Here is a 57,671-nt window from a genome sequence, read left to right on the forward strand (position 1 = left end):
AAGCGCGTCAGCCGCGAGGTCCTGAGCGGGAACCGGTTCGGTCACCGGGAAGTCCGCGGCGTCATCCTCTTCGGCGATCTCGCGTTCCATGACCGGCACGTCCTCCGACGCCGGGGCATCTTCTGGTCCAGCGTGGCCATCAGCACCGGCCTCCGGGGCGGACGGCACCGTGTCAGACGTCGAAGTAGACCCGCCGTCGACCTTCGTTGTCTGCTCGGTGTCGGCTGCCGCACCTGCAGGTGCGCCTGGACGCGGTCCGTCGGCGAGCACGGCCGCGAGCTCATCCCGATCGAGGCCCACCGTCGCGTTGGGGTCGGTGCCGTCGGTCGCGAGGGGATCCGCGAAGGCGACCCTGACGTCTTCCTGAGGCGCGAGCGCGGGATCGGTCGGCGCTTCCGCCCGACCGTCGAACGCGAGGTCATCCCCCGCGAGCACCTCACCGGACGGCACCTCGCCGTCCTCGCCGATGCCGCGGCTGCGAGCGAGCGCGGCCTCCAGCCGATCCTGGGGGTCGGGAAGCTCTCGGGGTTCGCCGGCTCCGCCGCCTACTTCCGGCTCGTGGCCGTCGTCCGAGGGCAGGCGAGGCGCGCGCGTGTCGTCACTCATGGAGCCAACGTTAGGGCCGCAGGCTCGCTTCTTCCCGGTGACAAGCCGCAGACGCGCGAACGCCCCCACCCGTGACGGGTGGGGGCGTTCGCACTGGTGCGTCGGCGAGCCGACGCGACTTCAGGGCTAGCTGAAGTTGGAACCGCCGAAGTCATCGCTCGAGAAGGCCTCGAAGTCGACGAACGTGAGGTCGTTCTCGTCGAAGCTGCCCTCGTCTGCGCCGAACGGGTAGCGCTCGGCGCGAGCCTCGTCGGTCGGCTCGACCGACATCTCGCGGTACTTGGTGAGACCAGTACCAGCCGGGATGAGGCGACCGATGATGACGTTCTCCTTGAGGCCGACCAGCGGATCGGTCGTCGCTTCCATGGCGGCCTGCGTGAGCACGCGGGTCGTCTCCTGGAACGAAGCGGCCGAGAGCCACGATTCGGTCGCGAGCGACGCCTTCGTGATTCCCATGACTTCCTGACGGCCGGTCGCGGGCTTGCGGCCCGACATGACGGCTGCGCGGTTGATGGACGCGAAGCGCTGTCCATCAGCCAGCTCACCCGGCAGCATGTCGGTCTCGCCGTGGTCGATGACCGTGATCTTGCGGAGCATCTGGCGGACGATGACCTCGATGTGCTTGTCGTGAATCGGCACACCCTGCGAACGGTAGACGCCCTGCACACCGCTGACGAGGTACTTCTGCACCTCGCGAGCACCCTTGACCCGCAGCACGTCCTTCGGGTCGATGGGACCCTCGTGCAGCTGCTGGCCGTGCTCGACGTGCTGGCCGTCCTCGACGAGGAGCTCAGCGCGCTTCAGCACCGGGTAGATGTGCGGCTCGTCGCCGTTGTCCGGGATGAGGACGATCTTGCGCGACTTGTCGGTGTCCTGGATCTCGATGCGACCAGCGGCCTCGGCGAGCGGCGATGCGCCCTTCGGGGTGCGGGCTTCGAAGAGCTCCTGGACACGAGGCAGACCCTGCGTGATGTCACCAGCGCTCGACACACCACCGGAGTGGAACGTACGCATCGTGAGCTGGGTACCGGGCTCGCCGATGGACTGTGCCGCGATGATGCCGACGGCCTCACCGATGTCGACGAGGTTGCCGGTGGCAAGCGAGCGGCCGTAGCACGCTGCGCAGACGCCGACGCTGGACTCGCACGTGAGGACAGAACGGATCTTGACCTCGGTGATGCCTGCGTCCATGAGCTGGTCGATGACGACGTCGCCCATGTCGGTGCCGGCAGCGGCGACGACGTTGCCGTCGGCGTCCACTGCGTCGACCGAGATGCTGCGGGCGTAGACCGCGTTCTCCACGTTGTCGTCGACGACGATCTCGCCGCCATCCGTGATGTGGGCGATCTGGATGTCGAGGCCACGAGCGGTGCCGCAGTCGTCCTCACGGATGATGACGTCCTGCGAGACGTCGACGAGTCGACGCGTCAGGTAGCCGGAGTCGGCCGTACGGAGAGCCGTGTCGGCCAGACCCTTGCGGGCGCCGTGGGTCGAGATGAAGTACTCGGCAACCGTCAGGCCCTCGCGGTACGAGTGCACGATCGGGCGAGGAATGGTCTCACCCTTCGGGTTGGCGACCAGTCCGCGCATACCGGCGATCTGGCGAACCTGCAGCCAGTTGCCGTTTGCGCCTGCCGTGACCATGCGGTGGATGGAGTTGGTCGACGGGAAGGCCGCCTGCATCTCGTCGGCGACGAGCGCGGTTGCAGCTTCCCACTTCTTGATGACCTCTTCGCGGTACTCCTGCTCGGAGATCGCGCCCATGACCTGCCACTCGTTGCGCAGCTCGGCCACTTCGGCCTCGGTGCGCTCGACGATCTCGCGCTTCGAGTCGGGCGTCACGAGGTCGCTGAGCGCGATCGAGATGCCCGAGCGGGTAGCCCAGTAGAAGCCGGAGTCCTTGATGCGGTCGAGCGTCTCGGCGACCTCGTCCTTCGAGTACCGCTCCGCGAGGTAGTTGACGACACCGGACAGACGTCCCTTGGTCATCGTGTCCTCGACGTAGGGGTAGTCGGACGGGAGCAGCTCGTTGAAGCGAGCGCGGCCGAGCGTCGTCTCGACGAGCACGGTCTCTCCCTGGACGTAGCCCTCAGGAGCCTTGCCCTCTTCGAACGTGATGCCCGTGAGGCGCAGCCTGATCGGAGCGTTGAGGTCGAGCGAGCCCTGGTCGAACGCCATGATCGCCTCGGCCGTGGACGAGAAGACTCGTCCGGCGCCCTCGACGTCGTCCTGCAGCGTCGTCAGGTGGTACAGACCCGCGACCATGTCCTGCGAAGGCAGGGTGACGGGGCGTCCATCCGACGGCTTGAGGATGTTGTTCGACGCGAGCATGAGCACGCGGGCCTCGGCCTGGGCCTCGACCGAGAGCGGCAGGTGAACGGCCATCTGGTCGCCGTCGAAGTCGGCGTTGAACGCCGCGCAGACGAGCGGGTGCAGCTGGATCGCCTTGCCCTCGACGAGGAGCGGCTCGAACGCCTGGATGCCCAGACGGTGCAGCGTGGGTGCACGGTTGAGCAGCACCGGACGCTCGCGGATGACCTCTTCGAGCACGTCCCACACCTCGGGCTTCGCGCGCTCGACGGCACGCTTGGCTGCCTTGATGTTCGACGCGTGCTGCAGGTCGATCAGTCGCTTGATGACGTACGGCTTGAACAGCTCGAGCGCCATCTGCTTCGGGAGGCCGCACTGGTGCATGCGCAGCTGCGGTCCCACGATGATGACGGAACGGCCCGAGTAGTCGACGCGCTTTCCGAGGAGGTTCTGGCGGAAGCGGCCCTGCTTGCCCTTCAGCATGTCGCTGAGGGACTTGAGAGCGCGGTTGCCGGTACCCGTGACCGGGCGGCCGCGGCGACCGTTGTCGAACAGCGCGTCGACCGACTCCTGGAGCATGCGCTTCTCGTTGTTCACGATGATCTCGGGAGCACCGAGATCGAGCAGGCGACGGAGGCGGTTGTTGCGGTTGATCACACGACGGTAGAGGTCGTTGAGGTCGCTGGTCGCGAAGCGGCCACCGTCGAGCTGCACCATCGGGCGGAGCTCCGGCGGGATGACCGGGACGACATCGAGGACCATCGCGGCGGGGCTGTTGCCCGTTGCGAGGAACGACGAGACGACCTTGAGGCGCTTGATGGCGCGGATCTTCTTCTGACCCTTGCCCTCCGCGATCTGGGTGCGCAGCAGCTCGCCTTCGGCCTTGAGGTCGAAGTTCTGCAGGCGCTTCTGGATCGACTCGGCACCCATGTGGGCTTCGAAGTAGTCGCCGTAGCGGTCGACGAGCTCGTGGAAGTCGGTGTCCTCCGGCTTGAGCTCACCGACCTTCAGGTTCTTGAACGACTCGAAGACGCGCTCGACGCGGGTGATGTCCTCGTCGAACCCCTTGCGGAGCTGACCCATCTCCTTCTCGCCGGCGTCCTTCGTCTTGCGGAGCTGGTCTGCCTTGGCGCCCTCGGTCTCGAGAGCACCGAGCTCCTCTTCGAGGCGGAGCATGCGAGCCGCGATGGCCGCATCCTTCTGGTCGTTCAGGCTCTTGAGCTCGAGACGCATCTCGCTCTCGAGGCCGCTGAGGTCGTCGCGACGACCCTCCTCGTCCACCGAGATGACCATGTACGCGGCGAAGTAGATGACCTTCTCGAGGTCCTTCGGCGCCATGTCGAGGAGGTAGCCGAGACGGCTCGGAACGCCCTTGAAGTACCAGATGTGCGTGACGGGAGCCGCGAGCTCGATGTGGCCCATGCGCTCACGGCGCACTGCCGACTTCGTGACCTCGACGCCGCATCGCTCGCACACGATGCCCTTGAAGCGGACGCGCTTGTACTTGCCGCAGGCGCACTCCCAGTCGCGGGAAGGGCCGAAGATCTGTTCGCCGAACAGACCGTCCTTCTCGGGCTTGAGCGTGCGGTAGTTGATGGTCTCGGGCTTCTTGACCTCGCCGTACGACCACTTGCGAATGTCATCTGCCGTGGCTAGGCCGATGCGCAGTTCATCAAACTTGGTTGCATCCAACAATGCTGTTGTCTCCTTGTGAAGAATGAGTCTTCGTCGTGTCGGGGAGGCTTAGATCTCGTCGACGGACGAGGACTCGAAGCGGCTGGAGATGTTGATGCCGAGTTCTTCGGCGGCCCGGTAGGCCTCGTCGTCGTTGTCGCGGAGGCTCAGCGCGGTACCGTCAGCCGAGAGGACCTCGACGTTCAGGCAGAGCGACTGCATCTCCTTGAGGAGAACCTTGAAGGACTCGGGGATACCCGGCTCCTGGATGTTCTCGCCCTTGACGATGGCCTCGTAGGCCTTGACGCGTCCGACGATGTCGTCGGACTTGATGGTGAGGAGCTCCTGGAGCGTGTATGCGGCGCCGTACGCGTAGAGCGCCCACACCTCCATCTCACCGAAGCGCTGTCCACCGAACTGCGCCTTACCACCGAGTGGCTGCTGCGTGATCATCGAGTACGGACCCGTCGAACGCGCGTGGATCTTGTCGTCCACGAGGTGGTGCAGCTTCAGGATGTACATGTAGCCGACGGAGATCGGGTCCGGGAACGGCTCGCCGGAGCGGCCGTCGAACAGGACGGTCTTTCCGGTCGAGTTGATGAGGCGGTCGCCGTCGCGCGTCTTGAGCGTCGAGTCGAGGAGGCCCGTGAGCTCTTCCTCGGTCGCGCCGTCGAAGACGGGGGTCGCGAGTTTGACGCCCGGGGTTCCCTCGTAGGCCTCGGGAACGAGGTTCTTCGCCCACTCGGGCTCGCCCTCGATCTTCCAGCCGGTCTTCGCGACCCAGCCGAGGTGCGTCTCGAGCACCTGGCCGAAGTTCATGCGCTTCGGGATGCCCAGCGGGTTGAGCACGATGTCGAGCGGCGTTCCGTCGGCGAGGAACGGCATGTCCTCTTCCGGCAGGATCTTCGCGATGACGCCCTTGTTGCCGTGACGGCCGGCGAGCTTGTCACCCTCGGTGATCTTGCGCTCCTGCGCGATGTACACGACGACGCGCTGGTTGACGCCGGAGCCGAGCTCGTCGTCGCCCTCTTCGGAGTCGAAGACCTTCACCTGGATGATCGTGCCGGCTTCACCGTGAGGGACCTTGAGCGAGGTGTCGCGCACCTCGCGGCTCTTCTCGTTGAAGATGGCACGCAGCAGGCGCTCTTCCGCGCTGAGCTCGGTCTCGCCCTTCGGCGTGACCTTGCCGACGAGGATGTCGCCCGGCTGGACCTCTGCACCGATGCGGATGATGCCGCGCTCGTCGAGGTCCTTGAGGAGCTCGGGCGAGACGTTGGGCAGGTCGCGGGTGATCTCTTCCTTGCCGAGCTTGGTGTCGCGAGCGTCGACCTCGTACTCCTCGATGTGGATCGAGGAGAGGGTGTCGTTCTTCACCAGGTTCTGGCTGAGGATCATGGCGTCCTCGAAGTTGTGGCCTTCCCACGGCATGAAGCCGACGAGGAGGTTCTTGCCGAGCGCGAGCTCGCCGTTCTCCGTCGCAGGACCATCCGCGATGACCATTCCCTCTTCGACGCGCTCGCCGGCCGAGACGACAACGCGGTGGTTGTAGCACGTGCCGTGGTTCGAGCGGTCGAACTTGCGGAGGAAATAGGACTCGGTGCCACCCTCGTCGAGCTGCAGGACGACGTGGTCGGCCGAGACCGACTGCACGACGCCCGCGCGGTTCGCCGTGATGACGTCACCGGCGTCGATGGCTGCGAAGCCCTCCATACCGGTTCCGACGACTGGGCTCTCGCTGCGGACGAGCGGCACGGCCTGACGCTGCATGTTGGCGCCCATGAGCGCGCGGTTTGCATCGTCGTGCTCGAGGAACGGGATGAGGCTCGTCGCGACCGACACCATCTGGCGCGGGGAGACGTCCATGTAGTTGACCTCGCCGGCTGGGACGAGCTCGACCTCGCCGCCCTTACGGCGGACCAGGACCTCGTCCTCGACGAAGTGGCCGTCGGCGCCGATGGGCGCGTTGGCCTGTGCGACGACGAACTCGTCTTCCTCGGACGCGGTCAGGTAGTCGACCTGCTCCGTGACCTTGGTGTCGACGACGCGGCGGTACGGCGTCTCGATGAAGCCGAAGGCGTTGATGCGGGCGAACGTCGCGAGCGAGCCGATCAGACCGATGTTCGGGCCTTCAGGCGTCTCGATCGGGCACATGCGGCCGTAGTGCGACGGGTGGACGTCACGGACCTCGACGCCTGCGCGCTCACGCGAGAGACCGCCGGGCCCGAGGGCCGAGAGGCGACGCTTGTGCGTGAGACCCGCGAGCGGGTTGTTCTGGTCCATGAACTGGGAGAGCTGCGACGTTCCGAAGAACTCCTTGATCGCGGCGACGACTGGTCGCACGTTGATCAGGGTCTGCGGGGTGATCGCCTCGATCTCCTGCGTCGTCATGCGCTCGCGCACGACACGCTCCATACGGCTGAGTCCGGTGCGGACCTGCGACTGGATGAGCTCGCCGACAGCACGGATGCGACGGTTGCCGAAGTGGTCGATGTCGTCGACGTCGAGGCGGATGTCGGCGGGCTCGCCGTTGCGCTTGCCGTCGAACTTCTCGTCGCCGGCGTGCAGCGCGACGAGGTACTTGATCGTCGAGACGATGTCCTCGACGGTCAGAACCGACTCGCTGATCGCGGACTCGATGCCGAGCTTGCGGTTGATCTTGTAGCGACCCACCTTGGCGAGGTCGTAGCGCTTCGAGTTGAAGTAGAAGTTGTCGAGGAGAGCGCGCGCCGCCTCCGTGGCGACCTGCTCGCCCGGACGGAGCTTGCGGTAGATGTCCTTGAGGGCATCTTCCTTCGTGCGGATGTCGTCCTTTTCGAGCGTGAGCTCGATGGACTCGTACCCGGCGAACTGCTCGCGGATCTCTTCGGTCGTCAGGCCGAGGGCCTTCATGAAGACCGTGACGGACTGCTTGCGCTTGCGGTCGATGCGAACGGCGACCTGGTCGCGCTTGTCGATCTCGAACTCGAGCCATGCGCCACGGCTCGGGATGATGCGCGCCGAGAAGACGTCCTTGTCGCTGGTCTTCTCGGGGGTGCGCTCGAAGTAGACGCCCGGGCTGCGGACGAGCTGCGAGACGACGACACGCTCGGTGCCGTTGATGATGAACGTGCCCTTGCTCGTCATGAGCGGGAAGTCGCCCATGAAGACGGTCTGCGTCTTGATCTCGAGCGTCTGGTGGTTCATGAACTCGGCCTCGACGTAGAGAGGCGCGGAGTACGTCTTGCCGCGCTCCTTGCACTCCTCGAGGGAGTACTTCTCGGGCTCGAGGTACGGGTTGGTGAAGCTCAGCTGCATCGTCTCGCCGAGGTCCTCGATCGGAGAGATCTCCTCGAAGATCTCGTCGAGGCCGGAGCGGAGAGCGACGTCGGTGCGGCCTTCAGCCTGCGCCTGAGCGAGGCGCTGCTTCCAGGCGTCGTTGCCGACGAGCCAGTCGAAGGATTCGGTTTGCAGAGCGAGGAGATCTGGCACATCGAGTGTGTCGCTGATCTTCGCGAATGAGAGTCGGCGTGCATTCCGACCGGTCGTAGGCGTCGGAGATGCGTTGCGCGCAGCAGCCAAGGAAGTTCCCTCCACGATCCCGCGGATTCCGCGAGATGCCAGTAGTGTCGTCGGTGAGGTTCCGCCACGTTTCACGATGTACAAGGCATGCCCATCATCAACGGACGCGGTCGATGACGACCCGCGAAGATGTTGGTGAGAGAAGCACTGCCAGGCCGACCGCAATATGAAGGCATGGTGAGACGAAGCGCAAACATCGAGTGTATGCGCCGTTTGGTGGTATGTCTACCCCGACCTTGCCTCAATCTGAAATCTCAGGTATAACGCGCCTCGTCCGGACCTCGCCGGGTGCGGGTGGAGGCAGGCAAGGCTCCGCTCAGCAAGGCGAACCTCCCCTTATCAGAAAGACACGATCGAGTCCAGTGTCGGCTTGAATACGGGGCCCGCGGGCTCCTACCGTTGAGGCAACCCAACAACGGAGGCACATCATGACACTGCTCGATCTCCCCAACGTCAGCACCTGTTCTGTCGCCGGATGCTCGTTCAACCACGACGGCTGCCACGCGCCCGCTGTGACGATCGACGGCGACGAGGGCTGCGCCACGTTCATCCCCCTCGACCGCAAGGGTGGCCTCGACAAGGTCATCGCAGGAGTGGGTGCCTGCCAGGCCGCAGACTGCCGCTTCAACAAGGACCTGACCTGCAGCGCCCCTGCCATCCGCGTCGGAGCCCAGGGCAACGACGCCGCGGACTGCCTCACGTATGAGGCAGCCTGACCGCCGCAGCAGCAGCAGTTCCGCGAAGCGCCGACCTCCAATGGAGGTCGGCGCTTCGCTTTTCCCGTCAATGAGGACGACGATTCGCGATTCGTCTCGTGGAAGGGATCCGGCACGGGTGCGGCTCCCCGCGCGGTGTCTAGACTTGCCCGCGGCGACGCCCGCCTGAGCTCCCCCAGGTCGCCATTTCACAACAGAGGAGCGTGCGTGCAAGCACAACGAATGAACCTGGCGGCAGCTGTCGCCCTCATGATCGGTGGAGGTGCGGTGCTGGCCGTGCCCGCATCCGCGAACGCGACCGAGCTGCCCGTCTCCGGCCCCGGCATCGTCGTGATCAATGAGATCGACTCGTCCGGTGGCGAGCCAGGGGATTGGATCGAGCTCGCGAACCCGGGAGCGGCGGCGATCGACCTCGAAGGCTACGTCCTCACCGACAACTCGCCGGAAGACCCGACGCACCGCTACACGATTCCGGCCGGCACGGTCGTCGCGCCGGGAGCGCACCTCGTGATCGAGGACGGCGAGAGCGATCTGGGCCTGGGCGGCGCTGACAGCGTGCGGCTGTTCGGAACGGACGGGACGGCCGTCGTCGATCAGTACTCGTGGACCCGGCATGCGGCGACCACGTACGGACGCTGCCCCGACGGCACCGGGGAGTTCGCCCAGACCGCGGTGGTCACCAAGGGGAGCGCGAACGCCTGCGCCGACGCCCCGACCGAGACACCAGGTCCCACGACTCCCGACAGCGAGCCCTGGCCGGGTGACGCCGCCGTCGCTCCGATCGCCGGTGGCATCACGCTCGCCGAAGACATGTCGGGCCTGGACTACCAGTACTCGCCGGACGGCAGCACGCTCTGGGCCGTCGAGAACGGCACGGGCGGGCTCTACCGCTTCGAGGTGACGGCTGACGGGGGCGTCACCCCCGCGCAGGGCTGGGAGACGCCGAAGCGAGTGCGTTTCCAAGCTGATGCGAGCAAGCCGGATGCGGCGGGCCCGGACACCGAGGGCGTCACGTTCTCGCCGGAGCGGCCGGACTCCGTCTTCGTCGGCGCTGAGCGCGACAATTCGGCGAAGTCGACGAACCGGAACACGATCCTCGAGGTGAACGTCCGCGCCGCGACGGGCCCTGAGCTCGTGGCGACGACCGAGTGGGACCTGACCGCAAGCCTCCCTTCGGTCGAGGCCAACACGGGCATCGAGGCGATCGAGTGGGTCGCCGACAGCGAGCTCGAGGGCGAGCTGCTCGACGAGAACACGGGCGCCCCGTACGACTCGGCGAACTACCCGGGCGCCGACGGCCTGTTCTTCGTCGCCGTCGAGGAGACCGCAGGCGTCTACGCCTACGCGCTCTTCGACGACGGCAGCGCGAGCCGCGTCGCCACCCTCGAGTCCGGCCTCGGCGGCGTCATGGCCCTCGACTACGACGAGTCCACGCAGACGCTCTGGGGCATGTGCGACAACGGATGCGGCGGCACGAGCGCGCTGTTCCACTTCGGCACGGAAGACGGCTCCGCCGGGTACACGGTGACGCACATCGCCCGACCCGCCGGACTCCCCGACACGAACAACGAGGGCTTCGCGATCGCCGCCAACGAGACCTGCGTCGACGGCACACGCGCCACCTACTGGCTCGAGGACGGCGTGAAGGCCGACGCACTCAAGCAGGGCTCGATCGCGTGCGCCCCCGTTGGGACGCCGCCCTCAGAGACCCCGGGCGGCACGGAGACACCGGCACCCACGGGTTCGCCGGCAGCGACGGACACGCAAGGCGCGACTCCGAGCCCCGGCGGGGCCGCGGGCGGCGGGCAGGGAAGCGGAACGGAGACGGGCGCGAAGGATGACGCGCTCGCGACGACCGGTGCGGCGCACCTCGTCCCCGGGATGCTCGCAGGGCTCGCCGCGCTCACGCTCGGCGGCTTCGCGCTCACCCGCCGCCGCGACGCGTAGCGAACCGAGACGTGCCAGCTGAGGGCAGGGGCATTCGAGACCCTGCCCTCAGTCGTGCCCGCGCCGCCCCTCCACTCGCCTCGTCTCGCTTGCGACCCGTGGACCGCGCCTTGTTCTTGTTCCGTTCAGGTCCTCGCTACCGCTGAGGCACCCGCCCCGGGTTCGATGACCGCGGCGCATGCGCTCACCCCCGAGTGCACGTCGCTTCGTCCCCCGAGCGCAGAGGAGCGCGTGCGTGCAAGCACAACGAACCACAGTGGCGGCTGCTGTCGCCTTGATCATCGGCGGAGGTGCGGCCCTGGCAGCCCCCATGTCGGCCAGCGCAGCCCCCTCCCCCACGGTGCACGCGAGCGGCGTCGTCATCAACGAGGTCGAGTCCGACGGCGACACGACCGACTGGATCGAGCTGGTCAACACGGGCGACGCCCCCGTCGACCTCTCGGGCTGGGCCGTCAAGGACAACGACGACACCCGCGACTTCCGCTTCGCAGCCGGCACGAGCATCCAGCCTGGCGCCTACCTCGTCGTCGACGACACGCAGTTCGGCTTCGGGCTGGGCAAGGAGGATCAGGCGCGGATCTTCGACGCTGCGGGCGTTCTCGTGGACGCCCACTCGTGGGCCCAGCACGCCGACGTGAGCTACGCACGACTCCCAGACGGCGTCGGCGACTTCGTTCAGACGACCGCGAGCAGCAAGGCCGCTGCCAACGATGTCGAGGCCGCGACCGGCGCCGTCGTCATCAACGAGATCGAGTCGTCCGGCGGAGAGCCGGGCGACTGGGTGGAGCTGTTCAATCCCGGCGTCGGCGCCATCGACCTCAGTGGCTATGTCCTCACCGACAACTCGCCGGAGGACGAGACGCACCGATTCCTGCTGCCCGAGGGGACGACGCTGCAGGCGGGTGCCTACCTCGTGGTCGAGGAGGCGGACTTCGCCTTCGGCCTGGGTGGCGGCGACAGTGCCATGCTCTTCGCCGCTGACGGGACGACCGTCGTCGACGAGCACTCCTGGACCCAGCACGCCGCCACGAGCTACGGTCGTTCCCCGAACGGCAGCGGGGCATTCACCGAGACCTCCGAGCCGACCAAGGGTGCTGAGAACCGCTTCTCGGGCGTCGCACCGACCTCCGCCGTCGTCATCAACGAGGTCGAGTCGAACGGCGGCACGCCAGGCGACTGGGTCGAGGTCTACAACCGCGGCGCCGACACCGTCGACATCTCCGGCTGGACGATGGTCGACGACAACGCCGGCCACACCCCAGCGCCCGCGCCAGCCGCGACGGTGCTCGCGCCCGGCGAGTTCTTCGTCTACGAGGAGAGCCTCCTCGGCTTCGGGCTCGGCAGCGGTGACAGCGCGACGCTCGCCGACGCATCAGGGACCATCGTCGACACGACGACCTGGATCGACCACGTCGAGGTGAGCTGGGCGCGCTGCGCCGACGGCGACGGCGACTTCCGCTCGACGACCGCGTCGACGAAGGGCGCACTCAACGCGTGCTCGGATGTGCCCGTCGAGACGCCGGGACCGACTGCGCCGCAGGCCGACCCGTGGACCGGCTCACCCGACGTCGCCCCCATCGCGGGAGGCATCACGCTCGGCGAGGACATGTCGGGCCTCGACTACCAGTACTCGCCGGACGGCAGCACGCTGTGGGCCGTTGACAATGGCACGGGCAACCTCTATCGCCTCGACGTCGCGACGGACGGCAGCGTCTCCCCCGCACCAGGCTGGGAGGAGCCCAAGCGAGTGCGTTTCCAGGCGGATGCGGGCAATCCGTCGGCCGCTGGCCCCGACGCCGAGGGCGTCACGGTCTCGGCAGACCAGCCGGATTCGGTCTACATCGGTTCCGAGCGTGACAACTCCGAGAAGTCGACCAACAAGAACACCATCCTGAAGGTCAACCTGCGCGACGCGACTGGCGCTGACATCGTCGCGACGGCGGAGTGGGACCTCACGGCGAGCCTGCCGCAGGTCGGCGCCAACACGGGCATAGAGGCGATCGAGTGGGTCGCGGACAGCGAGCTCGAGGGCAGGCTGCTCGACGAGAACACGGGCGCCCCGTACGACTCGGCGAACTACCCGGGCGCCGACGGCCTGTTCTTCGTCGCCGTCGAGGAGACCGCAGGCGTCTACGCCTACGCGCTCTTCGACGACGGCAGCGCCGGTCGCGTCGCCACCCTCGAGTCCGGCCTCGGCGGCGTCATGGCCCTCGACTACGACGAGTCCACGCAGACGCTCCGGGGCATGTGCGACAACGGATGCGGCGGCACGAGCGCGCTGTTCCACTTCGGCACGGAAGACGGCACGGCCGGGTACACGGTGACGCACATCGCCCGACCCGCCGGACTCCCCGACACGAACAACGAGGGCTTCGCGATCGCCGCCAACGAGACCTGCGTCGACGGCACACGCGCCACCTACTGGCTCGAAGACGGCGTGAAGGCCGACGCACTCAAACAGGGCTCGATCGCGTGCGCCCCGGACGAGACACCTGCGCCAACGGAGACCCCCGGCGCGACGGAGACCCCCGGGACCACCGTCACTCCGGGCGGGACGACGACACCGGGGGCCAGCACGGCACCGGGAGACGGGGCAGCGCACGGAAACGGGCCTGAATCCGCGGCCGGCGGCACGGGGGATGCCCTCGCGACGACCGGCGCCGAGCACCTCGTCCTCGTCATGCTCGCCGGGCTCGCCGCGCTCACGCTCGGCGGCTTCGCGCTCACCCGCCGCCGCGACGCGTAAGCCAACCGAGACGTATCAGCTGAGGGCAGGGGCGATTTCGCGCCCCTGCCCTCAGTCGTCTCCCGGACGACCCGTGGGGCGTCGGCTTCCCGGCTTCCTGCGGGGAGTCCTCCCCCGCATCCACCCCCAGCCACCCAGTTCCGTTAGCGTGTCTTCCAGCACGGTCGGCTTCGTCGGATCGCGAGGAAGCGCCCCGCCCCACCTTCGGCCGTGTCATGCCCTCGCCATGAAGGAGACCTCGTGAAGAAGCTCGTGCGCACGTCAGCGGTCGCGCTGACCGCCCTGTTCCTGCTGTCGGGATGCGCGCTCGTCGGGCAGATGTCCGGCGGCGAGACGCCAGAGGTCGAGACGACCTCGACCTCGGAGAGCACTCCAGGTGCGCCCGGCGAGACGACCCCCTCGGAGTCGTCCGACCCCGGCGCGTTCGCCGTCAGCTACGCCTGCCGGATGGCCGACACTCGCACGTTCGCGGAAGCCCCATCCGACCTTGCCGAGATCTGGGCGCTCGGCGACGACGTCACCCGCTGCACGGGCAAGTCGAACGGCGGGACCACGTTCTCGGAGACCGAGCAGAAGGCACTCGACGCCCTCGGACAGGCCGCCACGGACGACGACAAGGATGTGGCACCCGACGACGTGCGCCTCGCCGATGTCTACGCGCTCTGCGCGACCCCGGGGTTCTACTTCGCGATCTCCCCCGGCATCTCGACGGACGAGCAGTCGTCGCAGCTCGAAGCCGCCCTCATCCTCTGCCCTGAGCACCCGGACGCGGAGTCCGCCAGGACCTCGCTGAACACCTACGAGGCCAACGTCACCGCCGGCAACGACGGCACGCGCTTCAACGACGGCGTCTGGAAGGTCGGCGACGAGATCAAGCCGGGCACCTACAAGCCCGAGACGCCGAGCGACAACTGCCGCTGGTTCCGCTACGACGACAAGGGCGAGTGGATCGAGACGTCGTACGACAAGACCCAGGCCGAGATCGTCGTCACGATCGACGCCAAGGACAGCACGTTCGAGTCGCGCAACTGCGGGTACTGGCGCGCCTCCTGACCACCTGTCGCCCTCGCGAACGCAGATGAGCGTGCCCCCTCGAGTGAAGCACTCGAGGGGGCACGCTCGTCTGCGGGGCCGCGGCCCGCGCCGTTCCGGCTAGTGGCCGACGCCCACTGGCGCGGGGTCGCTGTCGACGGCGTTGGCCTCGACTGCGGCACGGATGCGAGCACCGGTCTCCGGGTCGATGTTCACCCAGTACTGGAACGCGTTCGAGCGGACGGGCTCGATGACGGTCTCGAGGGCACCGGCGACAGTCTCCACGAGACGGTCGCGCTGCTCCTGCGTGAAGACCTCGCGGACGAGTGTGCCCGCCTGCGAGAAGTCATCGTCGTCGGCGCGGAGCGTGTACGCGCTGCGCACCAGGTCCCCGTCGGTCTCCCACGAGTTCTCGACCGGGCCGGTCTGGTCGGCGTACGGGCGACCGAACGAGTTCGGAGCGTAGACGGGCGCGGCGCCGGAGTGCGACACGGTCATGTTGCCGTCGAACGTGTACGAGTTGGTCGCGTTCTTCGGCCGGTTCACCTCGAGCTGCTGGTAGTTCGTGCCGACGCGGGCGCGCTGGGCGTCCGGGTACGCGAAGACGCGGCCGAGCAGCATCTTGTCCGGCGAGATTCCGGTGCCAGGCACCTGGTTCGAGGGCGAGAAGGCTGCCTGCTCGATCTGCGCGAAGAAGTTCTCCGGGTTGCGGTTGAGTTCGAGGTCACCGACCGGGATGAGCGGGTAGTCGGCGTGCGGCCACACCTTCGTGAGGTCGAACGGGTTGATGCGGTAGGTCTTCGCGTCCTCGAACGGCATGACCTGCACGTTGAGCTTCCAGCGCGGGAAGTCGCCCCGTCCGATGGCCTCGAAGAGGTCGCGGCGGTGGTACTCGGCGTCGGAGCCCGCGAGCTTCTCTGCCTCGTCGTTCGACAGCACCTCGACTCCCTGCTCGGAGATGAAGTGGTACTTCACCCAGAAGCGCTCGCCCGCCGCGTTGATCCACGCGTACGTGTGCGAACCGTATCCGTTCATGTGGCGCCACGACTGCGGCAGGCCGCGGTCGCCGAGCAGGTACGTGACCTGGTGCGCGGTCTCGGGGTTGAGGGTCCAGAAGTCCCACTGCATGGTGTTGTCGCGCAGGCCCGAGTCGGGGAGGCGCTTCTGCGAGCGGATGAAGTGCGGGAACTTCATGGGGTCACGCAGGAAGAAGACGGGCGTGTTGTTGCCGACGATGTCGAGGTTGCCCTCGCTCGTGTAGAAGCGCAGCGAGAAGCCGCGCACGTCGCGCCAGGTGTCGGGCGAGCCCTGCTCGCCCGCGACGGTCGAGAAGCGCAGCAGCGTCTCGCTCTCGGCGCCCTGCTGGAAGACGGCGGCGCGCGTGTACTGCGAGACGTCGTGCGTGGCCGTGAAGGTACCGAAGGCGCCTGCACCCTTCGCGTGCGGGTTGCGCTCCGGCACACGCTCGCGGTTGAAGCTCGCGAGCGTCTCGACGAGGCGCACGTCGTGCAGCATGAGCGGGCCGTCTGCGCCTGCGCTCAGGGAGTTCCGGTCGCTTTCCGTGGGACGGCCGTTGGTCTCGGTGGATGGGACTGTCGGGTCGATGTAGTCAGTCATAACGCTCCTCTTCGGATTCAGCTGGGCTGTGAACTGGGGATGAGTCTGGGTGTGTCGACACGGGTCAGCGTGTCGCGCAGTCGGCGCAGACGCCGCGGTAGACGACTTCTGCCGTGTGCACGGCGAACCCGTTCGGCGCGTCCGGGACGAGGCAGGGTGCCTCACCGACCGAGCAGTCGATGTCCTCGATGCGCCCGCACTCGTCGCAGACCGCGTGGTGGTGGTTGTCGCCGATGCGGGTCTCGAAGCGGGCCGCGGTGCGGGGCGCGTCGAATCGGCGCACGAGGCCCGCGCGACCGAGGTCGTCGAGGATGCCGTAGACCGCCTGCAGGGTGAGCGAGCCGAGCTCAGCGCGAAGCGAGGTCGCCGCTGCGAAGATCCGCTCGGCCGACGCGTGCGGGTCGGCGTCGAGCAGCTCGAGCACCGTCACGCGCTGGCGCGTCACTCGGAGCCCGGCGTCGCGCAGCGCCGAGCGCCAGAAGGCGGCGTCGTGTCGCTCGCCCACCTCGAGCTCGGTTGTCGTTGCCATGCGTCCATGCTGGCAGTTGTTTTGAACGATTCCAAACAAGGCCACCCTTGCTCGAACCCAGCGTGTCTCTGCTTGACTTGCCAGGTGCCGTCAGCCAGCGAGAAGACCCCCAACAGCTCCAGCCCGCAGAGCGTCAAGCTCGACTCAGGAGCCCAAGCCCGCTTCTCGCGCGACGGAGAAGAGTGGACCCTGATCGTCGACGGCACCCCGCAATCGGCCGTCAACCCGCTCGACCCGAGAGAGCTCTCGTTCGGGTACATCCGCCACATGGGCTACGTCCTCGACCTCGCCTTCCCCGAATCAGCGGCCATCACGGCCCTGCACCTCGGAGCCGGGGCGCTCACCATCCCCCGCTACGTCGACGCCACCCGGCCCCGCTCACGACAGCAGGTCGTCGAGCTCGAGCGCTCGCTCGTCGACTTCGTGCGCGAGGTCGTGCCGCTGCCCGCCGGGGCGAGCATCCGCATCCGCTACGGGGATGCGCGTGAGCAGCTCGGCAGACTCCCCCGCGGCCTGCTCGGCTCCGTCGACGCGATCGTCGTCGACATCTTCTCCGGCGCGCAGACCCCGGCTCACGTGACGAGCGTGGAGTTCTTCGCCGAGCTCGAACCGTTCCTGAAGCCCGACGGAGTCGTGCTCGTGAACATCGCCGACGGCCACGACCTCGCGTTCGCCCGAGCGGAGGTCGCGACGCTGCTCGAGGTGTTCGGCGAGGTCGCGCTCGTCGGCGACCCCGCAATGCTGAAGGGCCGGCGTTTCGGCAACATCGCTGCCGTCGCCTCGCGCTCCGCCGATGCACTCGCGCTGCCCGGACTCGAGCGACGCGTCGCGTCGGGCTTCCCGCCAGCCGTCGTCGTTCGCGGCAAGGCCGTGCGCGAGTTCACCCGCGGCGCCGAGCCGGCCAGGGACGCATCGGCGACAGCGTCGCCCCTGCCAGGGAAGAGCCTCTTCCGCGAGCGCAGACAGGGCGGCTGGTGAACCCCGCCGACACCTGATCGGATCCGCTGTCCACAACCCGGCGAGGGATGCACCCAAACCGCCGCCGCTGCGACTAACCTGCTGGGGTGTCAGACGCTCCCATCATCCTCGGCTACGACCCGGAGACCCTCCGCGAGCGCATCGACGTCGACGCCGCGGAGGCTCGCCTCGCGGAGATCGCCGTGCTGCGATCCCTCACCGCGCTGAACGAGAAGGTCGCGCTGCTTCGCATGCTCGGCCGCCTCGACGAGGCGTTCGACACGGCGCAGACCGCGTACCGCCAGTCGCGCTTCACCGGCGCCCGCGAGGACGCCCTCGCGGCACGTGTCCGCAAGGCGCAGGTGCAGCAGTTCCAGGGCAAGCACGACGTCGCACTCCAGGACCTGACCGGCTGCGTCGACGAGGCGCTCACCCATGAGTGGGACGAACTGGCCGCGTTCGCGCTGCAGCACCGCGGCAAGGTGCGCTTCGAGCAGCGCGAGTACACGGAGGCGCTCGTCGACTTCGAGCGGGCCCACGAGCTGCGCCTCGCACGCGGCGTGGCTGCCGACCAGCTGCAGTCGTCGAAGTTCGCGATCCGCGTGACCCGGGCGATCCTCGAGGGCGACGAGGAGCCCTCCTCGGAACTGAGCGAACCGATCACCTCGATCGACTCCTAAGCGGCGCGGTGGCCGACCTGGCCAAGGTGCAGGTGTGGGCGGAAGCCCTCATCCGCATGCACCTCGACGACAGCTGGAGCTTCGGCTTCGACCACGCGAAGAAGCGCGCGGGCGCCTGCAACTTCCGAGACAAGCGCATCACGGTCTCGCGGTACCTGTCGGCGAGGTACGACGACGACACCGTGCACCAGACGCTCCTGCACGAGGTCGCCCACGCGGTCGCCGGCCACAAGGCGGGGCACGGGCCGGAATGGAAGCGCATCGCGGATGAGCTCGGCTACGTCGGCGGGCGCACGCACGACGGTGAGGTTGCGTCCGAGTTCGCCAAGTGGGTCGGCACCTGTCCGAACGGGCACGAAGTGCTGAGGTTCCGTCGCCCGACCAACGGCAGACTCGTGTCTTGTCTGCGCTGCGCGCCCTCCTTCGACCGGAGGTTCCTCATCCAGTGGCGGGAGCGCTCGGACGCAGAGCGGCGAGGCTGACGCGCTGGCGCCTCCCTTTCTGGTCGCAAGCCAGGGAGCACGGAGACTCGATCACTAGCGTGGGTTGCTCCAGCCCTCCGCGCCGCCTGCTTCCGCGGGCCCGAAGAGGGACCTCCACTCCCCAAGGAGGAACGTGCTCGATCCCTGGCTCGCTTTTGCCATCTCACTCGCTGTCGCCGTCGCGGCCGCGGTCGCCCTGACCGCTGCCGTCGCCCTCATCATCCGCCTGGTCGCGAAGCGAATGCGCTGGCCCGAACCGCTTGTGCGGCACACGCGGCGCCCCTTCCGCGTCGTCGTGCTCATCATCGCGCTGTGGATCGCCGTCGCAGTGGCGTTCCCCGCCGCCGGCGAGGGCTCCTGGCGCGAGGTGATCTACCACGCGCTGACGATCTGCGTCATCGCCGCTGGCGCCTGGCTCATGGCCGGCCTCGTCGCCTTCTCGACCGACATCACGCTCGGCCGCAACCGCATCGACGTGGCGAACAACCGGGTCGCTCGTCGCATCCGCACCCAGACCCTGATCCTGCGACGCCTGGCGGTCGCCGTCATCGTGATCATCGCGTTGGGGGCGATCCTCCTGACGTTCCCCGCAGTGCGCACCGTCGGCGCCAGCCTCCTCGCCTCGGCCGGCATCGCGTCGGTCGTCGCGGGACTCGCCGCGCAGTCGGTGCTCGCGAACATCTTCGCCGGCCTGCAGCTCGTGTTCAGCGAGGCCCTGCGGGTCGACGACGTCGTGGTGGTCGAGGACGAGTGGGGCCGGATCGGCGAGATCACGCTGAGCTACGTGGTTGTGGACCTCTGGGACGACCGGCGTCTCGTGCTGCCGTGCACCTACTTCACGACGCAGCCGTTCCAGAACTGGACGAGGCAGGGCAGTGAGCTGCTCGGCTCGGTCGAGCTCGACGTCGACTGGCGGGTCTCTCCAGCCCTCATGCGCGAGCGCCTCGCGGAGGTGCTCACGCAGACCGACCTCTGGGATGGCCGCGCCCAGGTGCTCCAGGTGACCGAGGCCACGGGTGGGCTCGTCCGCATCCGCATCCTCGTGACGGCGGTGGATGCGCCGACCCTGTTCGACCTCCGGTGCTTCGTGCGCGAGGCCATGGTCACCTGGCTGCAGCGCACCATGCCGTCGGCACTGCCCGTGCAGCGGGTGCTCATCACCGAGCCCGCGGTTCCAGATGACGCTGCATCACGTGCGTCTCAGGACGAAGACACCCGCAGCGATGACACGAGTGCGGGAGGTTCTGGGCTCTTCACGGGAAGTGTCGAGGCCCAGGAGCGGGCATCGGTGTTCACGAATGCGATCCCCATCGTCGACGCGGAGGATCGCGATCGTTGAGGCCTTGCCGGGCCGGGGCTGGGGCGGGGGCCGGGGCCGGGGCGGGCTGAGGCCGAGTTCTCGGGCCGTGCGCGTCAGGCGTCGCGGGTTCGACCGCGGGGTTTGAGGCGCACGGTCGGGAGGGCCGGGGAAGCGAGTGTCCTCCCGTCGTGGCTGTCGACGGCGCCGAAGCGCGCATCCGCTGACAGCGACGCCCTGGTCGCTTCCCACTCTGTTCGCGCCGCCGCGACGTCCTCGTGCGAGGAGCCGACGAAGTTCCAGAACATGACGATCTCTTCCTCGAAAGGCACGCCTCCGAGCAGCAGCGCGCGTCCGCCCTCCGCCGCACCCACGACGCTACGTCCCGTCCCGGCGGGCAGATAGCCGACGGCGCCCACGGGAAGTTCCACGTCGTCGACCGTGATGCCAGGCGAGCATGCCAGCACACCGTGCTCGAAGGCCGGATCCAGTGCGAGTTCCGCTTCCGAGCAGCCCGGGAACGCGAGCTCGACCCCCACGAGCGGCGAGAAGCTCGGGGCGTCGGAGCGCAGACCGGCGTACTCCCCCATGAAAACGGTCGCCTCGACGCGCCCGTCCACTCCCGTCGACGCCTCGAGCTGCGTCGACGGACACCGGTCCAGACCCGCGAAGGCGGGCGCCATGCCGCGACGCTCGGCGGGCAGCGCGACCCAGAGCTGCACCCCGTGGAGCACCGGCGCACGGGTCGAACGTGTCGGCGAGACCTCGGAGTGCACGATCCCCTGGCCCGCCGTCATCACGTTGACGCCACCGGGCGCGACCTCGTGGACGCTGCCGATCGAGTCGCGGTGCAGCACCTCGCCGGAGAACAGCCAGCTCACCGTCTGCAGGCCCGTGTGCGGGTGCGGGGCGACGTCCATCCCGCCATCCGACGGCAGGTCGACCGGGCCGTAGTGGTCGATGAAGCACCACGCCCCGATGAAGTGGCGGTACTTGTTGGGGACCGAGCGCAGGACGGGCAGCGAGCGGGGTCCGCCGAGCGGCACCTCGCGGGGCAGCAGCAGCTCGATGCCCGCGATGACCTGGCCGGTCTCGTAGGCGTCCTGCAGCCGCGCCTCGATGGGGTTCGCCTCGGCGTTGCTCATATACCGAGGGTAGACGCGAGCACATGAGTTTTCATTGACCCGTGGCGTGCGCGAGAATGGATCGGTGATTTCGCAGCTGCACGACCCCAGCATCCGCACGTTCACGAGCGACAACGCCGCGGGCGCCCACCCGCAGGTGCTGGATGCGCTGGTCACCGCGAACGGCGGGCACGTCGGCGCGTACGGGGCCGACCCGTACTCGACGGCGTTCCAGAACCTGTGTCGCGAGCTCTTCGGAGAGGCAGCCATCGGCCTGCCGGTCTTCAACGGCTCGGGCGCCAACGTCGTCGCGCTGCAGTCGATGGTCCCACGCTGGGGCGGAGTCGTGTGCCCAGCATCCGCGCACATCAACACCGACGAGAACGCGGCACCAGAGCGGGTCGGCGGGGTCAAGCTGCTGACCGTCGAGACCCCGGACGGGAAGCTCACCCCCGCCGACGTCGAGCGCGCTGCGGCGGTTCGGCGCGACGTGCACCGCGCGACCCCGCTCGCCGTGAGCATCAGCCAGGCGACCGAGGTCGGCACCGCATACTCCCCGGACGAGGTCCGCGCCCTGGCCGATGCCGCCCACGCAAACGGCATGTGGCTGCACGTCGACGGCGCACGCCTCTCGAACGCCGCCGCACACTTCGGCTGCACGCTCGCCGAGGTCTCGAGCACCGCGGGGGCCGACGTCATCAGCCTTGGCGGGACCAAGAACGGGGCGCTTGCCGCCGAGGCCGTGGTCGTCGTCAACCCAGAGGCCGTGTACGGCGTCGAAGAAGCGCGGAAGATCGACCTGCAGCTGTCCTCGAAGATGCGCTTCGTCTCAGCGCAGCTGCTCGCGCTGTTCGGCGGCGAGCTGTGGCGCGAGAACGCCGAGCACGCGAACGCCATGGCCGCTCGCCTCGCCGCCGGCATCGCCGCTATCGACGGCTGCTCGGTGCCCCTCCCCCGCCAGGCAAACGGCGTCTTCGCCATCCTGCCGGGCGAGGTCGCCGAGCGCGTCAGCGAGCACTACGCGTTCCACACCTGGGACGCCTCCACCGGCCTCGTGCGCTTCCTCTGCTCCTGGGACACCACCGACGGCGACGTGGATGGGCTCATCGCGGCCGTCGCGGGTGCGTAGAACCAGGCGACGGGCGGGTACGTAACGCGGCGAGCGCGCATCGAGCCCTCGTTACTCCCTCTCGAACGGGCTTGTCCACTCCCCTAGCGGGAGCGAGACCGTTTTCAGTACTCAGTGGCCGGCAGTATCTCCACCTGGTGAACGGTAAAGAGGGGGACTGTCGTCGAGCCGCCAATTTGCGTGTCGTAGGTGAAGCTTCCGGCGACTGTCACCCAGGCCTTGATGTGGTCATCGGCGAGAACCTGTGCCACCCCGGGGCAATCGGACTCACCGTCACCTGCGGTCATTAGTGTGTTGCTGCTGTAGTCAAACGACATCTCTTGAACTGCGTGAGAGGTGTTCGCGCGGAATACACAGGCCCCAGTCGCGGCATCGAACTGGGTTACAGACCCATAGACGATCATGTTGGTCCCGACGTACGCATCCGGGCTTTTCTGGACCAGCCCAAAGGTCCGCTCGTCTGTCTCCGTGAAGGTGGCAAGATCGAGCGGCACAGCAGCGCGGACCACTGCCAATTTGACGACCGCACCCACGGGCTGTGCCCCCGAGAGCGACTGGGACTGCACTGTCCAAGTCCCGTCAGCGGAGTAACTTTCCTCCGCACCCGAGATCGAGAACTCAAATCCGGCAGTTGCCAGAGCAGCTTTTGCCTCTTCGAGCTCAAGCCCAACGACAGCAGGGACCTCTGCCTCCTGGACGTCCGGCTGCACCGGGGCGGCGGAAACCTCCACCTCAGCCTCGGCAACCGGCTGCTCAGGCTCTGAACCGCCTGAGATGAGCGCCGCAAGTACGACTATGGACGTGAGCGCGGCAACCAAACCCAAGCTCATTCCGGTGATTGCCATCGGTTTCGACTGAATCTTTGAAAGCGCAAGCACACCGAAAAGTATGGCGGCGAGGCCTATAGCCGCACCGAAGCCGGGAACCAGGCCGATGAGGAAGGCCACGATCCCAAGGACCAGCGCGGTGATGGCGAGCCCTCGACGCCGGCGTGGGGCAGGCGCATGTGAAGGTCCGTAGGGAGCAAACCTTGCGGACTGGTATCCATTCGGATCGCTCGAGTAGACGGGCGGCTGATTAGCCGCAGGAGGAAGCTGACTCATTGTCGAATAATGACAGAAAACTCGCCTTTCCGGCGAAAAGATATGACCGTGTCCTTCACCCGGAGAAAACAGGATAAAGAAGTATCTTCTCCGGACAAATTCGAGAACCACTAGAACCGATTTAACGGCGCGCAGATTATTCCCCAGTTCACGTGAACAGCAGAGGACTGGCCCTGAACGCGCGTTCGGCGCCCGACCAGAAGCCGCGGCCGAGACCGAACCCATGGCAACACAATCCGAGCTGCACTCAATTCTGGTCACACCTACCCCTGCCGCGACCCCTCGCGTGACGCTTCGGCGGGTAGCCTCGGGGCCGTGACTGACTACACCGCCTGGGAACGCCTCTGCACGCTGATCGATGACGACCCGGAGATCTGGCCGAGCGTCCAGGAGGCGCTGCACGGCGGGGCCGACGATGACCACGAAGAGGGTCACGGTGACCACGACCACCAGGCAGACACCGACGAGAGCGGCGTCGAGGAGGACGACGGCGCCGACGAGGCCTGGGGCGCCCTCATCGACGCGCTCGATGACTGTGGCGCCCTCGCGTATCTCCACGCCGACGACACCGCAATGGAACTCGCGGATGCCCTCGCCGGCGTGCCTCGAGTCGTCCGCATCGGGCTCGACACCGATGAGATCGGAGACGTGGACGGGGATGTGCCAACCGCATCCGCAGCTGCGGACGCGCTGCTTGCGCCCGCCGGTCTCGCGCTCGTGTTCCTCGAGGAGGACAGCGACGCCTACCCGCTGGTCGTCGTGCCGCGCGAATCCGTGCCCGAGATCGTCGACACGGCGGCCGCGCTCGGGTTCGTGGCGCGCCAGCTCCCCTAACGGGCGCGAGTCCCCCTCGATCTGTCGTCGGAGCGGTGCAGACCTCGAAACCTGGTGCAGAAAGTTACTGCTCATTCCTAGTAAATAGATTCTACTTCTGCTAGGGTTGACCCATGTACCAGCCGGCAGCGAGCTTCGAGGAGCGGTGGCGTTTCGACGTCAACGACCCAGCTTCCGTCGCCGCCGAACGCGCTGCGATCCTGTCCGAGACCGCCCGCATCGAGTCAGCCAGGCGCGCTATCGACGCTGAGGCGATCCTGCTCCAGGCTCGCGCGTACAACTTCGGCTACCTCCTCGACATTGCCGACGGCCACCCCGAGATGGGCATGCACGTCCGATCGATCTCGGCGGAGATCTCGTTCGAAGTGCAGGCGAAGCACAGTCTCGTGATCCGGCAGCTCGCCGGGTCGTGGAACGCCGTCCGGGAGTTCCCCGCCGCAGTGGATGCAGTGGCAGACGGACGCATCTCCGGCCACCATCTCGACGCCATCGTCTCGTCAGGGCTTCTCATCTCCCACGAAGTGGAATCCGAGCAGGCTTCGCTCCGCGCCCGCTACGTCGAGATCGCTCTCGACCAGGTGAGTGGACAGATCCTCACGGAGGCGGCACTCAGGCGCATCACCGCTCGCATCGCGGAGGAACTCACGCAGATCCCACTCGCGGAGCGGCGCCGGAAGACGCGCATGAAGGGCTTCGTCTCTGTGACCGACGCGGGCGATGGTCACGGAGTGCTGCACGTCGGAGGGTCGCTCCTCCTGCTCACCGCCGTTCGCGACAGAGTCCGCAAGCAGGCGACGCGTGTCCTGCGGGCACGCGCCAAGGCCGAGAAGGCCGCCGCTGCCGCCGGCGAACTTCCAGAGTCAGAACCCGACGAGCGAACACTTGGAGAAGTCAGCGCCGACCTCGTCTGCGACCAGCTCCTCACGGGCGACCCCACCTCGACAACCGCAGCCAATGGCGTCCAGGCGACGGTGAACCTGGTCATCCCAGCAACAACCCTGCTCGCCGACCAACGCGAACCCGGCCGTCCCCCGGCGCTCCTCGACGGCCTCTCACCCGTGCCGATCGACGAAGCCAAGCGCTTGGCCGCACTGGCACCGATGTTCACGAGGATTCTTACACACCCCATAACCGGGACCGTACTGGCCGTCGACACGTACACGCCGACCGCGGCCATGCGGAGATTCCTGGCAGCCCGCGACGTCCACTGCCGTTTCCCGGGCTGCCGCCTCCCAGCACGTGCCTGCCAGATCGACCACACCCAGGAATGGCAGCACGGTGGGAAAACCTGCCTCGGGAACCTCGAACACCTCTGCGTCTTCCACCACGTCATGCGCCACGCCACACCGTGGTCAGTCGACCAGCTCGAAGGCGGAGTCCTCGAGTGGAAGACGCCAGGAGGAACAGTCCTGGCCGATAAGCCCGAGCGGCAGGGCGTTCGGTTCGTGCCGACAGCCGAAATCAACGCGCAGAGCGAAGCCCCATCCACGGCCGACCCCTCGACCGCGACCACATCCGGGGGGCCATCCGGACCTCAGATGGAACGAGACCCGAGCAACGATCCGCCGCCATTCTGACGCGGGGCGACGCACATGCCGATCTCGTCTACACCTCTTCGATGCCGACGCCGCGCAGGAGGAGCCTCTGCTCGCCCACACCCGAGCGTTCTGACACGAAGAGCTGCGAGAACAGCCTCTGCAGGCGCATGGCAATCGAGGGACCGCCATCGGTGCGGACGGAAATGCTCATGTGCTGCCCTCTCGTTCGTCGCGGTCCTTCGTCGCCATGACGAAACCTCTTGCGTCAGCGTAGGAACGCAGGAACCAGGCCGGAAGCAGGCGCCGCAAGACGGGTACACGAGACGACACCGTGCTTCGCCGGGCGAAACACGGCGTCACCGGACAGCCAGTCGCGAGCCCAGAAGCCGGGATGCGGCGCACCATGTGCGCATGACATCCGCGCTCACCGCACGCCGCCTCGACATCGCCTCCACCGAGGTCGTCGAGGTGCTCGACGCCCTCGACGAGGAGTACCGCACCAGGTACCGGAGTTCTACAACGACGACATCGGCGCCTACCCAGTCAGCGACTTCCTCGCCCCGGACGGGGCATTCATCGGCATCCTCGACGGCGACCTCCTCGTCGCCGCCGGCGCGATCCGCCGCTACGACGCCACCACTGCCGAAGTGAAGCGCATGTGGACGCGAGACTCGCACCGCCGCCGCGGACTCGCCCAGCAGGTGCTCCGCGAACTCGACAACGCCGCAGCCGAGCTCGGCTACACCCACATCTTCCTCACCACCGGGTCACGGCAGCCCGAGGCGGTCGCCCTCTACCGCGCCTCCGGCTTCGAAGGCGGCGAGCGACGCATCCCCGAATTCGACCTGCCCGTCTTCGCGTTCGAGAAGCCCGTCACCAGCACCACCAGGAACGCCCCCGCTAACGCCTGAAACGCCCCCGCCAGCGCCTGAGGAGTACCCTCGCAAGGTGCCAGCAACTCCCCCGAACCAGCAGCCGCGTCGACCCAAACGGAGCCGGCTCCGGCGCACGCTCATCTGGAGCTTCTCCATCATCGCCGGCGTCTTCGTCGCCGCAATCGCCGCGTTCCTCATCTGGGCGAACGTCGGCGTCATGGCCGCCGAACCCGAACCGCTCGCGTCCGTCACCGACGACCCGGCGATCACCGTCGCGGACGTCGACGGGTCGCTGGTGCTCAGCCCGACCGAAGCCGCGAGCACAACCGGGCTCGTCTTCATCCCCGGAGCGAAGGTCGAGCCAGCGGCCTACGCCGCCAAGCTCTCCAGCCTCGTCACCGAGGAGCAGATGACCGTCGTCATCCCGCAGCCCCTCCTCAACCTCGCCTTCTTCGACACCCGCACCATCGACGACTACTCGACCGCCGCGCCAGAGATCACAACCTGGGCCGTCGGCGGACACTCCCTCGGCGGCGTCCGCGCCTGCCAGCTCGCCGATTCACCCGACGTGGCCGGCCTCCTCCTCTTCGGCAGCTACTGTGCCAACGACCTCGCGGCCGACACCTCACTCGATGTCCTCAGCATCACGGGAAGCGCCGACGGACTCACGACCCCGCAGAAGGCAGCCGATGCACGCGGCCTGCTCCCCGCGGACGCCGAGACCCTCGAAGTCGACGGCGCAAACCACGCCATGTTCGGCAACTACGGCCCGCAGTCCGGCGACGGGACGGCGACCATCCCTGACGAGGAGGGGCGAGAGCAGATCGCCGTCGCAACATCAGCCTGGGCGGCAGAGCTGCAGCCAGCCGGTTGACGATGCCAGCCCGGTGATGTCCACCCGGGCGCAGCGGGCGCGGACACCTACCCCTCGGCGAGCATCCGTCGCACCGTGAGACCCACGTCGACAGCATCACCCACCCGGCCCTCGCCCGGCTCACCCTCGTCCGGCTCACCCTCGTTCGACGGCCCCTCGGTCGACTGCCCCTCCGAAGGCGCGGAGAGCCGCTGCAGGACAACCCCGTCGATGAACGCGAAGAGGGCGAAGGCGCGCGCCTCAGGGCCGCTCACACCGAGGCCGGCGACCGCGCTGACGGCCCAGTTGCGCAACCGATCGCGCCCCTCCTGGATGGCCGCGGCCACTGACGGGTTGTGGGTGCCCTCAAGGACCAGCGCGTAGCGGGCGAGCGTCTGCTCGCGCCCGGCGCCGGTCATGGAATCGACTGCCGCTTCGATGGCGGCGCAGAAGCGCTCGACGCTCGGCTCCCCCCACTCGTACGTGAGGAGCCACTCCGCGTAGTCGCTCCTCACCAGGCGCTCGATGACCCCTTCGATGAGCGCCTGCCGCGTTCGGAAGTGGTTCGAGGTCGACCCGCGCGGCAGCCCAGCCTCAGCGTCGACGCGAGCGTGCGTGAGCGCGCGCATGCCGCCAGCAGCGAGCAGCTGGAGGGCGGCGGAGAGCGAGCGATCACGTGTCGAGGGCACCCTCGAACTATAGACGTAGTGCTGTCACTACGCCTGTAGTAGCCTGCGCGCATGGACAGGCGCGCGACGATCATCGGCGGCGGCATCGCTGGGCTCGCCTCAGCGCCCGCACTGCACGATGCTGGCTTCGAGGTGACCGTCCGCGAGCGCGCCACTGGCCTCCCGAGCAGGAACCAGTCTCGGGATGTGGCCTGACGCCATTGCCGCACTCGATGCGATCGGGGTTGGGGCCCGAATACGAGACGAGACCGAGGCGCACGCGGGCGGGAGCATCCGTCGTGCGGACGGGCGGATGCTCGCGCGGCTCGGCACCGGACGCGAGGCGCGCATCGTCCCGAGGCCGACCCTGCTTCGGGTGCTGTCGGACGAGGTGGAGACCCGTCTCGGCCCGGACGCCATCGTGTGGGGCGACACCGCAGACGCCGCCGAGAGCGCCGAGAGCGCCGGCCGCGAAGCGCTGATCGTCGGCGCGGACGGCATCAACAGCGTCGTGCGTGCCCGACACTGGCGTGACGCCAGCCCGCGAGCGCTTGGGACGACCGCGCTCCGTGGGGTCGTGCCCGGTGAGGCGACCGAGATCTCCGAGACGTGGGGCCGGGGCCGCATCTTCGGCATCACCCCGCACTCCCCCGGCCACACGAACTGGTTCGCCTGCGTCAGAACTGTCCAGCTGCCGCCGAGTCCGCAGCCGTGGGGTCATGCCAACACGCTGCGTGGCCTCTACGGAGATTGGCACCCCGCTGTCAGGGAGGTGCTCGCTCAGGTCACGGAGCAGTCCATCGACGCCAGGCCCCTGTTCGACGTGCCACGACTCAGCAGCTACGTCCGCCCGGGTGTGGCGCTCGTCGGCGACGCGGCACACGCCATGGCGCCGAACCTGGGGCGCGGGGCCTATGAATCGCTCATCGACGCGGCGGCTCTCGGCGCCGAGCTCACCTCAGCGCGCGACCTCGACACCGGGCTCGTCGCCTATAACCGTCGGCGTCGAGGGCCGAGTCAGCGCACGCGACTCGGCTCGCGCATCCTGAACCGGTTGACCACCGGGCCGTTGACGACGATCATCAACGCCTGGTGAGGCGGTGCCTTACCCATCGTCGAGGCCTCGAGCGGGCCGGCAGCTCGGCCGTTACGAATGAAGCGTGCGTTCGTGTCGGGAGTGCGCGATGAGTCCAGGCACGAACAGCACGAGCGCGACAGGCAGCAGCGCGGCGAGCCCGATGACGTGCCAGAGCTGGCCCGCGGCGACGACGGCCAGCAGTGCCCCGCCCATGCGCAGCCAGCTCGCGAGCTTCGGAGTGCCGGGCGGGTCCTTGAAGATCGGGAGCTTGCGGCCGGCGCCCGCCCTGCCGATCAGGAAGTGCGCCCAGGTCGTGAGCGCGAGGCTGAGCCCGAGCAGCACGGCACCGACGATGAACATCACGCTGACACTGTAATCGAGCTTCACGTTACGGCCCACGACGGCAACCAAGACACGGTCAGGCACGCCCCGAAGAATCGAGGCACGATGGATGCAGACGGCCCGATCGGGGCCCCCGGCGGCAAGGAGCACACCACGTGAGCGAAGCAGCAGGCCCGAGCAGCGCACCCCGAGGATCCGGGGCCACCCGCGGCATCAGCGTCGGTGCGTCCCCCACGACGCCGAGCAGCACCTACCTGGACCTCGTCGCTGCTGAGACCGCCATCGCCGCCGCCGCCGCCCCGCGCATCACCTCAGCCCACGACGGCGCATCCGGTGACGACACCTCCGCGATCCGCTCCGCCTCCGAGTCGCTGCAGCCCGAGCTGGTGGAGCTCTCCCACCGCATCTTCGAGTACGCGGAGGAGGGATTCGAGGAGACGCAGAGCGTCGCCGATATCGCCGAGCTGCTCGCCGAGCACGGCGTCACGGCTCAGGTGGGCGCCTTCGGGCTCGACACGGCACTGGTCGCCGAGCTGGTCGTCGGCGAAGCGGCACAGGATGCGCCGACCGTCGCGATCCTCGCCGAGTACGACGCCCTCCCCGGAGTGGGCCACGGCTGCGGGCACAACATCATCGCCGCTTCCGCCGTGGGCGCGTTCCTCTCTCTTGTCGAGGCGAGCCGAACCCGTGCGCTCCCGGCGGGCCGGATCGTGCTCTACGGGACACCCGCCGAGGAAGGCGGGAACGGCAAGGAGATCATGGCCCGCGCGGGCGCGTTCGACGGCGTCGACGCCGCCATCATGATCCATCCCTTCGGCTACGACGTCACCGACCAGCCCTTCATCGGGCGGCGCATCCTGCGCGTCCGCTACTACGGGGTGCCCGCCCACGCCTCCGCGTCCCCGTTCCAGGGACGCAACGCGCTCGATGCCGCCAACCTGAACTACCAGGCCACTGGCCTCCTGCGGCAGCACCTCTACCCGGGCGACCGCATCCACGGCGTCATCGTCAACGGCGGACAGCGCCCCAACGTGGTCCCCGAGTTCGCGGAACTCGAGTACTACGTGCGCTCGAACGCCGCCGAGACGCTCAAGGAGCTCAGCCTCCGCCTCGAGGACATCGCCAACGGCATCGCCCTGGCCACCGGCACAGGGGTCGAGGTCGAGTGGGACCCGCTGCCGTTCACGATGCCACTGCGGTACAACACGCCACTCTCCGAACGCTGGGCCGTGCACCAGGAGGCCAGGGGCCGTCGCGTGCTCACCAAGGCGTCCGTGCCCTCGCACCTCGCCGCATCCACCGACTTCGGCAACGTGAGCGTGCGCGTGCCCGGCATCCACCCGGTCATCGCGATCAGCCCACCGGACGTCAGCCTCCACACGCGCGAGTTCGCCGAATACGCGACGAGCACCGCCGCGAGCACCGCCATCGCGGACGCAAGCGCCGGCCTCGCACTCGTCGCCGCCGACTTCCTGGCCGACCCCAACCTCCGTGCCGCGGCCCGCGCCGACTTCGACGCGGCGGGCGGCGCACTCGACGTCGAAGGATTCTTCTCTTGAGCACACCGGTCTCCTCCCAGTCAATCTCCTCGCATCCCGTGGCAGCAACACCCGTCGTCTACGCGCTGCACGAGAACCCCGAGTGGTGGCCGCCGTTCCAGGCCGCCTTCGAGGCCGCCGGCGTTCCCGTCGTCGAATGGCGCCTCGTCGAAGGCGTCCTCGACCTCGACGCGCTCCCACCGGAGGGCATCTTCTGGTCGCGCATCAGCGCCTCGTCGCACACCAGGGATCACGCGCTGTCGAAGGACTACGCGCGCTCCGTGCTCAACTGGGTGGAGGCCGCGGGCAGGCGAACCGTCAACGGCCGCCGCGCCATCGAGCTCGAGGTGAGCAAGGTCGACCAGCTGACGCTGCTGCGCAAGGCCGGCATCGACACCCCGCGCACCCTCGCCGTCATCGGCAACCAGGGGCTGCGGGATGCGGCGCGCGACTTCCCGACCCCGTTCATCACGAAGCACAACCAGGGCGGCAAGGGCCTCGGGGTCCGCCGCTTCGACCACTTCGCCGACTTCGAGGCCTACCTCGACTCCCCCGAGTTCGAGGAGCCGCTCGACGGCATCACGCTCCTGCAGGAGTACCTGCGTCCCGCCGGCGGATTCATCACCCGCGTCGAGATCGTCGGCGGCGAGCACATCTACTCGATCGCGGCCGACACCATCCACGGCGGCTTCCAGCTCTGCCCAGCGGATGCGTGCGCGATCGACCCGGACACGGGCCGGCCGGTCGTTCCCCCGGGCGCCGAGCTGGCGCCCGAGCCAGGCACGTCGATCTTCTCGCTACGCCAGGGCGGCCACGACGACCTCGTCGAACGCCTTGTGGCGTTCACGAAGGACATCGGCCTCGAGATCGCCGGCATCGAGTTCATCGAGACCGAGGACGGCCGACGGGTGGTCTACGACATCAACACGAACACCAACTACAACGCCGATGTGGAGCGCGTGGCCGCCGGCTCGGGCCCAGGGGCCATCGCGGCCTACCTGGGGCGCGTGCTGCGGGAGACCTACCCGGACGTGTGAGCCCAGCCACTCACGGCACGGCACGGCACGGCACGCGGAGAGGTGGCCGCCGGAGTTCATCTCCGGCGGCCACCTCTTCGTTGCGGGTGATTCTTCTGGGTCAGACCGCGAACGCGCTCGGGGCCCGCGTCCCCCGCTCCGGCACGGGGATGCCGAGGTTGTCGCGCAGGGTCGTTCCCGCGTACTCCTCACGCAGGGAGCCGCGCTCCTGCAGGATTGGCACCACGTGGTCGACGAAGTCGTCGATGCCGCCAGGCGTGAGGTGCGAGCCGATGACCAGCCCGTCCGAGCCGTCGTTCTGCACGAACTCGTCGATCTCCTCGGCCACTTGGGCGGCGGTGCCGACGAACCGCACGCCGCCGAGCTCGTTGCGGGCGAACTCGCGGATGCTCCATCCGTTCTCCTGCGCCTTCTCGCGCCACCTGCGGACCGTGGCGAGCCGGTCGCCGTAGGTGAAGGCGCGGCCCTCGATGATGGGCGCGCTCTCCCCATCCGGATCGAAGTCGGGCAGGGGACCATCGAAGTCGATGTCCGAGAAGTCACGGTTCCAGACCTGCTCGAGACGGACCTGAATGGTGCGCGGGCTGAGCTGCTGCTCCGTCACCCAGCGAGCCTTCTCCTGCGCCTCCTGGTGGGTGTCGCCGAGCACGAAGCTCGACTGCGGCAGGATCTTCAGGTCGTCACGGTTGCGGCCGAAGCCCTCGACTCGAGCCTTGATGTCGGCGTAGAAGTCGCGTGCCTCCTCGAGGCGCGAGTACGGGGAGAAGATGACGTCGGCGTTGGCAGCCGCGAAGTCCCTGCCCTGCGGAGAGATGCCAGCCTGCACGATGATCGGCCTCCCCTGCGGGCTGCGGGGAACCGTGAAGCGCCCGCTGATGTCGAACTGGCTCGTCTCCACGTCGAATCGCCCCTCATCGGCGGAGTCGAGGAACTGCCCGGTCTCCTTATCCGCGACGATCGCATCCGCCGACCAGGAGTCCCACAGCTCCCGGACGGTGCTGACGGTCTGCTCGGCCCGCTCGTAGCGCTCCGCGTGCGGCAGGAAGCCCCCGCGGCGGAAGTTCGCGCCCGTGAACGCGTCGAACGACGTCACGACGTTCCAGCCGGCACGTCCACCGGAGAGGTGGTCGAGGCTCGCGAACTGGCGAGCGAGCTCGTACGGCTCGTTGAAGGTGGCGTTGATGGTCCCGACGAGGCCGATGTGCTCGGTCACGGCGGCGATGGCGGCGAGGACCGGGATGGTGTCCGGCCGCCCCGAGATGTCGTGGTCGAAGATCTCGCCGAGCCGCGAGCGCAGCGCGAGGCCCTCGGCGAGGAAGAAGTAGTCGAACTTCCCGGCCTCGGCCTTCTGCGCCACGTGCTTGAACGTGGAGAACTCGATCTGGCTGCCCGCCTCCGGGTGCTCCCAGAGCGTGTGTTCGTTGACCCCGCCGACGTAGGCCGCGAGGATGATCTGCTTCTTCGTCATGGTGATCTCCTGATCGGGTTCGGGTCTAGACGGCGGCGTAGCGGTTAGGCACGGTGGTCTCGAGGCCGAGGAGGCCGCGCAGGGAGCGCTCCTCGTAGCGCTCCCGGAAGAGGCCCTTGCGCTGCAGGAGCGGGACGACGTCCGCGACGATGCGCGGCAGGTCGTCGGTCACGACGCCGGGGTGCAGGCGGAAGCCGTCGTAGCCGAGGCCGGCGAGCGTCTCGAAGTGCTCGACGAGCTCCTCGGCCGAGCCCGCGAAGACCGCCGGCGGCTCTCCGAGCGCGCGCCCCTTCGCGTTGAGGCGGTTGAGGCGGGCGGACCCCGTCTCCTCCGGCCCGTCGAGGAACACGGCGAGGTCGACGAACACCGACAGCTCGCCGTCCCGCTCGACCTTCTTCTCTGCGGCCCGCACCTCGCTCAGGATGCGCACGGCCGAGGTGACGTCGGTCGGCGTCACGAAGAGCAGGTCGGCGCTGGCTGCCGCGAACTCGTACGGCACCTCGGCGTGACCGAGCGCGGCGACAACCGGCTGCCCCTGCGGGGGCCGGGGTGTGATCGACGGTCCGCGCACGCTGAACCACTTGCCCTCGAACTCGATGCGGTGCACTTTGGCCGCGTCGAGGAACCGGTCGGTGGAGGCGTCGCGGATCTCGGCGTCGTCCTCCCAGCTGTCCCAGAGCCTGCGCACGACCTCGACGAAGTCGTTGGCCTCCGCGAAGAGCTCGCCGACGAGCGGTGCATCCCGACGTCCGAAGTGCGCGTGCTCCGCACCGGGCGAGACTCGGGCCTGCCAGCCCGCACGGCCCAGGCTCGTGTAGTCGAGGGTTGCGACGGCCTTCGAGACGTGGAAGGGCTCCGTGTGCGTCGTCGTGACGGTCGGGATGAGGCCGATGCGCTCCGTGACGGGCGAGACGCGGGCGGCGATGAGGAGCGCGTCCAGGCGACCCCTGACCCCGTCGGTCCGGTTGTCCTGGCGGAGGAACTCGCTGCTCTGGAGCGCGAGCGAGTCCTCGATGGTGACGAAGTCGAGGAGGCCCCGCTCGGCGAGCTGCACGAGCCCCACCCAGTACTCGGGAGTGAAGAGCTCGTCTGGGCGGGCGCTCGGCTCCCGCCAGGCCGCCGGGTGGATGCCGGCGCCATCGAGTGCGACGCCGAGGTGGATTCGGTTGGGGTTCGTCATGGTGCGACGCTAGGCCGCGCCCCGAGTTCGGTCCACGGCGCCCGTCGCGGCCCGTTACGCGTCGAAACGCGGGGACATGTTCGTTGAGGGTCCTCGCACCCTTCTCGCGCATGCTGGGACGCATGGCTATCAACGGAGTGCTCGCGCAGATCACCGTGTCGGACCTGGCTCAGGCTACGGAATATTACGGGAGGCTCTTCGGGCGGGGTCCCGACGGGAATCCGATGCCCGGCCTCCTGGAGTGGCACTTCACAAGCGAGGCCGGCCTCCAGCTGTGGGCCGACTCGAGTCGCTCTGGAAAATCCACCGTGGTGTTCAACGACGACGACCTTGAGAGCGTGGCCGCGCGGCTCGACGCCGCGAAGATCGAGCACGGCGGGATCGAAGACGCCACTCACTTCCATATCCTCCAGGTGCTCGACCCCGAGGGCAATCACGTCGTCTTCACGAGCGCCTCGAGCTAGCAGCGCGCACCGTCGGGGCTACAGTGTGGCCGTGCACGGGAGCCCGATGAGTCGGGCTGAGAGGGAGTACTCGAACTCCGACCGTTGAACCTGATCTGGGTAATGCCAGCGAAGGGAGTCGACTCACCCGTGCCGTCACGCTCCGACGGAAGGCACGCACATGGAATCCATCACTCGAGACCCACTCGCATTCGGGGTGGGGGCGAGAGTCACGCTCTCGGTCATGTCCGACCGCTACGTCGAGGTGATCCTCGCCGCGGTCGACGCGGCGGACTCCTCGGGGCTGATCCTCGAGACGGGCGATGTCAGCACGTACGCCGGGGGCGACGAGCAGGCGCTGCTGCGGTGGCTCACCGACCTCACGCAGCACGTGGCCGCGACCGGACTGCACGCCTCCGTTCAGGTGCTGCTCTCTCGCGGCTGCCCCGGTGAGGCGGTGTGCGAGCTGCCAGGCGGCGCTGGACCTCGGCGCGTGGACGCCCCGCGCGGGCGGCACACGGGGAGCTTCGCGAGCGCCGAATGGGCGCTCTACCCGCTCGAGGACGCGGGCGTGGATGCGCGGACGCCCGATCACATGCGGGAGATCTACGCCGCCATCGAGACGGCCAAGGCGAGCGGCACGTTCGTGGCATCCGAGCACTTCGTCACGAAGCTCAGCGGGGACCTCGGCCGTGTCCTCGAGACCGTCGTCGTGGCCTGGGCCGGGGTCGGCGCGCACGTGCAGCACGTCACGAGCCACCTCACGATCTCGCTCAACAGCCCGAGCCACGCGGCAGGCGCAGCAGCGGGAGCGCAGGCATGAGCCTCAAGCTGCGCGACATCGTGCTCATGGTCGTGCTCGGCACGGTCTTCGGCTTCCTCTACTGGGCGCTGGTCCAGGCCTGGACGGCGCTGTCGATCGCCATGGGGCCGGCGGGCGACCTCGCCCAGCACTTCCTCTTCGGCGGCTGGCTGCTGGTCGCGCCCATCGCGATCGCCATCATCCGGCGGCCGTTCGTCGGCGTCATCGCCGAGGTGCTCGCCTCGGTCATCGAGGTCGTCTTCCTCGGCTCGGCGGTCGGCCCTCTGCTGTTCGTCGCGGCCGCGATCCAGGGCCTCGGCAGCGAGCTGCCCTTCGCGATCGGCAGGTACAGGAAGTACGGCTGGCTGCGGTACGCCATCTCCGGCGCGCTCGGTGCTGGCCTCGTGTTCTTCTACTCGGCGTTCCGCTCCGGCTGGTACGGGCAGGAGATCCTGTTCCTGCGATTCGGCATCCAACTCGCGTCCGGCATCATCCTCGGGGGCCTCCTCGCGAAGCTCATCGTCGACTCGCTCGTGCGCACGGGCGTGCTCGACAACTTCGCGATCGTGCAGGACACGAAACCCGTGGCCGTGCGCCGTGCGGCCTGACACCTCGCCCGCGGAGCGCTCCGGACTCGAGATCGAGGCGCACGGCTTCGAGGTGATCCACTCGTCGGGCGACGGGCTGGGGCCGGTGGACCTGCGGGTCGAGCCGGGCGAGCACGTCCTCGTCATCGGGCCGTCCGGCTCCGGGAAGTCGACGCTGCTGCAGGCACTGAGCGGGGTCATCCCCCACGCCGTGCCAGCGCAGGTGAGCGGGACCATGCGCGTCTGCGGCATGGACACGCAGGAGCATGACGTGCCGACGATCTCACGGAACCTGTCCGTCGTGGCGCAGAACCCGGCCTCGTCGGTGTGCCTCCCCGACGTGGCTGACGAAGTCGCCTTCCCGCTCGAGAACCATGCGTGGCCCGCCCCGTCGATCGGTCCTGCCGTGGCGGGGGCCCTCGACACCGTCGGGGCGTCGACGCTGATCGACCGACGCTCCGCGACGCTCTCCGGCGGGGAGACGCAGCGGGTGGCCCTCGCCGCGGCCATCGTCACGCAGCCGCGCGTGCTCGTGCTCGACGAGCCCACGTCCATGCTCGACCCGGAGGGCATCGCATCCGTCCGCCGAGCCATCGACGCCGCGACAGCGCGCGCGTCGACGGTCGTGCTCGTCGAGCATCGCCTTGACGAATACGCGGGGGCACGCGGCATCGCCGGCCTGCCCGGCCGCACCATCGTCGTCGGCCGCGGTGGCATCATCGCCCACGATGGATCGACCGGACAGGTCCTGCTCGACAACGCGGTCGAACTGCAGGCGGCCGGATGCTGGCTGCCGCTCGAAGCGGAACTCGCCGCCACGACGGGGCTGAGCGGTGGTCTCGCGAACAGGGCCGTCGCCGGAGCGGTCGCCACGCTCGGCGAAGGGGCTGCACCCCGAACCGCCGCACCCCGATCATCGGGTACTGCTCGCGGCCCGTCCTTGCGCGTGGAGTCGCTCGACGTCGTCGCAGGAGGGGCGCCGAGGCGGAAGCGCAGTGCAGCCGCGGCGGCAACTGGACCCGGCGCCGTGCTCCGGGGCGTGAGCTTCGAGCTCCGCCCGGGCGAGGTCGTGGCGCTCCTCGGCCGCAACGGATGCGGGAAGTCGAGCCTGCTGCGCACCATGGCCGGCCTCGCCCGCCCAGGTGGCGGGACCATCCACGGCCCGCGCCCCGGTCTCATCTTCCAGAACCCCGAGCACCAGTTCGCGCAGTCGACGCTCCGGCGGGAGATGGAGCACGGGCTCGGGCCCGGCGACGCGGAGCGTGTCGCAAAACTCGTCGAACGCTTCGATCTCGCGAGCTCCCTCGACCACAACCCCTTCCGGCTCTCCGGCGGGCAGCAGCGGCGGCTCAGCATCGCCGCCATGCTCGCGCACGACCGGCCGTTCCTCCTCGCCGACGAGCCGGGATACGGCCTCGACCGGCGCGCGAGCATCACGGCCATGCGCGAGCTCGAGCGCACGGCGGCGTCCGGATGCGGCGTGCTGTTCTCGAGCCACGAGCTGCGGGCCGTCTGCGCCCATGCCCACCGCGTGCTTGTGCTCGGCGACGGCGAGCTCCTCGCCGACACGACGCCGTTCGAGCTGCTGCGCGACCCCGAGCTGCTGGAAGCGGCGGGCCTCGAGCGCACACCACTGCTCGCCTGGCTCCTCGATGAGGGCTTCTCGGACGACCGGTCCAGGGGCATCCTGCGCGAGCTCGACGATGCAGGACTGCGGGTGGCGGCGTGACCCCCTATCTGGAGCGGCGCAACCCGACCGTCAAGCTCGCGGTGCTGTTCGTCTGCTCACTCGCGACGCTCTTCGTGCTCAACCCGCTGACGCTCGGTGTGCTGACGGCGCTGGCGATTGTGGCCGCGCTGACGACGACGAGGCTGACCCCCGCGAGGCTGCTCGCGGCGTCCCTGCCCTTCGCCGCCTTCGGCCTGGGGCTCATCACCGTGAACGCGCTCAGCCGGCCGGGCACGGAGGTCTTCCCCGATCTGCCCGTGCGCGTGACCAGCGAGGGACTTGCCATCGGCGTCGCACTCGCCCTCCGCACCACCGTCATCGGCATGCTGTCGATCTCCTTCATCGCGAGCACCCCGCCGCGCGGCCTCATGACGAGCCTCACGCAGCACGCGAGGCTCAGCCCGCGCTTCGCCTACGCCCTCCTTGCCGGGTTCCGCCTCCTGCAGCTGCTGCCCAGCGAGTGGCAGAGCATCCGTGCAGCACAGGCCGTGCGGGCGCCGCTCGGGAGGGATGGCATGCCGCGCACGGGCCCGGCCGGATTCGGCTCGGCGTCCTTCTCGCTCCTCGTCGTCTCGATCCGCTCGGGCGAGCGCATCGCGCAGGCACTCGAGTCGAGGGGGCTCGGAGCTGGGCCCCGCACGGTCTGGCGCCTCGTGCCCCTGGATGCGCGCGATGCCGCGCTCGCCGGAATCGTGCTCGCCGCATTCGCACTCACGGCGGCGGCCGGCGTTGCCGCAGGAACGGGACTGTCCCTTGCCTGAACCCCGTCAACTCGCACTCGTCGGCATGGTGAACCCGCCGACCCAGCGCTACGCGGCGGCGTGGCGGCACCCGGACTCGAGCAGGGACTGGCTGCGCGCGAGCTCGTACGTGCGCATCGCGCGTCTCCTGGAACGCGGCGGGTTCGACATGATGTTCCTGCCGGACGCCCTCGCGGTGCCGGAGGACGCGCTCGGCGACGCCGCGACGACGCTCGCGAGCGGCGGCAAGGGCGCCGTGACGCTCGACCCCATCACCGTGCTCAGCGCCGTTGCCGGTGCGACGAGCAGCATCGGCCTCGGCGCCACGGTGTCGACCTCGTTCCTGCCCCCGTACGCCATCGCGCGCACCCTCGCGAGCCTGGACCACCTCTCCGAGGGCCGAGTGGCCTGGAACATAGTGACCTCCACGACCGACGCGGAGGCGCGCAACATGGGACTCGAGCGCATCCCGTCGAAGGCGTGGCGGTACGACCGCGCCGATCGTGTTGTCACCCAGGTGCTCCAGCTCATGCGCAGCTGGGACGCCGACGCCCTGGTGCACGATGCACATGGCGGAGTGTTCGCCGAGCCGGGGCTCGTCTCCCGAACTCCGGCCCCGCGTGAACATGCTGCGGCTCCCGGCCCGCTCAGCCTGCCGCGCAGCCCGCAGGGGCACCCGGTGCTCATGCAGGCGGGAGCTTCCCAACGCGGCATGGAGTTCGCGGCGAAGTGGGCTGAGCTCGTCTTCGTCGCCTCCGACGGGCTTGAAGGGAACCGCGCCGTCCGCGCCGAGTTGCGCGAGCGTGCGCGCCTCGCGGGGCGCGACCCCGACGAGCTTCGTGTCTGCGCCGCCATCCAGCCGATCGCAGGATCGACGAACATCGATGCAGAGCGTACGAAGGCGTCACTGCTCGCGCGCATCGATGAGGAGTCCGCGGTGCGCTCGCTCGCGCGGCTCATGCACGCGAATCCGGAGGCGATGCACCTGGACGAATCCGCTGGGGCCTTCCTCGCCCAGCACCGCGGGGCGACCGGCAGCGACGGCTTCGAGGACATGCTTGCCGCCGTGTGCGCTCGCGAGGCCCTCACCGTGCGCGAGCTCGCGCTGCGTCAGTCGTTCGACCAGCTCACGCCGTCGCCCACCGGGAGCGGGGCCGAGATCGCGGAGGAGCTCTGCGAGTGGCACGATGCCGGGGCCGCCGACGGTTTCGTCGTGACCCCGGCCATCCTGCCCCGCTCGTTCGAGGACTTCGTCGAGCACGTCGTCCCTGAGCTGCGACGGCGCGGCCGCCTCCCCGCCGAGGGAGCCCAGTCGTTCGCCTCCACGCTCCGCGGGCGACTCACGGAGAAGCTCAGGCCCGAGAGCCCCAGCTGACCGACTGTCCGGCTGCCGCGCGCTGCTGCGGCACGCCCCACGGGTTGGCGTCCTGGAGGGGCTCGGGGAGCGCCTCCTGTGGCGCGCCCTGGTAGGCGACGCCTCGCAGGAAGCGGGAGATGGAGGCGGTGCCGACCGAGGTCGACGTGTCGTTCGACGTCGCCGGATACGGTCCGCCGTGCTGCATCGCCGGCGTCACGGCGACCCCGGTGGGCCACCCGCCGAAGAGGACGCGTCCCGTCTTCCGAGCAAGCCCTGCGACGAGCGATGACAGCGCTGGCGACTGCTCCCCCGCGGCAGCGTGCACCGTGCCGGTGAGGTTGCCGACGTACAGCTCGTCGAGGCTGGGCGCGAGCGAGGCCTCGTCGTCGTACTCGACGATGACGGAGAACGGACCGAAGACCTCGTCGAGCAGCGTCTCGTCGCCCGCCGAGAGCTTCCTCGCGGGCACGGCCACGATCGTCGGCGTCGCCCACACGTTGCCGTCGTCGTCGCTGCGCACGGCGCCTTCGGCAACGACGCGCACACCGTCGGCCGCGAGCACGTCGGCGCGGCGCTGGAGGTAGGCCCGGCCGATGCTCGGGTTGAGGAGGCGGTGCTCGGCGGCCTGCTCGGCTGCCTGCGAGACGCGCAGCTCGAGCTCGCCGGCGGCATCAGTCGCGGGCACCCAGAGGAAGCCGGGCTTCGTGCACAGCTGGCCAGCGGAGCCGGCGACGGAAGCGGCGTAGCCTGCCGCGATCTCCTCGCCGCGCTCGGCGAGCGCGGCGGCGGTTACGAAGACCGGGTTGACGCTGCCGAGCTCCCCGTAGAACTGGATGGGCCGGGGGCGCGCCGCGGCCTTGTCGGCGAGCAGGCGGCCCACGCGGATCGACCCCGTGAAGGTGCCGACGTCGACGCGGTCGTCCTCGAGCACGGTGACGCCGGCCTGCTGGCCGAGCACAAGCGCGAAGACTCCATCAGGAGCTCCGGCTGCGCGGAGCGCGTCCTCGACGACGCGTGCCGTCGCGACCGAGAGCTCCGGGTGGCCGGAGTGGCCCTTGACGATGAGCGCGCAGCCCGCCGCGAGCGCCGCGGCCGAGTCACCGCCCGCCACCGAGAAGGCGAAGGGGAAGTTGGAGGCGGAGAAGTTGACGGCGACGCCGACGGGCACGAGCATCCGGCGCACGTCGGGCCGTGGGCCGAGCACGAAGTCGGGGTCGGCCTCGTCGAGGCGCACGTCGAGGTAGGCGCCGTCTCGGATGACGTCCGCGAAGAGGCGGATCTGCACGGTGGTGCGCTTCAGCTCGCCCGTGAGCCTCGCCTGCGCGAGGCCCGTCTCCCGCATGCCGATGGGGATGAGCTCCCCCGCCGCCTGATCGAGGGCGTCCGCGACCGCGATGAGCGCCGACGCTCGTTCGCTCGGTGGCGTCGCCGCCCAGACCGGGGCGGCGAGCGCGGCCGCCGCGAGGATCTGCTCGAGCTCGGCGTCTGTCGTGTGCGGGGTGGGAGTGCTCATCGATGAGTCCAATCTAGAATTCGAAACCTGCGGGGAACGGGTCTGTCGGGTCGAGCAGGTACTGGCCCATGCCGGTGATCCACGCGCGCCCCGTGATGGTGGGGATCACGGCAGCCCGGTCGCCGACCTGCACCTCGTCGATGAGTCGGCCCGTGAAGCTCGTGCCGATGAACGACTCGTTGACGAAGTCGGTGTGCAGCGGCAGCTCGCCCCTGGCGTGCAACTCCGCCATGCGCGCGGACGTGCCGGTGCCGCACGGCGAGCGGTCGAACCAGCCGGGGTAGATCGCCATGGCGTGCCGCGAGTGGACCGCGTCGGAGCCCGGCGCGATGAACTCGACGTGGTGCACGTGGTCGACGCCCTCGATCGTCGGATGCCGGGGCGCGTCGTGCGTGTTGATCGCGTCCATGATGGCGAGGCCGGCGCGCAGGATGTCGTCTTTGCGGCGTCGATCGAACGGCAGGTCGACGTCGTCGAGGTCGACCATGGCGTAGTAGTTCCCGCCGAATGCCAGCGAGTACCTCAGCGCGTCGATGCCGAGTTCCGGCACCGGGACGACGGCGTCGAGGCGTTCGCAGAAGCTGGGCACGTTCTCGATGGTAACGCTAACAGCGCGTCCTTCGCTCACTTCCACACGAGCGATCACGAGACCGGCTGGCGTATCGAGCCGGATCACCGTCTCCGGCTCCTGCACCTCGACCATCCCCGTCTCGACCAGCACCGTCGCCGTCCCGATCGTGCCGTGCCCGCACATCGGCAGCAGACCGGAGACCTCGATGTAGAGGACCCCGAAGTCGGCGTCGGGCCGCGTCGGCGGCTGCAGGATGCTCCCGCTCATCGCGGAGTGCCCGCGCGGCTCACGCATGAGGAACGTGCGCAGGTCGTCGCGGTGCTCCTGCACGTAGAGGCGCTTCTCGTTCATGGTGGCGCCGGGAATCACCCCGACCCCGCCCGTGACGACCCTGGTCGGCATCCCCTCGGTGTGGGAGTCGACGGCGGAGATGACTCGTGATGCTCGCATGTCAGTTGACCTCAGGCTGTGGAATGGAAGGTGCGACCCTACTGGAGGGCGACGAGCGCGTCGAGGGCGCGCTGCGTGTCGGCGCGCACCTGCACCTCCATCGCGGGCGTGAGCGCGGCGCGCGGCGGACGGCAGGGCCCGCCGTTGCGGCCGACCATGTCCATCCCGAGCTTGATGGCCTGCACGAACTCCGGGCGCGAGTCCCAGCGGAATGCCGCGATGAGGCTCTTGTAGATCTCTCGCGCCTCGACGTAGCGGCCAGCGGCCATGTGGTCGTAGATCGCGACCGCCTCCGCGGGGAACACGTTGGGGTAGCCCGCGAACCAGCCCGTCGCGCCGTCGATCATGAGCTCGAAGAGCACGTCGTCGCTGCCGGCGATGACGTCGATGCTCGAGCCGGCGGCCTCGCAGGCCTCCTGGATCTCGAAGGCGCGTCGCACGTCGCCAGAGAACTCCTTGACGGCGACGATGCCGTCGATCTTCGCGATCTCGGCGACGAGACGCGGCGTGATGTCGACCTTCGTGTCGAGCGGGTTGTTGTAGATCATGACGGGGAGCCCGACCTCGGCGACCTTAGCGAAGTGCTCGACGACGTCGGCGTCCGCCGAGCGGTACATCGTCGGCGGGAGGCAGAGCACACCGTGGGCTCCGTCTTCCTTCGCGAGCTGAGTCCAGTGCTGCGCCTGGTGCCACCCGGGCCCGTGCACGCCCGCGACGACGATGCCGCGGTCGCCGACGGTCTCGACAGCCACCTGCACGACCTTGCGGCGCTCCTCGTCGGTGAGGGATGAGTACTCGCCGAGCGAGCCGTTGGGCCCAACACCCCGGCAGCCGTTCTCGATGAGCCAGTTGCAGTGCTCGGCGTAGGCGTCGTAGTCGACGGCGAGACCGGCGGGCGCCGAGGCGTCCTCCTTGTAGGGGAGGGCCGTCGCGACGACGACGCCGCCGAGGTCGAGGTGCGTGGAAGCTGTTTCGGTCATGGGTCTTGCCTTCCTGTCAGGGGGTGCTGCTCTTCTGAGATGCCTGCCAGCTCTGCGAGCCGGATGGGGGTCTGGATGGGGCGGCGGTCGACGATGCCCTCGTCGAGTTCGCCGGTCGAACCGGTCGCCGCCTGCAGCAGCTCCTCGGCGCTGCGGCCGCAGATGCGCGCCTGGCAGATGCCGAGGCCCGCGCGGGTGGCGAGCTTCTGGGAGCGCAGGCTGCGTGAGCCGGTGGCGGCCGCCTTGCCGCGGAGCTGGCCTGCGGTGACTTCCTCGCAGCGGCACACGATCGTGTCGTCACGAAGCCAGTCCTGCCAGCCTGGCCGCACCCCGTGGGCGGCGTCGATGCGGGCGGCGAACGCGCCGAAGACGGCGCGCTTGCGCTGCGCGTCGCTGACCTGCGGGGCTCGAGCGGCGCCGCCGGCGGCGCAGTGCCCCGCGACGCGTCCCTCGGCAAGCGAGAGGTCGACGCCCCCGATGCCGGTCACCTCCCCGGCCGCGTAGACGCCTGCCGCGCTCGTCGCGCAGGACTCGTCGATGACCACGAATCTGTCGTCGCTCAGCGCGCATCCGGCCGCGATGGCGACCTCGAGGCGGGGCGTGAACCCGTGCGTGACGCACACGGAGTCGCAGGCCACCTGCCGCTCACTGCCGGGGATCGGCCGCCACTGGGCGTCGATTCTGGCGATCGTCACGCGCTCGACTCGGCCATCGCCGTGCGCCTCCACGACGGCCTCGCCGACGCGGTACGGGATGCGGTGACGCAGCTGACCTGCCACGTAGCCGAAGAGCTCGCTCACCTTGCCCGGCGCACCGGCCAGCTGCCACGGCTTGGGCAGCCAGCCGGAGGCGAGACGCGGGATGCGGTTGGCTTCGACGACCTCGATGACGCGCGAACCCACCTGCGCGAGCGACGCAGCGACGGGCAGGAGGAACGGGCCGGCACCCGCGACGACGACGTTGCCGCCGACCGCGATGCGCTCGCTCTTCGCGAAGGCCTGGGCAGCCCCGCCAGTGAAGACGCCGGGCAGATCCCAACCCGGGAAGGGGAGCGTGCGGTCGTGCGCCCCGGTCGCGATGACGATGGCGTCCGGCCTGAGCGTCGACGGTACGCGCGTCGCCGCGTCGGCGGGGCCGGTGAGGAGCTGCAGCGTCGGGATGCCGAGGTCGGGGCCCCGACCGGCCGCAGTCGGCGCATCCACAGCCCACACGCTCGTCTCGGCGAGCACGGCGATGTCGGGGTTCGAGCGGACTCGACGCTCGAGGTCCTGGTACGTCGACCAGCCGTGGTGCATCGCTGCCTGACCGTGGCCGTCGCGCTCGTCCGGCAGGTGGCGCCAGTACTGGCCACCGAGCTCACGACTCGACTCGACGAGCGTCACGCGTGCGCCGTGCTCCGCCGCGGCCACTGCGGCCGCGAGACCGGCCGGTCCCCCGCCGACGACGGCGACGTGGCGCCGTTCTCGCTGCGTCGAGGTCATTGGGAGCTCACCTCGTCCCCGTCGCACGCGCCTCGCTGACAGGCGCGCACATCCGGAACACCGTCGACGGTGACGAGGCAGTCAAAGCACACGCCGATGCCGCAGAACAGTCCGCGGGGCCTGCCCGCGACCGCCGTCTCGCGCCAGGCGACGCGGCCGGAGCCGAGGAGGACACCCGCGATGCTCTGCCCCGCGATGCCCTCGACGGGCTCGCCGTCGACCGTGATGCGGACGGGCCTCTCGACCCCATCGCGCCGGACTGGACGTTCGCTCATGCGACGGCCTCCAACTCGGCGGCGAGGGCCTGTCGAGACGGAGCGAAGTGGGCGGCGTCGATGTGCGTCGGCTTCCCATCCATGAGGTCGCCGATGAGCGTGGCCGTCGGCAACGAGAGGCCGATGCCGGCCCCCTCGTGGCCCGTCGCGTGCCACAGGCCCGGGAGGCGTGGATCGGCGCCGATGAGCGGCAGATGGTCGGGCATGTACGGGCGGAACCCCGAGTAGCTGCGGATGATCGCCGTCTCGGCGAGGAACGGGAAGATCGACATGGCCTTCCTCGCGAGCTCGCTCAGCACGTTGGCGCGGAACGCGTCGTCGAAGCCGACCTGCTCGCGACTCGAGCCGATGAGCACCGTGCCACCTGGCGTCGACTCGACGACGCTCGAGGTCATGAGGGCGACGTCACCGGAACCGACGGCACCGACGTAGTCGGCGTCGTACACCTTGTGGAACACCCGCTGCGGCATCTTCGCAGTGACCAGCACAACCCCTCGACGCGGGCGCACCGGCAACGGCATGCCGAGAACGGCCGACACGTCACCCGACCAGGGACCCGCCGCGACGACGACGTCGTTGCCGCGCACATCCCCCGCGGTCGTCCGCACGCCCACGAGCCTGCCGCCGTCGCGGAGGGCTCCCGTCACCTCGTGGTGCTCCAGGATGCTCGCCCCACGCAGGCGCGCGAGGGCCACGAGCGCCTCGGTCGCGATGGTCGGCTGCACCTGGCTGTCCCCCGGATACCAGACGGCTGCGGTCATCCGATCGGTGAGCCACGGCTCGAGTCGACGCGCCTCTGCGAGCGTGACCGGCTCGGCAGCGATGTCCGCCTCGCGCTGCATGGTCGCGAAATCGAGGAGCGCGGACGCTCCCCCGTCGGTCGTCGCGACGACGAGGCCGCCCTTGGCCTCGAACTCGATGTCGGGGAAGTCGTCGCCGAGCTCGTCGCGGAAGGTGTTCGCAAGCCTGGACCAGGCCGCATTCGCGAGCTTGGAGAGCTCCAGCTCCGCCCCGGGGCCCTTGTCCGAGACGAGCAGATTGCCCTCGCAGTGCGCACTGGTGCCGCTCGCGACTCGCCCGCGCTCGACGAGCGCCACCCGGCGACCTCGGCCGGCGAGCTCAGCCGCGCACGCCGCGCCGATGATGCCGCCACCGATCACGACGACGTCGTAGCTGCTCATCCCGCACCTCCTGTCAGTAATATGTCACACACCAGTTGCCCTCGCAAGCCTGGCCCGCCCCTCGCGCGGGACGGGCCAGATGGCGGTCAGCCCAGGTAGGCCTCGATGACCGCCTTGTCCTTCGCGAGGTCGGACGCGAGGCCGGAGAGCGTCACGTGCCCGTGCTCGATGACGTACGCACGGTGCGCGACCTTCAACGCCGCACGCGCGTTCTGCTCGACAAGCAGCACCGTGGCACCACGCTCGTTGATGCGCCCGATCAGCTCCATCACCTGCTTCACGACAAGCGGCGCCAGTCCCATCGACGGCTCGTCGAGCAGCATGAGCTTCGGTCCACCGACGTACGCGCGCGCAATGGCGACCATCTGCTGCTCACCACCCGACAGGGTTCCGCCCTGCTGCGTGCGCCGCTCGAGCAGGCGCGGCATGAGCTCGTAGCACTCCTCGACACGATCGGCCACGACCTTCGGGTCCTTGACCTGGTACCCGCCGAGCAGCAGGTTCTCGTGCACCGACATGGTCGAGAAGATGCGGCGCCCCTCAGGCACGTGGATGAGCCCGTCGCGCACGAGGTCCCACGGCTTGGCGCTCGAGATGTCCTTGCCGCGCCAGGTGATCGTGCCGCTCTTCGCCCTGGCCAGACCAGAGAGCATCGTGAGCGTGCTCGTCTTGCCCGCACCGTTGTTGCCGAGCAGCGAGACGACCTCGCCCTCGTTCACCTCGATCGACAGCCCCCGCAGCGCCTGCACGCGCCCGTAGAAGAGGTCGACGTCCTTCACCTCGAGTTCAGCGCTCATGACCGTTCCTCCTCCGCAGAGCCCTGCTCCGCGATGTTCTCTTCGTCGATCCGGTCGCGGAGCGTGCGTGGCCGTTCAGGAGCGTCGAGCTGCTCCTCGCCGACCTCCTCCGCGACCTCGTCCTCCGGATCCTCGACCCCCAGGTACGCCTCGATGACCCTCGGGTCGTTCTTTACGTCCTCCGGCAGGCCATCCGCGATTTCACGGCCGAAGTTGAGCACGATCACGCGCTCCGAGATCTCCATCACGAGCCCCATGTCGTGCTCGATGAGCACGATGCCGACCCCCAGGTCCCTGATCTTGCGGATGAGCGAGATCAGCTCCTGCTTCTCGTTGTGATTGAGGCCGGCCGCGGGCTCGTCGAGCAGCAGCAGCTTGGGCTGCGTGGCCAGCGCGCGGGCGATCTCCACACGCCGCTGCTCGCCATAGGGCAGCTGCGACGCGAGCAGGTCGTCGTCCAGCGAGTAGCCGACGAAGTCGAGCCAGCCACGCGCATCCTCGAGCGCCTGCGCCTCGATCTTCCTGTAGCCGATCGTGTGCAGCATCGTCTGGAACACGTTCTGTCGGATGCGCGCATGCATCGCCGTCTTCACGTTGTCGATGACGGACATGTCGCGGAACATGCGCACGTTCTGGAACGTGCGGCTCAGCCCGAGGCGCGTGATCGTCGACGGCTGCTTGCGCATGATGTCGACGCCGTCGAACGTGATCGTGCCCGACGTCGGCCGGTAGAACCCCGTGATGCAGTTGAACGCGCTTGTCTTGCCAGCGCCGTTCGGGCCGATCACCGAGATGATCTCGCCCGCGTACGCGTCGAACGACGTGCCGTCGACGGCCTTCACCCCGCCGAACTGCAGGCGCAGGTCGCGGACGGACAGCAGCGGCTCCCCGGAGTGCGCCCGCCTGAACTCCTCGGCGACCGCGGTCACCGACTCCGTCTTCGGCACATCGATCGGCGCGGTCCCGTAGACCTCACCCGTGCCCGAACCCTGGCTCATGCCTGCTCCTTCGAGAGGTCGATGTTGGCGTCCGGCGCCTCATGGGCCGAGAACCCGTCCTTGGGAGACGGCGGCTCGCCCTTGGCGCGCGACTTGAGGAACGGCAGGATCGCCGTCGCCGGCCAGATGCCCTGCGGCCGGAAGATCATCATGACCACCAGCAGCACGCCGAAGACGAGGAAGCGCCAGTCGGAGAAGTCGCGGAGGATCTCGGGCAGCAGCGAGACGAGCAGCGCACCCACGATGACGCCGGGGATGGACCCCATGCCGCCGAGCACGACCGCCATGAGCAGCAGGGCCGAGTTCAGGAACACGAACGACGTCGGGCTGATGGCCGTCTGGTGCGCTGCCATGAGCACGCCGGCGAGCCCGCCGAACACCGCGCCGAGCACGTACGCGCCGAGCTTCGTCGTGTACGTGTTGACGCCCATCGCCTCGGCTGCGTCCTCGTCGTCCTTGATCGCGCGCCAGGCGCGCCCCATCTTCCCCTTGCCCAGACGGGAGGCTGCGATGATCGCGGCACCTCCCGCGATGATGACGCAGAGGAAGTACAGGAGGATCTTGCCGTTGAACTCGATACCGCCGATCGTGAGGCCGTCGGCGAACGACCAGCCGAAGAACTCGAACGTGTCGATGCCGGAGATGCCGGATGGGCCGCCCGTGACCTCGAGGTTGTTGGCCGTGAGTCGGATGATCTCGCCGAAGCCGAGCGTGACGATCGCGAGGTAGTCGCTGCGCAGGCGCAGCGTCGGCCCGCCGATGATGAGCCCGGCGAGGATGCACGCCACGATGACGAACGGGATCGTCGCGATGAGCGGCATGTCCAGCAGCGTGTTGAGCACGCCAGCCGTGTACGCGCCCACCGCGAAGAAGGCGTAGTAGCCGAGGTCGAGGAGGCCCGCGTAGCCGACGACGATATTGAGGCCCATCGCGAGCATGATGTAGATCATCGCCGAGGTGCCGATGGAGATGACGTACGGCGTCGCGTTGATGAACGGCAGCAGGAACGCGAAGAGGAACAGCACGAGCCCCACGAGGTTCATGAAGGTCTTCGGGTTCCGGATGCCGGTGCGCGGTGTCGGCCGCTCGACGGTGGGCGCAGGCGCCTGGAGTCTGATGTCGGTCATGGGGTCACATCCGTTCCACGACGCGGGCACCGAGAATGCCGGTCGGTCTGAAGGACAGGAAGAGGATCAGGCACGCGAACGAGAACACGTCACGCCACTCCCCGCCGAGCCAGTGGGTGCCGAACGCTTCGAGCAGGCCGAGCACGAGGCCCCCGAGCATGGCGCCGTAGAGGTTTCCGATACCGCCGATGACGGCGGCCGTGAACGCCTTCAACCCGATGACGAAGCCGGCGAGGAAGTCGATGGTGCCGTAGTAGGCGCCAGCCATGACCCCGGCGGCGCCCGCGAGCGCGGAGCCGATGAAGAACGTGCGCGAGATGACCTTGTTGACGTTGACGCCCATGAGCTGGGCTGCCGTGGGGTCGAGCGCGATGGCGCGCATGGCCCGCCCGTCGCGGGAGCGCATGATGTAGGTGTTGAGGCCGAACATGAGGGCGGCCGCGACGAGCATCATGACGATCTGCGGCATCGTGATGCGGCCGCCGAGCAGGTCGAGCGTCTCGCCCTCGAGACGCGTCGGGTACACCTTGGGGTCCGGCCCGAAGATCTGGCGCACGCCGTACTCGAGGATGAACGACATGCCGACCGCGGTGATGAGCACGGCGAGTCTGGGGCTCGAGCGCAGCGGGCGGTAGGCCACCCGCTCGATCGTCACGCCGAGGATGCCGGTGAAGATCATCGCGAGCAGCATGACGAGCAGGATCGAGAGGATGCCGCCCCCGGCGAGGCCGGAGAAGGCCGAGAAGATCGTGAGGCCGGCGAACGCGCCGACCATGTAGACGTCGCCGTGCGCGAAGTTGAGCAGCTTGATGATGCCGTACACCATGCTGTACCCGAGCGCGACGAGCGCGTAGAAGGATCCGACGAAGAGCCCGTCGATGATGAGTTGAATCACAGTGGTTCCTGACTGCAGAAGCGGGCGGGGAGTTCCCTCCCCGCCCGCCGTGGCTGACTAGCTCTTCAGGTCATCCTCGAGGATGAAGGTGCCGTCGGGTCCGACGGTGACGATGGCGAATCCGCCCTCGGTCAGCGTTCCCTCTTCCGTGAAGGTGAGGGGGCCGGAGAAGATGTCGAAGCCGTCGAGCGCGTTGAGCGCCTCGATGACCGCGGGTCCCTCAGTGCTTCCTGCATCCTCGATCGCCTGGGCGACGACGCGGACGGCGTCGTAGCTCTGCGTCGAGTACGGGCCGGGAGCCGCGCCGAACTTCTCCGTGTAGGCGTCGATCCACTCGGTTGCACCCTCGAGCATGTCGGGGGTCTGCGTGAACGTGCCGAGCACACCCTCGGACGAGCTGCCCGCGATCTCAGCGAACTTCGCGTCGACCGAGCCGTCGGCGACCATGATCTTGCCGGTGTAGCCAGCGGCACGCAGCTGCTGCGTGATCAGGCCACCCTCCTGGTAGTAGCCGGTCCAGTACATCATGTCCGGGTTCGCCGAGACGACCTTGTTGACGTTGGCCGCGTAGTCGGATTCGCCCGCATTGACGGACTCCTCGAGGACGACCTCGATGCCGAGCTCCTTGGCCTGCTCGGAGGCGGACTTCGCGAGGTCCGTCGAGTAGTCGGTGTTGTCATCGACGAGCGCGAGCGTCTTGACACCCTGCTTCTCGGCGTACTTGAGCATGGCCTGGGCCTGCTGCGTGCCGGTGCCGTTGATGAGGAACACGTTGTCGAGGCCGGCCGCGACGAGCTGGTTCGAGTTGGCGGCCGGGATCACCATGGGGATCTCCGCCGTGTTGAAGATCGGGAGCGTCGGGAGCGTCGCGCCCGAGCAGTAGCCGCCCACGGAGGCGACGACGCCGTCGGTGACGAGCTTGTTCGCCGCGGCGGTCGCGCTGGTCGCGTCGCAGGCGTCATCGGCGGTGACGAGCTCGAGCTGGCGGCCGAGGACGCCGCCGGCTTCGTTGAGCTCATCGATCGCCATCTTCGCGCCGTTCTCCATGTACGGGCCGAAGGCGGATTCCGATCCCGAGAAGGGGGCCGCGAGTCCGAGCTTGATCGGTCCATCCTCGGAGGCGGTGTCACCGCCTCCGGCGACACCTCCGGAGCATCCGGTCAGAGCCAGTGCGGCAGTTGCGAGGAGGGCTCCTGGGAGGAGCACCCGCTTCCAGAGGCCAGCACCCCGAGGGCTGGTGGAACGACGTGCAGTCATGGTGAGTTCCTTCCGAACAGACGTCAGAATCGCCGGACCATCTCCGGTGATGGGATGTCACACATTACTGTTCGGCGGACGCCCGCAGTAGACCCTTCAACACCCTTGAAACACAGTTGTTACAAAGTGTTTCGCTAGGTGCAGGGCTTGCTAAGCCTCTTCAGGTAGGCCTGCCCACCAGCCGACGACGTGGCCGATGTGGCGGTGCATGAGCTCAGCAGCCTCATCCGCCTTGCCAGCCTCGAGCAGCACGAGGAGGTCCGCATGCTCGCGCGCCGAAGCGGCGAGCTCCTCGGACCCGAGCATCTCCGTGAGGCCCGTGAGCCTCGTCTGCCGCCGCAGCGCCGTGACGATCGACACGAGCCGATCGTTGCCGGACAGACTGAGCAGCCGCTCGTGGAACTCGATGTCGACGGCGAGATACAGGGGCAGGTCACCCGCAGCCGAGGCGACGTCGATCCGCGTCGCGAGGTCGCGCAGCTCAGTCCGAGGCGCGACAGGGAAATCGGCGGCGAGCTCCCGGACGACAGGCACCTCGAGCATCTGCCTGACCTCGACGATCTGCCGCAGGTCCTCCACCGAGACGTGCGTGACGCGGAAGCCCTTGTTGCGGACGGGTTCGACGAAGCCGAGCTTCTCGAGGTTCAGCATCGCCTCTCGCACGGGGGTGGCCGACACCTCGAACCGGGCCGCGAGCGCAGGCACGGAGACGAGGGTTCCAGCCGCCAGCCCACCGGACACGATGGCCGCGGCAACCGAGTCCTCGATCGTGGCACGCAGATTCGACTGCTGCGCCGCCGGCCTGAAGTCCAACGCGTCGATCATGGGCACCCCGTTCATCGAGCTCACTCTGGTCGGAAGCGTAAGCACACCTCAGCGGTGCTCATCACGCACACTCAATAATGTGTCACATGGGCTGAAATTGCTCGATCAGAACCTGATCGAGTACGGATCCTCGCCCGAATCCGGCTCGCCACGCCCGAGCCGCTCCGCGGACTGCGCGAGTCCCGTCTCTCGGATGAGGCCCATCCCCAACGCACTCGGCTCAGGAGACGGGCGCCTGACGGCATCCTCAAAGATCTCGAAATCGCGGCGAGACAGCTCCAGCCAGCCAGCACGCAGTCGCTCACCCCAGTACTTGTCGTTGCGCGTCAGGTCGAGGAGTTCCCGAAGCGGGCGGATGGGCGCGGGGCGCGCCTCGCGCATCCACTGCACCTCTCGGCGCCACGGCGACGAGCCCCGACCGCCGGCACGGTACGGCTCCTCGTCGAGCACGTACCCGGCCTGCACCACGCTGCGCATGGGCTCGCCGTCAGGGTTGACCTCCCGCGGGCAGTAGATGACGACGCCGTCGGAGACCCCCATCTGCTCGACCCCCTCGAGCGCACCCCACGGAGCCTGCACGAAGCCGCCCTCGACCATCGCGAGGGCACGATCGAAGGGCTGCACGACGAGCCAGTAGCGGATGGCCATGGGAACGACGCCCGGCAGGGGTTGAGGCTAGGGCCAGAGGCCGAGGTGACCGATAGCAGTCCGCAGCACCTGGCCGCGTCCGCCCTCTAGCTCCTCGAGAAGATCGGGGTCGAGTGCCTGCTGCGGCGTCAGCCACGTGATCTCGAGCGCATCCTGGCGCGGGTTGCACTCCCCCGCGACGGGCACGATGAACTCGAGCGCGACCGCGTGCTGCCGCGAATCGAACAGACCGGAGCCGGGCATCGGAGAGAACTCGGCGACCGTGAACGGCGCGAGCGCCTGCGGCAGCGCAGGGAACGCCATCGTGCCGAGGTCCTTCTCCAGGTGCCGCAGCAGCGCATCCCGGATCGACTCGCCGTACTGCACCCGCCCCGACACGAACGAGCGCGTCATGACGCCCTCGTTGTCCGCGCGCAGCAGCACACCGAGATGCTCGACCTTCCCCGCGGCGTCGACACGCACCGGGATGGCCTCGACATACAGCATCGGCACGCGACGCCTGACGAGCGCGAGCTCGTCGTCGTTCATCCAGCCGGACTCAGGATCAGGAGTGCGCACCGTCATGACCCCATTGTGGACCATGTATGTTTCCCGGGTGAGCACTGCATCCACAGGTATCGACCCCACGACACTCCTCTGGCGCGGCGGCGACGCCGAGACGGCGGCCACGAGCAGGGTTCCTCTGGTCGTGGGCCTGCACGGATACGGCGCGGACGGCACCGACATCCTGAGCCTCACCGGCCAGCTGCCGCAGGGCTACCGCTACGTCTCGGTGCCTGCCCCGCACATCCAACCGGAGGGCGGGCGCGAATGGTTCCCGTTGCGTTTCGCCGACCCGATGACCGGGGAAGTCGCCGTGGATACCGACGCGCAGCTGAGCCTCGAGCGCGGTGCGAACGACGCGGCATCAGCGCTGCTCGAGCTGCTCGACGGGCTCGGCGTCTTCACCTCAGGCGTGCCGATCGCCCTGCTCGGCTACTCGCAGGGCAGCATCGTCGCCATGCAGGCGCTCCGTCAGCGACCGGGCTCGTTCGCGGGCGCACTCCTCATCTCCGGGCTCGTCGCCGTCGGCACGCTGCCGGGGGATGCCGAGCTCGCCCAGACGCGTCCGCCCGTCTTCTGGGGGCGCGGCGACGCCGACACCGTCATCCCCGCTCTCGCCGTCGAGCACACGGCGGCATGGCTCGAGGCCCACGCCGACGTCCAGAAGTACGTCGAGGCGGGCCTCGGTCACGCCGTGTCCGAGACGGAGCTGCCGCTCATGGCGGCGTTCCTCGAGCGGGTGCTCGAGTAGCTCTCGTCTCAGGCCGTTCTCGCTAGTCGTTCGGGATGAGCAGCCAGAGCGCCAGGTAGATGATGACCTGCGGGCCCGGGATGAGGACCGACAGGACGGTGAGCAGGCGGACGACGAACGGCGACCAGCCGAAACGCTGCGCGATACCCGCGCAGACACCGGCGATCATGCGGCCCCGGCGGGGACGGACAAGACGCTTCATGTGAGATCACTCCTTCAGAATGTGGTGCGTCCAGCTTCGCCCATCACGGCTGAATGATCGTCCTCCGTGGGGTTGATCCCGTCCTCCTGGAGGCTGATGTCGGTGGTGTGTGGTTCTGTAGTCCCCATGCCGAAATCGACCGCGCTGGATGCGTTCTCACCCGCCACGCGGGAGTGGTTCCAAGGCGCCTTCGTCGGCCCCACTGCCGTGCAGGACGCATCCTGGCGCGAGATCGCCGACGGGCATCACACGCTTGTCGTGGCGCCGACCGGTTCGGGCAAGACGCTCAGCGCGTTCCTCTGGGCGATCGACCAGCTGGCCGCCGAGCGCGGGGCGCAGAGCTCGGAGCCGAACGCCGAGCGTCGCACCCGAGTCGTGTACCTGTCGCCCCTCAAGGCCCTCGGCGTCGACGTCGAACGCAACCTGCACTCGCCGCTCGTCGGCATCACACAGACGGCGAGGCGGCTCGGGGCCGTCGCTCCCGACATCCGCGTCGGCGTGCGCTCCGGCGACACGAGCCCCGCCGAGCGCAGGCAGCAGCTGCGCAACCCTCCTGACATCCTCATCACGACGCCAGAGTCGCTCTACCTCATGCTCACCTCTCAGGCGCGGAAGACGCTCACCGGCGTGACCACAATCATCATCGACGAGGTGCACGCCGTCGCCTCGAGCAAGCGCGGTGCCCACATGGCGCTGACGCTCGAGCGGCTCGATGCCCTCCTCGACAAGCCGGCGCAGCGAATCGGACTCTCGGCGACCGTCCGCCCGCTCGACGAGATGTCGCGTTTCCTCGCAGGCAACGCTCCCGTCAAGGTGGTGGCGCCCCCGAGCACGAAGACCTTCAAGCTGGAGGTGCGCGTCCCGGTCGAAGACCTGAGCGACATCGGCATGACGCGGGCGGGGGCCGCCACCCCGACCGCGGCCGACGCGTCCGGTGCCGTCGACGACGCCGACCCGTTCGCTGACTTCGAAGCGGGCGCCGCCGCGGGGACCCTGCGGGATCCGAAGGTCGACGCAGAAGAGAGCGGCTCGGTGTGGCCGCACATCGAAGAGTCCATCGCCGACCTCGTCGAGTCGCACCGCTCCACGATCGTGTTCGTCAACTCTCGGCGACTCGCCGAGCGTCTCACGGCGCGGCTCAACGAGATCGCGGAGGAGCGCGCGGCGGTCGACGCCCCGTCGATCGAGGCCGCCCACGAGAGCGATCCGTACGGTGCCGCGGCGCCCGGCGTGCGCTGGTCCTCCGGCGATCACAGCGCGAAGCCGAAACCCGACCCGAAGCGCCCGCCCGCCGTGTCGATGGGACAGGCAGGCCAGTCCGCCGGCGCCCCGCTGTCGTTTGCGCGCGCCCACCACGGCTCCGTCTCGAAGGAGTCTCGCGCCGAGGTCGAGAACGCGCTCAAGAGCGGCACGCTGCGCTGCGTCGTCGCGACCTCGAGCCTTGAGCTCGGCATCGACATGGGCGACGTCGACCTCGTCGTGCAGGTCGAGTCGCCGCCGTCGGTCGCGAGCGGCCTCCAACGGGTCGGCCGCGCCGGGCACCAGGTCGGAGAGACCTCGGAGGGCACGATCTTCCCCAAGCACCGAGCTGACGTGCTGCACTCCTCCGTGCTCGCCTCCCGCATGGTGACGGGGCAGATCGAGCGGATGCGGGTGCTCGCCAACCCGCTCGACGTGCTCGCCCAGCAGACCATCGCGGCCGCCGCCATCGAGGACCTCGACGTCGAGGAGTGGTTCGACCTCGTCCGCCGTTCGGCCCCGTTCGCGTCGCTGTCCCGCCCCCTGTTCGAGGCGACGCTCGACCTCCTCTCCGGCAAGTACCCGTCCGACCAGTTCTCCGAGCTGCGGCCCCGCCTCGTGTGGGACCGCGACCTCGGGCGCCTCACCGGCCGACCCGGTGCCGCCCGGCTGGCGGTCACCTCCGGCGGCACCATCCCGGATCGAGGACTCTTCGGCGTCTTCCTCGCGGGATCCGAGGACGCCGACGCGCAGCGCGGGCCGAGGCGCGTCGGCGAGCTCGACGAGGAGATGGTCTACGAATCACGCGTCGGCGACATCTTCGCCCTCGGCGCGACGAGCTGGCGCATCGCCGAGATCACGTTCGACCGTGTCCTCGTGACCCCCGCCTACGGCCAGCCGGGGCGCCTGCCGTTCTGGACCGGGGACGCCCTCGGACGCCCCTCCGAGCTCGGTCAGGCCATCGGCGCCATCACCCGCGAGATCGCCGCCAAGGGGCGCGTGCCGGAGGCGCTCTCCACGCTCATGGACGACAACGCCGTGCAGAACGCCGTCGCCTACGTCCGCGAGCAGCAGGACGCGACGGGGCAGGTGCCGAGCGACCACACGCTCATCGTCGAACGCACTCGGGACGAGCTCGGCGACTGGCGCATCATCCTGCACTCTCCGTACGGCTCCCCCGTGCACTCGCCCTGGGGGCTCATCGTCGCCGCGCGCATCCGCGACCAGTACGGACTCGACGGCGGAGTCGTCGCGAGCGATGACGGCATCATCGTTCGCATCCCCGAAGGCGACGCCGAACCGCCCGGGGCCGAGCTGTTCGCACTCGAAGCCGACGAGATCGAGCAGATCGTGGCACGCGAG

53 protein-coding genes and 1 riboswitch (2 of these 54 cut by a window edge) are annotated in these 57,671 nt (G+C 68.8%); of the genes, 26 read left to right on the plus strand and 27 right to left on the minus strand.

Annotation, left to right across the window (positions count from 1 at the left end; translation table 11 throughout):
* The 3 genes from C5B97_RS14460 to C5B97_RS14470 form a co-directional block, all read right to left on the minus strand.
* On the minus strand, positions 1-606 hold the beginning of the coding sequence (locus C5B97_RS14460) for a hypothetical protein (protein WP_104312721.1). The gene continues 1,182 nt to the left of window position 1, outside the view; the window shows 606 of its 1,788 coding nt (coding positions 1-606); the start codon lies at positions 604-606; its stop codon lies off the left edge, out of view.
* A gap of 126 nt (positions 607-732) precedes the next feature.
* Entirely contained in the window at positions 733-4,611 is a 3,879-nt protein-coding gene (locus C5B97_RS14465; protein WP_104254044.1) for a DNA-directed RNA polymerase subunit beta', read from the minus strand.
* A gap of 48 nt (positions 4,612-4,659) precedes the next feature.
* The gene (locus C5B97_RS14470) at positions 4,660-8,148 is read right to left on the minus strand and encodes a DNA-directed RNA polymerase subunit beta (RefSeq protein ID WP_104254045.1); all 3,489 of its coding nucleotides are present in this window, start codon (positions 8,146-8,148) and stop codon (positions 4,660-4,662) included.
* Positions 8,149-8,573: 425 nt separating this feature from the next.
* Here C5B97_RS14470 and C5B97_RS14475 point away from each other — a divergent pair, with 425 nt between their 5' ends.
* From C5B97_RS14475 to C5B97_RS14490, 4 genes are all read left to right on the plus strand, one after another.
* Positions 8,574-8,864, plus strand: a complete 291-nt coding sequence (locus tag C5B97_RS14475; protein ID WP_211890723.1) for a DUF1540 domain-containing protein — start codon at positions 8,574-8,576, stop codon at positions 8,862-8,864.
* 207 nt (positions 8,865-9,071) lie between these two features.
* Positions 9,072-10,811, plus strand: a complete 1,740-nt coding sequence (locus tag C5B97_RS14480) for a lamin tail domain-containing protein (RefSeq protein WP_146080828.1) — start codon at positions 9,072-9,074, stop codon at positions 10,809-10,811.
* A 235-nt stretch (positions 10,812-11,046) separates the two neighbouring features.
* Positions 11,047-13,557, plus strand: a complete 2,511-nt coding sequence (locus C5B97_RS14485; protein ID WP_181027025.1) for a lamin tail domain-containing protein — start codon at positions 11,047-11,049, stop codon at positions 13,555-13,557.
* A gap of 240 nt (positions 13,558-13,797) precedes the next feature.
* Positions 13,798-14,610, plus strand: coding sequence for a hypothetical protein (locus tag C5B97_RS14490; RefSeq protein WP_104312724.1), 813 nt, complete (start codon positions 13,798-13,800; stop codon positions 14,608-14,610).
* A 99-nt stretch (positions 14,611-14,709) separates the two neighbouring features.
* Here C5B97_RS14490 and C5B97_RS14495 read toward each other — a convergent pair whose 3' ends face one another.
* Positions 14,710-16,206, minus strand: a complete 1,497-nt coding sequence (locus C5B97_RS14495; protein WP_104312725.1) for a catalase — start codon at positions 16,204-16,206, stop codon at positions 14,710-14,712.
* 64 nt (positions 16,207-16,270) lie between these two features.
* The gene (locus C5B97_RS14500; protein ID WP_104312726.1) at positions 16,271-16,735 is read right to left on the minus strand and encodes a Fur family transcriptional regulator; all 465 of its coding nucleotides are present in this window, start codon (positions 16,733-16,735) and stop codon (positions 16,271-16,273) included.
* An 84-nt stretch (positions 16,736-16,819) separates the two neighbouring features.
* Here C5B97_RS14500 and C5B97_RS14505 point away from each other — a divergent pair, with 84 nt between their 5' ends.
* From C5B97_RS14505 to C5B97_RS14520, 4 genes are all read left to right on the plus strand, one after another.
* Positions 16,820-17,713 carry a spermidine synthase gene (locus C5B97_RS14505; RefSeq protein WP_104312727.1) on the plus strand — a complete coding sequence of 298 codons (894 nt, stop codon included), beginning with the start codon at positions 16,820-16,822 and terminating at the stop codon, positions 17,711-17,713.
* 86 nt (positions 17,714-17,799) lie between these two features.
* Positions 17,800-18,372, plus strand: a complete 573-nt coding sequence (locus C5B97_RS14510) for a hypothetical protein (protein WP_104254052.1) — start codon at positions 17,800-17,802, stop codon at positions 18,370-18,372.
* An 8-nt stretch (positions 18,373-18,380) separates the two neighbouring features.
* Positions 18,381-18,854 (plus strand): SprT-like domain-containing protein, encoded by a 474-nt coding sequence (locus tag C5B97_RS14515; RefSeq protein WP_104312728.1) that lies wholly within the window; start codon positions 18,381-18,383, stop codon positions 18,852-18,854.
* Positions 18,855-18,987: 133 nt separating this feature from the next.
* Positions 18,988-20,193: a mechanosensitive ion channel family protein gene (locus C5B97_RS14520; protein ID WP_104312729.1), complete on the plus strand. Its 1,206-nt coding sequence runs from the start codon at positions 18,988-18,990 to the stop codon at positions 20,191-20,193.
* 74 nt (positions 20,194-20,267) lie between these two features.
* Here the strand turns inward: C5B97_RS14520 and C5B97_RS14525 are convergent, their stop codons facing one another.
* Positions 20,268-21,296, minus strand: coding sequence for a pirin family protein (locus C5B97_RS14525; protein WP_104312730.1), 1,029 nt, complete (start codon positions 21,294-21,296; stop codon positions 20,268-20,270).
* A 67-nt stretch (positions 21,297-21,363) separates the two neighbouring features.
* Between C5B97_RS14525 and C5B97_RS14530 the strand changes: the two genes are divergently transcribed.
* Positions 21,364-22,404 (plus strand): low specificity L-threonine aldolase, encoded by a 1,041-nt coding sequence (locus tag C5B97_RS14530; RefSeq protein ID WP_104312780.1) that lies wholly within the window; start codon positions 21,364-21,366, stop codon positions 22,402-22,404.
* A 104-nt stretch (positions 22,405-22,508) separates the two neighbouring features.
* On the opposite strand, the gene C5B97_RS14535 is transcribed toward C5B97_RS14530, so the two are convergent.
* Positions 22,509-23,351, minus strand: coding sequence for a PASTA domain-containing protein (locus C5B97_RS14535; protein WP_104312731.1), 843 nt, complete (start codon positions 23,349-23,351; stop codon positions 22,509-22,511).
* Positions 23,352-23,822: 471 nt separating this feature from the next.
* Here C5B97_RS14535 and C5B97_RS14540 point away from each other — a divergent pair, with 471 nt between their 5' ends.
* Complete coding sequence (locus C5B97_RS14540; protein WP_104312732.1) at positions 23,823-24,341, plus strand: hypothetical protein; 519 nt, start codon at positions 23,823-23,825, stop codon at positions 24,339-24,341.
* Between the two features lie 113 nt (positions 24,342-24,454).
* Positions 24,455-25,918 carry an HNH endonuclease signature motif containing protein gene (locus C5B97_RS14545; protein WP_104312733.1) on the plus strand — a complete coding sequence of 488 codons (1,464 nt, stop codon included), beginning with the start codon at positions 24,455-24,457 and terminating at the stop codon, positions 25,916-25,918.
* 28 nt (positions 25,919-25,946) lie between these two features.
* Here the strand turns inward: C5B97_RS14545 and C5B97_RS18005 are convergent, their stop codons facing one another.
* Positions 25,947-26,090 carry a hypothetical protein gene (locus C5B97_RS18005; protein WP_181027027.1) on the minus strand — a complete coding sequence of 48 codons (144 nt, stop codon included), beginning with the start codon at positions 26,088-26,090 and terminating at the stop codon, positions 25,947-25,949.
* Between the two features lie 200 nt (positions 26,091-26,290).
* Between C5B97_RS18005 and C5B97_RS18265 the strand changes: the two genes are divergently transcribed.
* From C5B97_RS18265 to C5B97_RS14555, 3 genes are read left to right on the plus strand one after another with little or no spacing between them, the layout of a single operon-like run.
* A complete protein-coding gene (locus tag C5B97_RS18265; protein ID WP_258068297.1) occupies positions 26,291-26,530 on the plus strand; it encodes a hypothetical protein in 240 nt (79 codons plus the stop codon).
* Positions 26,461-26,790, plus strand: coding sequence for a GNAT family N-acetyltransferase (locus tag C5B97_RS18270; RefSeq protein WP_258068295.1), 330 nt, complete (start codon positions 26,461-26,463; stop codon positions 26,788-26,790). Before C5B97_RS18265 ends, C5B97_RS18270 begins: the two co-directional genes overlap by 70 nt.
* Positions 26,791-26,827: 37 nt before the next feature.
* Positions 26,828-27,628, plus strand: coding sequence for an alpha/beta hydrolase (locus tag C5B97_RS14555; RefSeq protein WP_181027028.1), 801 nt, complete (start codon positions 26,828-26,830; stop codon positions 27,626-27,628).
* A 47-nt stretch (positions 27,629-27,675) separates the two neighbouring features.
* Here C5B97_RS14555 and C5B97_RS14560 read toward each other — a convergent pair whose 3' ends face one another.
* Complete coding sequence (locus C5B97_RS14560; protein WP_104312735.1) at positions 27,676-28,296, minus strand: TetR/AcrR family transcriptional regulator; 621 nt, start codon at positions 28,294-28,296, stop codon at positions 27,676-27,678.
* A gap of 51 nt (positions 28,297-28,347) precedes the next feature.
* On the opposite strand from C5B97_RS14560, the gene C5B97_RS14565 reads away from it, so the two are divergent.
* Positions 28,348-28,491, plus strand: a complete 144-nt coding sequence (locus tag C5B97_RS14565) for an NAD(P)-binding protein (RefSeq protein WP_104312736.1) — start codon at positions 28,348-28,350, stop codon at positions 28,489-28,491.
* Positions 28,481-29,371, plus strand: a complete 891-nt coding sequence (locus tag C5B97_RS14570) for an FAD-dependent monooxygenase (RefSeq protein ID WP_104312737.1) — start codon at positions 28,481-28,483, stop codon at positions 29,369-29,371. The genes C5B97_RS14565 and C5B97_RS14570 overlap by 11 nt, the downstream gene beginning before the upstream one ends.
* Positions 29,372-29,422: 51 nt before the next feature.
* Here the strand turns inward: C5B97_RS14570 and C5B97_RS14575 are convergent, their stop codons facing one another.
* Positions 29,423-29,716, minus strand: a complete 294-nt coding sequence (locus tag C5B97_RS14575; RefSeq protein WP_146080829.1) for a hypothetical protein — start codon at positions 29,714-29,716, stop codon at positions 29,423-29,425.
* Between the two features lie 134 nt (positions 29,717-29,850).
* Here C5B97_RS14575 and C5B97_RS14580 point away from each other — a divergent pair, with 134 nt between their 5' ends.
* Both C5B97_RS14580 and C5B97_RS14585 read left to right on the plus strand, forming a co-directional pair.
* Positions 29,851-31,254: a M20 family metallopeptidase gene (locus C5B97_RS14580; RefSeq protein ID WP_258068287.1), complete on the plus strand. Its 1,404-nt coding sequence runs from the start codon at positions 29,851-29,853 to the stop codon at positions 31,252-31,254.
* A gap of 38 nt (positions 31,255-31,292) precedes the next feature.
* Positions 31,293-32,270 carry a RimK family alpha-L-glutamate ligase gene (locus tag C5B97_RS14585; RefSeq protein WP_104312739.1) on the plus strand — a complete coding sequence of 326 codons (978 nt, stop codon included), beginning with the start codon at positions 31,293-31,295 and terminating at the stop codon, positions 32,268-32,270.
* Positions 32,271-32,370: 100 nt separating this feature from the next.
* Here the strand turns inward: C5B97_RS14585 and C5B97_RS14590 are convergent, their stop codons facing one another.
* Both C5B97_RS14590 and C5B97_RS14595 read right to left on the minus strand, forming a co-directional pair.
* The gene (locus tag C5B97_RS14590) at positions 32,371-33,738 is read right to left on the minus strand and encodes an NtaA/DmoA family FMN-dependent monooxygenase (RefSeq protein WP_104312740.1); all 1,368 of its coding nucleotides are present in this window, start codon (positions 33,736-33,738) and stop codon (positions 32,371-32,373) included.
* A gap of 25 nt (positions 33,739-33,763) precedes the next feature.
* Positions 33,764-34,918, minus strand: coding sequence for an LLM class flavin-dependent oxidoreductase (locus C5B97_RS14595; protein ID WP_104312741.1), 1,155 nt, complete (start codon positions 34,916-34,918; stop codon positions 33,764-33,766).
* Between the two features lie 122 nt (positions 34,919-35,040).
* On the opposite strand from C5B97_RS14595, the gene C5B97_RS14600 reads away from it, so the two are divergent.
* The 6 genes from C5B97_RS14600 (at position 35,041) to C5B97_RS14625 (ending at position 40,594) form a co-directional block, all read left to right on the plus strand.
* On the plus strand, positions 35,041-35,382 hold the full coding sequence (locus C5B97_RS14600) for a VOC family protein (protein ID WP_104312783.1): 342 nt from the start codon (positions 35,041-35,043) through the stop codon (positions 35,380-35,382).
* 25 nt (positions 35,383-35,407) lie between these two features.
* Positions 35,408-35,515, plus strand: a riboswitch (TPP riboswitch).
* Positions 35,516-35,542: 27 nt separating this feature from the next.
* Positions 35,543-36,184 carry a YkoF family thiamine/hydroxymethylpyrimidine-binding protein gene (locus C5B97_RS14605; RefSeq protein ID WP_104312742.1) on the plus strand — a complete coding sequence of 214 codons (642 nt, stop codon included), beginning with the start codon at positions 35,543-35,545 and terminating at the stop codon, positions 36,182-36,184.
* On the plus strand, positions 36,181-36,771 hold the full coding sequence (locus C5B97_RS14610) for an ECF transporter S component (RefSeq protein WP_104312743.1): 591 nt from the start codon (positions 36,181-36,183) through the stop codon (positions 36,769-36,771). The genes C5B97_RS14605 and C5B97_RS14610 overlap by 4 nt, the downstream gene beginning before the upstream one ends.
* Entirely contained in the window at positions 36,761-38,479 is a 1,719-nt protein-coding gene (locus C5B97_RS14615; protein WP_104312744.1) for an ABC transporter ATP-binding protein, read from the plus strand. The genes C5B97_RS14610 and C5B97_RS14615 overlap by 11 nt, the downstream gene beginning before the upstream one ends.
* Complete coding sequence (locus C5B97_RS14620; protein WP_104312745.1) at positions 38,476-39,240, plus strand: energy-coupling factor transporter transmembrane protein EcfT; 765 nt, start codon at positions 38,476-38,478, stop codon at positions 39,238-39,240. The genes C5B97_RS14615 and C5B97_RS14620 overlap by 4 nt, the downstream gene beginning before the upstream one ends.
* The gene (locus tag C5B97_RS14625) at positions 39,233-40,594 is read left to right on the plus strand and encodes an NtaA/DmoA family FMN-dependent monooxygenase (RefSeq protein WP_258068288.1); all 1,362 of its coding nucleotides are present in this window, start codon (positions 39,233-39,235) and stop codon (positions 40,592-40,594) included. The genes C5B97_RS14620 and C5B97_RS14625 overlap by 8 nt, the downstream gene beginning before the upstream one ends.
* Here C5B97_RS14625 and C5B97_RS14630 read toward each other — a convergent pair.
* From C5B97_RS14630 to C5B97_RS14695, 14 genes are all read right to left on the minus strand, one after another.
* Positions 40,572-42,089 (minus strand): aldehyde dehydrogenase (NADP(+)), encoded by a 1,518-nt coding sequence (locus tag C5B97_RS14630; protein WP_104312784.1) that lies wholly within the window; start codon positions 42,087-42,089, stop codon positions 40,572-40,574. The two genes, C5B97_RS14625 and C5B97_RS14630, sit on opposite strands and share 23 nt — an antisense overlap.
* A 13-nt stretch (positions 42,090-42,102) precedes the next feature.
* On the minus strand, positions 42,103-43,110 hold the full coding sequence (locus C5B97_RS14635) for a proline racemase family protein (protein WP_104312747.1): 1,008 nt from the start codon (positions 43,108-43,110) through the stop codon (positions 42,103-42,105).
* Positions 43,111-43,148: 38 nt separating this feature from the next.
* Complete coding sequence (locus C5B97_RS14640; RefSeq protein ID WP_104312748.1) at positions 43,149-44,090, minus strand: dihydrodipicolinate synthase family protein; 942 nt, start codon at positions 44,088-44,090, stop codon at positions 43,149-43,151.
* The gene (locus C5B97_RS18330) at positions 44,087-45,571 is read right to left on the minus strand and encodes an NAD(P)/FAD-dependent oxidoreductase (protein ID WP_104312749.1); all 1,485 of its coding nucleotides are present in this window, start codon (positions 45,569-45,571) and stop codon (positions 44,087-44,089) included. The genes C5B97_RS14640 and C5B97_RS18330 overlap by 4 nt, the downstream gene beginning before the upstream one ends.
* Complete coding sequence (locus C5B97_RS14650; RefSeq protein WP_104312750.1) at positions 45,568-45,846, minus strand: (2Fe-2S)-binding protein; 279 nt, start codon at positions 45,844-45,846, stop codon at positions 45,568-45,570. Before C5B97_RS14650 ends, C5B97_RS18330 begins: the two co-directional genes overlap by 4 nt.
* Entirely contained in the window at positions 45,843-47,027 is a 1,185-nt protein-coding gene (locus tag C5B97_RS14655; protein ID WP_104312751.1) for an FAD-binding oxidoreductase, read from the minus strand. The genes C5B97_RS14650 and C5B97_RS14655 overlap by 4 nt, the downstream gene beginning before the upstream one ends.
* Positions 47,028-47,113: 86 nt before the next feature.
* On the minus strand, positions 47,114-47,824 hold the full coding sequence (locus C5B97_RS14660) for an ABC transporter ATP-binding protein (protein WP_104312752.1): 711 nt from the start codon (positions 47,822-47,824) through the stop codon (positions 47,114-47,116).
* Positions 47,821-48,822 (minus strand): ABC transporter ATP-binding protein, encoded by a 1,002-nt coding sequence (locus tag C5B97_RS14665; RefSeq protein WP_104312753.1) that lies wholly within the window; start codon positions 48,820-48,822, stop codon positions 47,821-47,823. Before C5B97_RS14665 ends, C5B97_RS14660 begins: the two co-directional genes overlap by 4 nt.
* Entirely contained in the window at positions 48,819-49,949 is a 1,131-nt protein-coding gene (locus C5B97_RS14670; RefSeq protein ID WP_104312754.1) for a branched-chain amino acid ABC transporter permease, read from the minus strand. The genes C5B97_RS14665 and C5B97_RS14670 overlap by 4 nt, the downstream gene beginning before the upstream one ends.
* A gap of 4 nt (positions 49,950-49,953) precedes the next feature.
* The gene (locus C5B97_RS14675; protein WP_068479389.1) at positions 49,954-50,844 is read right to left on the minus strand and encodes a branched-chain amino acid ABC transporter permease; all 891 of its coding nucleotides are present in this window, start codon (positions 50,842-50,844) and stop codon (positions 49,954-49,956) included.
* A gap of 57 nt (positions 50,845-50,901) precedes the next feature.
* Positions 50,902-52,101, minus strand: coding sequence for a branched-chain amino acid ABC transporter substrate-binding protein (locus C5B97_RS14680; RefSeq protein WP_104312755.1), 1,200 nt, complete (start codon positions 52,099-52,101; stop codon positions 50,902-50,904).
* 150 nt (positions 52,102-52,251) lie between these two features.
* Positions 52,252-52,941: a GntR family transcriptional regulator gene (locus C5B97_RS14685; protein ID WP_258068289.1), complete on the minus strand. Its 690-nt coding sequence runs from the start codon at positions 52,939-52,941 to the stop codon at positions 52,252-52,254.
* Between the two features lie 90 nt (positions 52,942-53,031).
* Positions 53,032-53,574, minus strand: a complete 543-nt coding sequence (locus tag C5B97_RS14690; RefSeq protein ID WP_104312757.1) for an EVE domain-containing protein — start codon at positions 53,572-53,574, stop codon at positions 53,032-53,034.
* 27 nt (positions 53,575-53,601) lie between these two features.
* Positions 53,602-54,138 (minus strand): DUF4916 domain-containing protein, encoded by a 537-nt coding sequence (locus C5B97_RS14695; protein WP_104312758.1) that lies wholly within the window; start codon positions 54,136-54,138, stop codon positions 53,602-53,604.
* Between the two features lie 31 nt (positions 54,139-54,169).
* On the opposite strand from C5B97_RS14695, the gene C5B97_RS14700 reads away from it, so the two are divergent.
* A complete protein-coding gene (locus C5B97_RS14700; RefSeq protein ID WP_181027029.1) occupies positions 54,170-54,868 on the plus strand; it encodes an alpha/beta hydrolase in 699 nt (232 codons plus the stop codon).
* Between the two features lie 22 nt (positions 54,869-54,890).
* Here C5B97_RS14700 and C5B97_RS14705 read toward each other — a convergent pair whose 3' ends face one another.
* Entirely contained in the window at positions 54,891-55,070 is a 180-nt protein-coding gene (locus C5B97_RS14705) for a PspC domain-containing protein (RefSeq protein WP_104254080.1), read from the minus strand.
* A 126-nt stretch (positions 55,071-55,196) separates the two neighbouring features.
* Here C5B97_RS14705 and C5B97_RS14710 point away from each other — a divergent pair, with 126 nt between their 5' ends.
* Positions 55,197-57,671, plus strand: partial view of a DEAD/DEAH box helicase gene (locus C5B97_RS14710; RefSeq protein WP_104312760.1) — the 5' portion only. It continues 2,451 nt past the right edge of the window; 2,475 of the gene's 4,926 nt are visible here — the first part of the coding sequence; it begins with the start codon at positions 55,197-55,199; its stop codon lies off the right edge, out of view.

It is taken from the genome of Pseudoclavibacter sp. RFBB5 (genome assembly GCF_002931555.1).
Classification (GTDB): Bacteria; Actinomycetota; Actinomycetes; order Actinomycetales; family Microbacteriaceae; genus Pseudoclavibacter.

Bases quoted from the DNA above. Each gene is read 5' to 3' on its own strand.
- C5B97_RS14495 (WP_104312725.1), bottom strand. From the start codon at position 16,206: ATGACTGACTACATCGACCCGACAGTCCCATCCACCGAGACCAACGGC.
- C5B97_RS14500 (WP_104312726.1), bottom strand. From the start codon at position 16,735: ATGGCAACGACAACCGAGCTCGAGGTGGGCGAGCGACACGACGCCGCC.
- C5B97_RS14525 (WP_104312730.1), bottom strand. From the start codon at position 21,296: ATGAGCAACGCCGAGGCGAACCCCATCGAGGCGCGGCTGCAGGACGCC.
- C5B97_RS14545 (WP_104312733.1), top strand. From the start codon at position 24,455: ATGTACCAGCCGGCAGCGAGCTTCGAGGAGCGGTGGCGTTTCGACGTC.
- C5B97_RS18005 (WP_181027027.1), bottom strand. From the start codon at position 26,090: ATGAGCATTTCCGTCCGCACCGATGGCGGTCCCTCGATTGCCATGCGC.
- C5B97_RS18265 (WP_258068297.1), top strand. From the start codon at position 26,291: ATGACATCCGCGCTCACCGCACGCCGCCTCGACATCGCCTCCACCGAG.
- C5B97_RS14565 (WP_104312736.1), top strand. From the start codon at position 28,348: ATGGACAGGCGCGCGACGATCATCGGCGGCGGCATCGCTGGGCTCGCC.
- C5B97_RS14570 (WP_104312737.1), top strand. From the start codon at position 28,481: ATGTGGCCTGACGCCATTGCCGCACTCGATGCGATCGGGGTTGGGGCC.
- C5B97_RS14590 (WP_104312740.1), bottom strand. From the start codon at position 33,738: ATGACGAAGAAGCAGATCATCCTCGCGGCCTACGTCGGCGGGGTCAAC.
- C5B97_RS14595 (WP_104312741.1), bottom strand. From the start codon at position 34,918: ATGACGAACCCCAACCGAATCCACCTCGGCGTCGCACTCGATGGCGCC.
- C5B97_RS14600 (WP_104312783.1), top strand. From the start codon at position 35,041: ATGGCTATCAACGGAGTGCTCGCGCAGATCACCGTGTCGGACCTGGCT.
- C5B97_RS14605 (WP_104312742.1), top strand. From the start codon at position 35,543: ATGGAATCCATCACTCGAGACCCACTCGCATTCGGGGTGGGGGCGAGA.
- C5B97_RS14610 (WP_104312743.1), top strand. From the start codon at position 36,181: ATGAGCCTCAAGCTGCGCGACATCGTGCTCATGGTCGTGCTCGGCACG.
- C5B97_RS14630 (WP_104312784.1), bottom strand. From the start codon at position 42,089: ATGAGCACTCCCACCCCGCACACGACAGACGCCGAGCTCGAGCAGATC.
- C5B97_RS14635 (WP_104312747.1), bottom strand. From the start codon at position 43,110: ATGCGAGCATCACGAGTCATCTCCGCCGTCGACTCCCACACCGAGGGG.
- C5B97_RS14640 (WP_104312748.1), bottom strand. From the start codon at position 44,090: ATGACCGAAACAGCTTCCACGCACCTCGACCTCGGCGGCGTCGTCGTC.
- C5B97_RS18330 (WP_104312749.1), bottom strand. From the start codon at position 45,571: ATGACCTCGACGCAGCGAGAACGGCGCCACGTCGCCGTCGTCGGCGGG.
- C5B97_RS14650 (WP_104312750.1), bottom strand. From the start codon at position 45,846: ATGAGCGAACGTCCAGTCCGGCGCGATGGGGTCGAGAGGCCCGTCCGC.
- C5B97_RS14655 (WP_104312751.1), bottom strand. From the start codon at position 47,027: ATGAGCAGCTACGACGTCGTCGTGATCGGTGGCGGCATCATCGGCGCG.
- C5B97_RS14660 (WP_104312752.1), bottom strand. From the start codon at position 47,824: ATGAGCGCTGAACTCGAGGTGAAGGACGTCGACCTCTTCTACGGGCGC.
- C5B97_RS14665 (WP_104312753.1), bottom strand. From the start codon at position 48,822: ATGAGCCAGGGTTCGGGCACGGGTGAGGTCTACGGGACCGCGCCGATC.
- C5B97_RS14670 (WP_104312754.1), bottom strand. From the start codon at position 49,949: ATGACCGACATCAGACTCCAGGCGCCTGCGCCCACCGTCGAGCGGCCG.
- C5B97_RS14680 (WP_104312755.1), bottom strand. From the start codon at position 52,101: ATGACTGCACGTCGTTCCACCAGCCCTCGGGGTGCTGGCCTCTGGAAG.
- C5B97_RS14685 (WP_258068289.1), bottom strand. From the start codon at position 52,941: ATGAACGGGGTGCCCATGATCGACGCGTTGGACTTCAGGCCGGCGGCG.
- C5B97_RS14690 (WP_104312757.1), bottom strand. From the start codon at position 53,574: ATGGCCATCCGCTACTGGCTCGTCGTGCAGCCCTTCGATCGTGCCCTC.
- C5B97_RS14695 (WP_104312758.1), bottom strand. From the start codon at position 54,138: ATGACGGTGCGCACTCCTGATCCTGAGTCCGGCTGGATGAACGACGAC.
- C5B97_RS14705 (WP_104254080.1), bottom strand. From the start codon at position 55,070: ATGAAGCGTCTTGTCCGTCCCCGCCGGGGCCGCATGATCGCCGGTGTC.